Genomic DNA, 56,518 nt, shown 5'->3' with positions numbered 1-56,518 from the left:
AGCGTCCGGTGCAGTGGTACTTCGACAATCTGCTGCCGGAGGAGGGGCAGCGACGCCTGTTGGCGGGAGCGGCGCGCTTGGCGGAGGCGGATGCTTTCGGCTTGCTGGAGCACTTCGGCGCCGAGTCGGCAGGTTCGCTCACCTTGCTGCCACCGGAGCAACTGCCGGCGCCCGGCGAACTACGCGCATTGCTCGATACGGAGCTATCCCGGCGCATCGAGCAGATGCCCCAGGTGCCGCTGGCCGAACGCGCGGCCAAGCGCATGTCGCTGGCGGGAGCACAGCACAAGGTGGCCGTCGTATTCGATGGCAGCGACTTGTTCGAACCCATCGGCAGCACCCCTTCGACGCATATCCTCAAGCCCGATCACCCGGACCCGGCATGGGCTCATTCGGTGATCAACGAGTGGTTCGTGATGACCTTGGCCGCGCGTGTCGGGCTGGAGGTACCCGCTGTGCATCGGCGCTATGTGCCGCAGCCGGTGTACCTGGTGCAGCGTTTCGACCGCTGCCAGGTCGGGGGCGACTGGGAGCGCCTGCATTGCATCGATGCCTGCCAGTTGCTCGGCCTGGACCGTGCCTTCAAGTACAACCAGGGCAGCATCGAGCGCCTGCGCGAGATCGCCAGCGATAGCCGGCCTTCGGTGAGGGCGCGCCTGAGCCTGTTCCGCTGGCTGGTGTTCAATGTGCTGGTGGGCAACGAGGATGCGCACCTGAAGAACCTGAGCCTGCTGGTCACGCGCCGGGGTTTCAACCTTGCACCGTTCTACGATCTGCTCTGCACGGCCGTATACGGGACTCGGGCATTCGGGCAGGAGCGTTGGCCGCAGCAGGCTGCTATGGCCTGGCCGATTCTGGGTACCGAGCGTCTACAGGAGATCGATGGGGCGCTGCTGGTGGCAGCCGGCGAGGCCATGGGCATCAAGCCGGCTACGGCGCGTGAGCATGTGGCTAGGCTCACCAGGGCGGTACGGGAGCAGGCGCAGGCGCTGCTTGCGGAGGTCGAGCAGGAGAATCTGGCGTTATCGGCCGTTCGGCCGGAATTGCGTGCCACGCTGGCTGGCGAGGTTCGACTGCTGCGGGCGTTGGTGGCCATCGTTATTGGTGAGATGGCTACGCGGCTGGGTGGTTGAAGGCGGTTCGCGAGCAAGCTCGCTCCTACGAGAAGCAGCAGGGATCAGCGGAACTCGGTATCGATCTGCGTCAGGATGCCTTCGCGGAAGCGCAGCACTCGCGTGGCGCCGTTCTGCGGGGGGTAGGTCCAGACTTCGAAGGTTGGGCCGCCGGGGATGAACTTGCCGTCCGGGCCACGCCGGGGTGGGAGTGGGCCTATCACCTCGCGTTTCGCCGGCGCGCCGCATTTCTCCAGCACCGCGTCCATCTTGTCGCCTTCGTTGATCAGCTGGGTGCCGCAGCGCAGCGTCGAGGCCTGGGCGCTAGCGCACAGGGCCAGGCCTAGCAGCAGGGCGGCGAAGAGGCTGCGGGATAGGGCGGTCATGGCTTTCCTCCTGGATGACCGCCCCAGCATACCGGCTCGCTCTATCCCGTGCCTTTGACGCGGCTCACTTGCGCACGTTGCGCGCGTACAGGTCCTTGCCGCCGCTGTTGCTGCCGCCGCGGGCCTGCAGTTCGAAGCGCTTGGGGTGGCCCTTGATCAGGTCGCTGAGTTTCTTGAAGCCGTACAGCCGCGGGTCGAAGGCCGGGCGCAGCTTGCTGATGTTCTGGCCGAGGGCACCCAGCTGCACCCAGTCTTCCTCGTCGTCGGCGATGTCGTCGAGCACCTTGGCGATGAAGTCCAGCGGCACCCGCTGGGGCTTGGGCTTGGCGACTGGCGCCTTGGGTTCCTGGGGCTGGCCGGTTTCCGCCGGTTCCGCCGGGGTCACCGGGTCGGCGCGGAGGATTTCGGTGTAGATGAATTTGTCGCAGGCGCGCACGAAGGGGTCCGGCGTCTTGCTTTCGCCGAAGCCGTAGACCATCAGGCCTTCCTCGCGCAGGCGGGCGGCCAGGCGGGTGAAGTCGCTGTCGCTGGAGACCAGGCAGAAGCCGTCGAAGCGGCGGGTGTAGAGCAGGTCCATGGCGTCGATGATCAGCGCACTGTCGGTGGCGTTCTTGCCCTTGGTGTAGGCGAACTGCTGGATCGGCTGGATGGAGTGGTCGAGCAGCACCTGCTTCCACTTGCCCAGCTGCGGCTGGGTCCAGTCGCCGTAGATGCGCTTGACGCTGGCCACGCCGTACTTGGCGATCTCCTCGAACAGGCCCTCGACGATGGCGGCGGGGGCGTTGTCGGCGTCGATCAGTACGGCCAGGTGCGTCTGCTGGCGGTTGGGGGTGGTCTTGGTCGCCATGGGTACTCCGGTCTGAAGGCTTGCAACGACCTTAGACCGGTAGCGCGCCGGGCACCAGCGCTAGCCGTTGAGACGGCGGCTGTCGAGGGCGTCGCGGGCCTCGTAGGCGGTGTAGGTGGCCTGGGCGGCGAGCAGGCCGGCCAGGCCGAAGGCGCGCGTCAGGCCGAAGCGGGCGAAGCCGGCCGGCACCGCCCTGGCGCCGCTGATGGCGTCGGCGAGCACTTCGCCTGCCACGGTGGTCGGCGCCATGCCGTGGCCGCCGAAGCCGATGGCGTGCCAGATGCCGGCCGGGTCCTGGCCGATCTGCGCCATCTGGTGGCGGCCGTAGCTCATCAGGCCGCCCCAGGAGTACTCGACCTTCACGTCTTCCAGCTGTGGATAAACCAGCGTCAGGTCGCGCCTGAGCAGGGCGGCGATGGCGTCCGGGCCGCGGTCGAGGATGGAGATGCGCCCGCCCCAGAGGATGCGGGTGTCGGCCAGCGGGCGGTAGTAGTCGAAGGCGAAGCGGGTGTCGTAGACCGCGGCCTGGCTGGCGATGGCGTCCTTCAGGCGCTCGCCCAGGGGCTCTGTGGCGATGACGTAGGTGGCGATGGGCAGCACCGCGCGCTCGATGGGGCGGTACACGCCGCGGGCGTAGCCGCCACCGCAGAACACCACCTGTTCGGCGTGCACTTCGCCGCCGGCGGTGCGCACCACGAAGCGCCCGTCGCGTTTTTCGATGCCCAGGGCCGGCGAGTCTTCGTGGATGCGCACGCCCATTCCCGCAGCGGTGCGGGCCACGCCGCGCACGTATTTCAACGGGTGGAAGTGGAAGGCGTTGCGTTCCAGCAGGCCGCCGAAGTAGCGCTCGGTCTTGAGCTGTTCCCTGAGCGCACCGGCGGAGATCGGCTCCCAGTCCACGCCGTAGGCTTCCTTCATCAGCCGCCGCGGGGTTTCCAGGCGGGCCGGGTCGTTGAACCAGTTGGCCAGGATCACGCCTTCGTCCAGCAGGTCGCAGTCGATGCCGTAGCGGCGCGCGCGCTGGCGGATCAGGTCCACCGCTTCGAGGGTCAGGTGGTAGAGCCGGCGGGCTTCCTCGGCGCCGAGGGTGGCGAGCAGGTCGGCGTTGCCCAGGCTGTAGCCGCCGAAGACGAAGCCGCCGTTGCGCCCCGAGGCGCCGTGGCCGACGTGGTGCGATTCCAGCAGCGCCACGTCGGTGATGCCGCGTTCGGCCAGGCCCAGGGCGGTGTTGAGCCCGGCCAGGCCGCCGCCGAGGATGCACACGCGGGTGTCTAGGCGGCCCGTTTGCGCGGGGAAGGCCGGTTTCTCGGAGGTGGCTTCGTAGTAGGTCTGGGTGAAGCTGGGCATGGCGGACTCGTCCCTTGAGCTGTTGAACGAGTGTTTAGCCTTTGGGCCGGGGAGGGCAATTGAAAAATCTTCGGGTTGGGATTCCTTGGGGGACTGGTGCTTGGGGGTAGAGCGCCCTCTCCCCAGCCCTCGGCTGCGCGCCCCGCCCTGAAGGGAGAGGGGGCCAGTCCGTGCCGAGAGAAGTGATGGTTTCTGCCGGAAGCCTTCGGTGTTGCCGGCTAACGCCGAAATACCCGAGCACACCGAACGGTCCCCTCTCCCTTCAGGGAGAGGGTTAGGGAGAGGGAGCGGGGTCGAACCATTGCTCCGAGACCTATCCGAGAGAGCTCAATACTCAATCACCACATCCCCCTTCGGCACGCTGCAGCACGACAGGATGTAGCCCTCGGCCACGTCCTCGTCGGTGATGCCGCCGTTGTGTTCCATGTCCACCTCGCCGGAGCGCTTCATCACCTTGCAGGTGCCGCAGATGCCCATGCCGCAGGCCTTGGGGATGTGCAGGCCGAGCTTGGCGGCGGCGGCGTGGACGGTTTCGCCGGGGGCCACGCGGATGCTCTTGCCGGTTTCGCAGAACTCCACGTTGTGCAGGTCGGCGGCGGGGATTTCCGGGGCCTCGGCGGCTTCGGCGGCCAGTTCCTTCACGTCGGCGCGGACTTCCGGCGGGGTCGGGCCGAAGGCTTCCTCGTGGTAGCGCGACATGTCGTAGCCTTCGGCTTCGAGCAGGCGCTTGATCGCGTGCATGTAGGGCGTGGGGCCGCAGCAGAACACCTCGCGTTCGAGGAAGTCCGGGGCTATCAGCTGCAGCATGGCCTTGTTCAGGAAGCCGCGGTAGCCGGCCCAGGCCTCGCCCATCTCGTACTTCTCGCAGATCAGGTGCACCTTGAAGTTGGCGATGCGCGAGGCCATGTGGTCCAGCTCGCGGTGGTAGATGATGTCCTTGGGCGTGCGCGCGCTGTGCACGAAGACCATGTCCACCGCGCCGTTGGTGTCGAAGAACCAGCGCGCCATGGACATCACCGGGGTGATGCCGACGCCGCCGGAGAGGAACAGCGCCTTGTCGGTGGGGAAGTCGATGGCGTTGAAGTTGCCCACCGGGCCGTGCACCGGGATGACGTCGCCTTCCTTGAGGTTGTCGTGCAGCCAGTTGGAGACCTTGCCGCCGGGTACCCGCTTGATGGTGATGGAGAAGCTGTAGGGCACCGAGGGCGAGCTGGAGATGGTGTAGGAGCGCATGATCGGCTGGCCGTCGATCTCCAGCTCCAGGGTGACGAACTGCCCGGGCTTGAAGAAGAACATGATCGGCTGGTCGGCCATGAAGCAGAAGGTGCGTACGTCCCAGGTCTCCTGGATGGCCTTGACGCAGCGCACCAGGTGGCGGCCGTTGGTCCAGGTCTGGGTGTTCACCGGATTGAGGAAGTTGCTGGTCGACATGATGTCTCTCCGCGCACGCAGGCCGTTTCCCGGCCGAATGGGGCAGCGCCGGGCGGGGACGCTCGCCCCGGCCTTTTCGGCATGCCTGATGGGGCCGATTGTGCGCACGCGCCGTGCCCCCCATTTACCTGCCAGCGACATTTGCATGCTTATCGCGACCTGCCGCCTGGGGCGCGGGCTACCGCGTCGGAAACGGATGCGGTCGTGTCGCCCATGGATAAGGCACCCGCAAGGCCCGGACGCACACTGCCTTCCAGCCGAGACGAAGGTAATCCAGTAGAGCGTCTGACCTTCATGCCCGCCGCCGCGGGCCCCGTCCATCGGCAGGGCGGGATTGCGGAGCCACCGCAGTGCCGAAGGCCGTGAAAGCCACCTTGCGTAGCGTAGAACCGTTATCAGCCACCCAATTTCGCCACCGCCGCCTCCCGGCGGGGCATGAGGACCAACCGATGGACGTCACCACCACCCTGAGTCTGGGCGATCCGCTGGAACAGGCCCGCAAGGCCACCGCCGAAATGCTGCGTACCCGTGACCATTCCTTCTCCCTGCCGCAGCCGTTCTACAACGACGAGCGCCTGTTCAAGCTCGACATGCAGGAGATCTTCCAGAAGGAATGGCTGATCGCCGGCATGACCTGCGAGATCCCCGCCAAGGGCAACTTCCTCACCGTGCAGATCGGCGACAACCCGGTCATCGTGCTGCGCGGCGCCGAAGGCAAGATCCACGCCTTCCACAACGTCTGCCGCCACCGCGGCTCGCGACTGTGCGTGAGCGACAAGGGCAAGGTGGCCAAGCTGGTCTGCCCCTACCACCAGTGGACCTACGAGTTGGACGGCCGCCTGCTGTTCGCCGGCACCGAGATGGGCGCCGACTTCGACATGAAGGACTACAGCCTCAAGCCCGTGAACGTGAAGACCGCCGGCGGCTACATCTTCATCTCCCTGGCCGAGAACCCGCCGGCCATCGACGACTTCCTGCGTACGCTCGAGCACTACATGGAGCCGTACGACATGGAGAACACCAAGGTCGCCGTGCAGACCACCATCAGGGAAGCGGCCAACTGGAAGCTGGTGATCGAGAACAACCGCGAGTGCTACCACTGCAACGGCTCGCACCCGGAGCTGCTGAAGACCCTGCTGGAGTGGGATGACGTCACCGACCCGCGTGCCAGCCAGGCGTTCAAGGACCAGGTGGCGGCCTGTACCAAGGCCTGGGACGAGGAGAAGATCCCCTATGCCCACGCCAGCTTCGGCCTGCGCAACCGCATCGTGCGCATGCCGCTGCTCGACGGCACCGTGTCCATGACCATGGACGGCAAGCCGGGCAGCAAGAAGCTGATGGGCCGCATCAAGAACCCCGACCTGGGCTCGATGCGCATCCTCCACCTGCCGCACTCCTGGAACCACTGCATGGGCGACCACCTGATCGTCTTCACCGTGTGGCCGATCAGCGCGCAGGAAACCGTCGTCACCACCAAGTGGCTGGTGCACAAGGATGCGGTGGAAGGCGTGGACTACGACGTGCAGCGCCTGCGCGAGGTGTGGGACGCCACCAACGACCAGGACCGCCGCCTGGCCGAGGAGAACCAGCGCGGGATCAACTCCACCGCCTACCAGCCGGGCCCGTATTCCAAGACCTACGAGTTCGGCGTGATCAACTTCCTCGACTGGTACAGCGAGCGCATGCTCAACAACCTCGGCGAAGAGTCCGCCCACGCGCGGCTGGTCGCCCACGAGTAAGCCGTTCGTCCACCTGGCGCCCCCTTCCCGGGGGCGCCTGCATTTCGGAGGGGATAGCGTGGATAGCCTGCTGTTCTATGGCAGCTCGGTGGTCGTCGGCTTGCTGATGGTGTGGAACCTGGTGGCTTGTTGGCGGAATCGTTGAGGGTTCGGCTGCTTTTCGTAGGAGCGAGCTTGCTCGCGAACAGTGCTCCCCGGCGACTGTGCTGTGGGGTTGACTCCGCTCCCTCTCCCCAGCCCTCTCCCTGAAGGGAGAGGGGGCTAGTCCGTGCCGAGAGGAGGAATGGTTTCAACCGGAAACCTTCGGTGCTGCCGGCTGACTCCAGAGCACCCAGCCCTGCCCAACGGTTCCCTCTCCCTTCAGGGAGAGGGTTAGGGAGAGGGTGCTCTTTCATCCTGCGCCAATTCCTTCCGGCAAACCCCATTCGCGAGCAAGCTCGCTCCTACGAAAAGCCATCGTCCCGCGAAACAGCCATCGTCCCACGAAAAGCCATCCCCGCTCATTCCCCCAGGCTCTCTAAACCGCCGCCCTCATACCCATATGCCCGTCCGCGACGCCTTCGGTGTCGCGCATGTCGCCGCCTTGACGCTTTCGGTACGACCCTGGTCGTTTTCGAATCGGGCCGCCCCTTCACCCGGGGATATGCTGCCCCCAAAGCGCCGGCACAAGTCCCGGCGCGCCAAGCCTGACAAGCCTTGCCTGATATAGAGAGACGCCAGATGAGCCCAGCCGAACTTCACGCCGACAGCATCGTCATCGATGGCCTGATCATCGCCAAGTGGAACCGCGAACTCTTCGAGGACATGCGCAAGGGCGGGCTGACCGCCGCCAACTGCACCGTGTCCGTGTGGGAAGGCTTCCAGGCCACGGTGAACAACATAGTCGCCAGCAACAAGCTGATCCGCGACAACAGCGACCTGGTCATCCCGGTCCGCAGCACCGCCGACATCCGCCGCGCCAAGGAGCTGGGCAAGACCGGCATCCTCTACGGCTTCCAGAACGCCCACGCGTTCGAGGACCAGATCGGCTACGTCGAGGTGTTCAAGCAGCTGGGCGTGGGCATCGTGCAGATGTGCTACAACACCCAGAACCTGGTCGGCACCGGCTGCTACGAGCGTGACGGCGGGCTCTCCGGCTTCGGCCGCGAGATCGTCGCGGAGATGAACCGCGTCGGCGTCATGTGCGACCTGTCCCACGTCGGCAGCAAGACTTCCGAGGAAGTCATCCTCGAATCCAAAAAGCCGGTCTGCTACTCCCACTGCCTGCCTTCCGGGCTGAAAGAGCACCCGCGCAACAAGTCCGACGAGGAACTGAAGTTCATCGCCGACCACGGCGGCTTCGTCGGCGTGACCATGTTCACGCCGTTCCTGGCCAAGGGCGTGGACGCGACCATCGACGACTACGCCGAGGCCATCGAGTACGTGATGAACATCGTCGGCGAGGACGCCATCGGCATCGGCACCGACTTCACCCAGGGCCATGGCCAGGACTTCTTCGAGTATCTCACCCACGACAAGGGCTATGCCCGTCGCCTGACGCGCTTCGGCACCATCATCAACCCGCTGGGCATCCGCACCGTGGGCGAGTTCCCCAACCTCACCGAGACCCTCCTCAAGCGCGGCATGCCCGAGCGCGTGGTGCGCAAGGTCATGGGCGAGAACTGGGTGCGCGTCCTGGCGGACGTCTGGGGCGAGTAAGCCCTGGCGGAGTGCCCGCGCACCCGGTGCCGGGCCTCCAGACCTCTTCGTAGGATGGGTGGAGCGCAGCGATACCCATCATGCCGGCCACGCCGGCCACGTTAATCAACCGCATTCCGAGAACCGAGCCATGGCCAAACACGCCCCCGAACTGCCCATCGAAGTCGACAGCGAAACCGGTGTCTGGACCACCGACGCCCTGCCGATGCTCTACGTGCCGCGGCACTTCTTCGTCAACAACCACATGGGCATCGAGGAGGAGCTGGGCGCCGAGCGCTATGCCGAAATCCTCTACAAGGCCGGCTACAAGTCCGCCTGGCACTGGTGCGAGAAGGAAGCCGAATGCCATGGCATCGAAGGCGTGGCGGTGTTCGAGCACTACATGAAGCGCCTGTCCCAGCGTGGCTGGGGCCTGTTCCAGATCGAGCAGATCGACCTCGACAAGGGCACCGCCCAGGTGCGCCTGAAGCACTCCGCCTTCGTATACGTGTACGGCAAGGTCAACCGCAAGGTCGACTACATGTTCACCGGCTGGTTCGCCGGCGCCATGGACCAGATTCTCCAGGCCCGCGGCAGCAGCATCCGCACCGTGGCCGAGCAGGTCTACAGCGGCTCGGAAGAAGGCCACGACGACGGCCTGTTCATCGTCAAGCCGCTCTGACCCGGCTCGCACCCACAACAAGAACCTCTGATTCCGTGAGGATGCCGCAATGGCTTTCGAGGCAATGTTCCAGCCGATCCAGATCGGCAAGCTGACCATCCGCAACCGCGTGCTCTCCACCGCCCACGCCGAGGTCTACGCCACCGACGGCGGCATGACCACCGAGCGCTACGTGAAGTACTACGAGGAGAAGGCCAAGGGCGGCATCGGCCTGGCCATCTGCGGCGGTTCCTCGGTGGTGGCCATCGACAGCCCGCAGGAATGGTGGAGCTCGGTGAACCTGTCCACCGACCGCATCATCCCGCACTTCCAGAACCTGGCCGACGCCATGCACAAGCATGGGGCCAAGATCATGATCCAGATTACCCACATGGGCCGCCGCTCGCGCTGGGACGGCTTCAACTGGCCGACCCTGATGTCGCCCTCGGGCATCCGCGAACCGGTGCACCGCGCCACCTGCAAGACCATCGAGCCGGAAGAGATCTGGCGGGTGATCGGCAACTACGCGCAGGCTGCCCGTCGCGCCAAGGAAGGTGGCCTGGACGGCGTCGAGCTGTCCGCCGTGCACCAGCACATGATCGACCAGTTCTGGAGCCCGCGGGTCAACAAGCGTACCGACGAATGGGGCGGCACCTTCGAGGGCCGCATGAAGTTCGGCCTGGAAGTGCTCAAGGCGGTGCGCAAGGAAGTCGGCGACGACTTCTGCGTGGGCATGCGCATCTGCGGCGACGAGTTCCACCCCGACGGCCTGTCCCACGAGGACATGAAGCAGATCGCCAAGTACTACAGCGACACCGGCATGCTCGACTTCATCGGCGTGGTCGGCTCCGGCTGCGACACCCACAACACCCTGGCCAACGTCATCCCCAACATGACCTACCCGCCGGAGCCCTTCCTGCACCTGGCGGCGGGCATCAAGGAAGTGGTCAACGTGCCGGTGCTGCACGCACAGAACATCAAGGACCCGAACCAGGCCACGCGCATCCTCGAGGGCGGCTACGTGGACATGGTCGGCATGACCCGCGCGCACATCGCCGACCCGCACCTGATCGCCAAGATCAAGATGGGCCAGGTGGACCAGATCAAGCAGTGCGTCGGCGCCAACTACTGCATCGACCGCCAGTACCAGGGCCTGGACGTGCTCTGCATCCAGAACGCCGCCACCAGCCGTGAATACATGGGCGTACCGCACATCATCGAGAAGACCACCGGCGTGAAGCGCAAGGTGGTGGTGGTCGGCGGCGGCCCGGCCGGCATGGAGGCCGCGCGCGTGGCGGCCGAACGCGGCCACGACGTGACCCTGTTCGAGAAGAAGGACCAGCTCGGCGGGCAGATCACCACCGCTTCCAAGGCGCCGCAGCGCGACCAGATCGCCGGCATCACCCGCTGGTACCAGCTGGAGCTGGCGCGCCTGGGCATCGACCTGCGCCTGGGCACCGGTGCCGATGCCGACACCATCATGGACCTGCGCCCGGACATCGTGGTGCTGGCCAACGGCGGCCACCCGTTCCTCGAGCAGAACGAACACTGGGGCGCCGCCGAGGGCCTGGTGGTGAGCAGCTGGGACATCCTCGACGGCAAGGTCGCCCCCGGCAAGAACGTGCTGGTCTACGACACCATCTGCGAGTTCAGCGGCATGTCGGTGGCCGACTTCCTCGCCGACAAGGGCGCGCTGGTGGAGATCGTCACCGACGACATCAAGCCCGGCGTGGCCATCGGTGGCACCACCTTCCCCACCTACTACCGCAGCATGTACCCCAAGGAAGTGATCATGACCGGCGACCTGATGCTGGAGAAGGTCTACCGCGAGGGCGACAAGCTGGTGGCCGTGCTGGAGAACGAATACACCGGCGCGAAAGAGGAGCGGGTGGTCGACCAGGTGGTCGTGGAGAATGGCGTGCGGCCGGACGAGAGCCTGTACTACGCGCTCAAGCAGGGCTCGCGCAACAAGGGCCAGATCGACGTCGAGGCGCTGTTCGCGATCAAGCCGCAACCGTGCCTTTCCGAGCCCGGCGACGGCTACCTGCTGTTCCGTATCGGCGACTGCGTGGCCCAGCGCAACACCCACGCGGCGATCTACGACGCGCTGCGGCTGTGCAAGGACTTCTAAGAGCAGCGCCAAGCTGCAAGCTGTAGGCCGCAAGCAAGAGCCGGAGCGGGATTTGGCTCTTGCTTGCAGCTTGAGGCTTGTCGCTTGCAGCTGCGGCCAAGGTGGTTATCCATGTTGAGCACACTGCTTCCTATCCTCCTTTTCTCCGCCGTGGCACTGGCCGCCTTGGGCGCCGTGAAGCGCTTCGCCATGTGGCGCCGCGGGCGGCCGTCGAAGGTCGACTGGCTCGGCGGCCTGCTGGCCGTGCCGCGCCGCTACCTGGTGGATTTGCACCATGTGGTCGAGCGCGACAAGTACATGTCCAAGACCCACGTGGCCACCGCCGGCGGCTTCGTCCTGGCGGCGCTGTTGGCGATCGTCGTGCATGGCTTTGGTTTGCACAGCCGCATCCTCGGCTTCGCCCTGCTGGCGGCCACGGCGTTGATGTTCGGCGGCGCGCTGTTCGTCGCCAAGCGCCGTCTCGACCCGCCTTCGCGGCTGTCGAAGGGCCCGTGGATGCGCCTGCCGAAGAGCCTGCTGATGTTCTCCGCAAGCTTCTTCATCGCCACGCTGCCCGTGGCCGGCATTCTTCCGGAAGGTTTCGGCGGCTGGTTCCTGGCGGCCATCCTTGCCATCGGCGTGGCCTGGGGCGTATCCGAGCTGTTCTTCGGCATGACCTGGGGCGGGCCGATGAAGCACGCCTTCGCCGGCGCCCTGCACCTGGCCTGGCACCGTCGCGCCGAACGCTTCGGCGGCGGCCGCTCCACCGGCCTCAAGGCCCTGGACCTGAGCGACCCCATGGCCCCGCTGGGCGTGGAAAAGCCCACCGACTTCACCTGGAACCAGCTGCTGGGCTTCGACGCCTGCGTGCAGTGCGGCAAGTGCGAGGCCATGTGCCCGGCCTTCGCCGCCGGCCAGCCGTTGAACCCGAAGAAGCTGATCCAGGACATGGTCATCGGCCTGGCCGGCGGCAACGACGCCAAGTTCGCCGGCTCGCCTTATCCCGGCAAGCCCCTGGGTGAGCACAGCGGCGGCCCGCACCTGCCCATCGTCTCGCTGGAAGGCAAGGCCCTGGTCGACGCCGAGACGCTGTGGTCCTGCACCACCTGCCGCGCCTGCGTCGAGGAATGCCCGATGATGATCGAGCACGTCGACGCCATCGTCGACATGCGCCGCCACCTCACCCTGGAGAAGGGCGCCACCCCGAACAAGGGCGCCGAGGTGCTGGAGAACCTGATCGCCACCGACAACCCCGGCGGCTTCGCCCCCGGCGGCCGGCTGAACTGGGCGGCCGACCTGAACCTGCCGCTGATGAGCGAGCAGAAGCAGGCCGAGGTGCTGTTCTGGGTCGGCGACGGCGCCTTCGACATGCGCAACCAGCGCACCCTGCGGGCCTTCGTGAAGATTCTGAAGGCAGCCAGGGTGGACTTCGCCGTGCTCGGCCTGGAAGAACGCGACAGCGGCGACGTGGCCCGCCGCCTGGGCGACGAGGCGACCTTCCAGAGCCTGGCCAGGCGCAACATCGCCACCCTGGCGCAGTACCGTTTCAAGCGCATCGTCAGCTGCGACCCGCACAGCTTCCACGTGCTGAAGAACGAATACGGCGCCCTGGGCGGCAGCTACGAAGTGCTGCACCACACCACCTTCATCGACGAACTGGTGAAGGCCGGCGCGCTGCAACTGGGCCAGAGCAAGGCCGACAGCGTCACCTACCACGACCCCTGCTACCTGGGCCGCTACAACGGCGAGTACGAAGCACCACGCAATGTGCTCAAGGCCATCGGCATCGAGGTGAAGGAGATGCAACGCTCCGGCTTCCGCTCGCGTTGCTGCGGCGGCGGCGGCGGCGCGCCCATCACCGACATCCCCGGCAAGCAGCGGATCCCGGACATGCGCATGGTCGACATCAAGGAGACCGGCGCCGAACTGGTGGCCGTGGGCTGCCCGCAGTGCACCGCGATGCTCGAAGGCGTGGTCGCCCCGCGCCCGGAGATCAAGGACATCGCCGAGCTGGTGGCGGAGGTGCTGGTCGAGAGCGCGGAGGCGCCGGCAAAAAAGCCGGCGCGGCGTGAAGAAGTGGCGGGGGTGCATTGATGAGAACGGTGTTCCTCACTTTGGGTCCTGTGCTGACTGTGAGTCCGCAGGCCCTCTCCCTAACCCTGGCTGCGCGCCCCGCTCCGAAGGGAGAGGGGACCGTCTCTGCCACGGCGAACTATGGCTTTAGCCGGGTTGCCCGCTGCGCCATTACTTACAGGGAGGCTCGGATAGCTCCCTCTCCCTTCAGGGAGAGGGCGGGGGGAGAGGGTAGCCCGAGCGTCAATGCCAACCCGTTCGCGAGCAAGCTCGCTCCTACGAAGAGCATATTCGCCCTGGAGGCCCAAGCATGAGCGACATCATCCGCCGCGACCCGCGCGCCGAGTGGATCGCCCGCAACCGCCTGCACCCGCTGCACCAGGCCATGCAGGCCGCCCAGGGCGGCGAGGTGCGCTGGATGGGCCCCAATGGCCTGGTCCGCAAGAACCCCCATGCCGTCGGCTTCATCGGCCCCAGCGGCATCAGGCGCATCGACCGCTCCGGCGGCCAGCAGGGCACCGCCGGCAAGCGCACCAGCGCGCCGGAAGTGGTGCAGCTGCCGCTGCAGGTCATCGAGCAGCCGGCCTTCTACATTGCCGTGGTGCCGGACATGGTCGGCGGCCGCCTGAGCAGCCACGACCGCGACCTGCTGGGCCTGGCCCGCAAGCTCGCCGGCGACGCCGGCGCGGTGCTGGCCATCGTCTTCGGCGAGCACAAGGAAAGCGCCTTCGACACCGCCGGCGTCGACCGCCTGTTGCAGGTCGAAGGCGACGAATACGAAGGCTACGCCCCGGAACAGCGGGTGCTGGCGCTGCGCGCCGTGGACGGCCAGTTCGTCCCGCGCCACTGGCTGCTGCCCGACAGCCGCAGCGGTGGCGGCGAGCTGGGCCGGCGCCTGGCCGCCAGCCTCGGCGAGCGCCCTGCCACCCGCGTCTGGCAGGCCGAAGGCGAGCACTGCATCGGCCGCGCCGGCGCCGGCCAGCAGGACCTGCAGCGGCCGCTGGCGCGGCTGATCCTGGCCGCCGCCGAGTGCGCCGAGCCGGTCAGCGAGACGCGCCACGAGGCCCGCCCGGTTGGCCTGGACGGCAGCGTGGCGCGCAACCTGCCGCGCATCGAGGACCTCGGCCCGGTGGCGGTGGACCCGGCGCAGATTCCCATGGCCGAGGCCGAGTTCATCCTTTCCGGCGGCAACGGCGTGCAGGACTGGGACCTGTTCCACCGCGCCGCCGCCGCCCTGGGCGCCACCGAGGGCGCCTCGCGGGTGGCGGTGGACGACGGCCACATGCCGCGCAACCGCCAGGTCGGCGCCACCGGCACCTGGGTCACCGCGCGGGTCTACCTGGCGGTGGGCATCTCCGGCGCCATCCAGCACCTGCAGGGCATCGGCGCCTGCGACAAGGTGGTGGCGGTGAACATGGACCCCGGCTGCGACATGATCAAGCGCGCCGACCTCTCGGTGATCGGCGATTCCACGGCGATTCTTCAGGCGCTGATCCGCCTGGCCGAGGAGTATCGGCAGGGAGGGGCGCGGGATGCGGCTTGAGAGCGGCTGCAAGCTGCAGGCGGCAGGCTTCAGGCAAGAGCGCAGCACGGTGCTGGTCCTTATCCATAGGTACGAACGATGACCGATCTGAACGTAGTCGCCCTGGTCTCCATCGGCGCCCATCCGGCCTCCGGGCGTGCCCGGCGTGCCGAGCAGGACGCCCGTGCCGTCGAACTGGGCCTGCGCCTGGCCGGCAAGCGCCTGCAGGTGCTGCACGCCGGCAATCCGCAGGAAGAGGCGCTGCGCAGTTACCTGGGCATGGGCCTGGACGAACTCGCCGTGCTGGAACAACCGGCCGGCGCCGATGCGTTGCCGGCGCTGGTCGACTACCTCGGTGGCGCCGGCGCGCAACTGGTGCTCACCGGCAGCCAGGCCGAGACCGGCGAGGGCTCCGGCATGCTGCCGTTCCTCCTCGCCGAGCGCCTGGGCTGGCCGCTGGTGGTGGGCCTGGCCGAGGTGGAAAGGGTCGAGGGTGGCAGCGCCCAGGTGCTGCAGGCCCTGCCGCGCGGCCAGCGGCGCCGGCTGAAGGTGCGCCTGCCCTTCGTCGCCAGCGTCGACAACGCCGCCCCGGTGGCGCGCCAGAGCGCCTTCGGCCCGGCGCGGCGCGGCTTCGTCGAGGCCCACGAGGTGGAAGTGCTGGCCGACGACCTGCTCGCCGCCAGCAGCCTGCAACCGGCACGCCCGCGGCCCAAGCGGCTCAAGGTGATCAAGGCCAAGACCGGCGCCGAACGCATGAAGGCCGCCACCGCCAAGGCCTCAGGCGGCACCGGCCAGGTGCTCAAGGACCTGTCCCCGGAAGCCGGTGCCGAAGCCATCTTCAAGCTGCTGCGCGAGGAAGGCGTGATTCGCTGAAGTGACTGTAGGAGCGCGCCCTGCGCGCGAATCGCGGGCAGGGCCCGCTCCTACAGTGGTGCGATGCCAAGTCGCTGAAAGCTCACGAAATTCAGCGTCTAAGCTATTGAATTGACAGCATACTTTCCGTCAGGAAAGCGCGTATTCCCCTGGCCGCCCAGGCGACTTTTCTTTATCCTCCGCGACCTTTACCACGGCCTCGGAGACTCCCATGCTCGACAGCACTATCGAACAGCTCGAACAACTGGTGGCTGAGCTGCTGCAGCAGAACAAGCAACTGGCCGACGACAACGCCCAGCTGCGCGACAGCCTCGGCAAGGCCAGCGAAGACAACGACGCCCTGCAACTGCAGCTGATGGAGCAGGAAGAGAAGCACAACGCCACCGCCGTGCGCCTGCAGGCCCTGGTCCGCCGCGTCAGCGACAGCCGCGCCAGCGCATGAGCAACGACGGCGTGCGCGTCCTGCGCATCCTCGGCCGCGACTACAGCGTCAAGGCGCCGGCCGGCGAGGAGCGCGCCCTGCAGGAGGCCGCCGCCCTGTTGCAGGCGGAGCTCGCCGCCGCCAAGCAGAAATTTCCCTACGTCACCAGCAACGAACTGTTGCTGCTCAGCGCCCTGAACCTCTGCGCCCGCCAGCTGGCGCCACGCGCTGAAGACAACGACGAAGAAGACAGCCGCACGGTGGAGCGCCTGGCCGCGCTCAACCGGCGCATCCGCGCGCACCTGCAGGCGCAGGACTGATCCCCCGCCCTCTGCTCCGTCACCCCAACGTAGGGCGCATAACGCCCCAGGCGTTATCCGCCGTTTGACCTCGGCCCCATGCCGCTCGCCGCCGAGCACGGAGCAGCCCTCAAAGCCACACCAAGCTCAACCACGAAGTTGCCGACAAGAAAGGTGTAGCGGCGGATAACCGCGAACGGTTATTCGCCCTACGCTCGGCGGCATCCCGCAGGGCGGATATGCACGTATAAAAAAAAAGGGACACCACAGTCCGTGGCGTCCCTATGAATGGAGAGAGGGCTGAATATCCTCTCGACCGGTGAGACGTGGCGCTGCGGGAAGTCCCGTCGCGCCGGGTGTAAAAGAAGGGATGGGGGATAACCCATCCCTGAAGGGTGAGAGGCGGGTACTGCCCCTCGACCGGTGAGTCGTGCCCGGCTCGCGCCGGGCGGTGCATCAGGCGCGCAGCGGGATCAGGCGCGGGGCGATCATGTTCTCCGGGCGCAGGATGTCGGCCAGGGTGGCCTCGTCCAGCAGCTTCTCCTCGCGCACCAGCTCCAGGACGCCGCGGCCGGTTTCCAGCGCGACCTTGGCGATGCGGGTGGCGTTCTCGTAGCCGATGTACGGGTTCAGCGCGGTCACCAGGCCGATGCTGTGCTCCACCAGCTGGTGGCAGCGCTCGACGTTGGCGGTGATGCCGGTGATGCAGTGCTCGCGCAGCATGTCCATGGCGCGTTGCAGCAGGCGGATCGAGTCGAAGATCTTGTAGGCGATCAGCGGCTCCATCACGTTCAGCTGCAGCTGGCCGCCTTCGGCGGCGATGGTCAGCGCCAGGTCGTTGCCCATGATCTCGAAGGCGCACATGTTCACCGCCTCCGGGATAACCGGGTTGACCTTGCCCGGCATGATCGAGCTGCCCGGCTGGCGCGGCGGCAGGTTGATCTCGTTGATGCCGGTGCGCGGGCCGCTGGAGAGCAGGCGCAGGTCGTTGCAGATCTTCGACAGCTTGACCGCGGTGCGCTTGAGCATGCCGGAGAACAGCACGAAGGCGCCCATGTCCGAGGTGGCCTCGATCAGGTCGGCGGCCGGGACCACCGGCTGGCCGCTGATGGCCGCCAGGCGCTGCACGGCCAGGTGCTGGTAGCCGGGGTCGGCGTTGATGCCGGTGCCGATGGCGGTGCCGCCGAGGTTCACTTCGGTCAGCAGTTCCGGGGCCAGGCGGCGCAGGCGGTCGAGGTCTTCGCCCAGGGTGGTGGCGAAGGCATGGAATTCCTGGCCGAGGGTCATGGGCACCGCGTCCTGCAGCTGGGTGCGGCCCATCTTCAGTACGTTGGCGAACTCCTCGCCCTTGGCGGCGAAGGCCTGGATCAGGCTGTCGAGGCTGGCCAGCAGGGTGTCGTGGCCGAGCAGCAGGCCCAGGCGGATGGCGGTCGGGTAGGCGTCGTTGGTCGACTGCGCCATGTTCACGTCGTTGTTCGGGTGCAGGTACTTGTACTCGCCCTTGGCGTGGCCCATCGCTTCGAGGGCGATGTTGGCGATCACCTCGTTGGCGTTCATGTTGGTGGAAGTACCGGCGCCACCCTGGATCATGTCGACCACGAACTGCTCGTGGAAGTCACCGCGGATCAGGCGAGCGCAGGCTTCGCTGATGGCGGCGTGCTTGTCGGCGGGCAGGTGGCCCAGCTTGTGGTTCGCATCGGCCGCGGCCTGCTTGACCATCGCCAGGGCGACGACCAGCTTCGGGTAGTGCGACAGCGGCACACCGGAGAGGCGGAAGTTGTTCACAGCGCGCAGGGTCTGGATGCCGTAGTAGGCGTCAGAAGGTACTTCGAGGGTGCCGAGGAGGTCTTTCTCGATGCGGAACGATGCAACAGGGGACATGATGAGATTTTTCTCAGGAGGACACGGCCAGCGCCGCGATGCCCAGTAGACTAGGGATTTCGCCGATCGTCGGCCAATGCTGTTGGAAGCTGTCTCATGCACAAACGGCATAATGTATTCTGTGACGACCTGATGACGGCGAGCGTATGGCCATGCTATGCGCGCCCGTTCATCCACTGACCGATCGATCAGGACCATCCCGCCGCGCCGGGAGGAGACGACGTGAACCTGGAAACCAAATGGCTGGAGGACTTCAGCACCCTGGCCACCACCCGCAGCTTCTCCCAGGCGGCGGAAAAGCGCTTCGTCACCCAGCCGGCCTTCAGTCGGCGCATCCGCAGCCTGGAGGACGCCCTCGGGCTGACCCTGGTGAACCGCCAGCGCACGCCCATCGAGCTGACCGAGGCCGGCCAGCTGTTCCTGGTCACCGCGCGCGCGGTGGTCGAGCAGCTCGGCCAGGTGGTGCGCCACCTGCACCACCTGGAGGGCGGGCAGGGCGAAGTGCTGCAGTTCGCCGCCGCCCACTCCCTGGCCCTGGGCTTCTTCCCGGCGTGGATCGCCCGGTTGCGCGCCGAGGGCCTGAACATCGCCAGCCGCCTGGTGGCGACCAACGTCGGCGAGGCCGTGCACCTGCTGCGCGAGGGCGGCTGCGACCTGATGCTGGCCTTCTACGACCCGGACGCGGCGCTGCAGATGGACCCGGAAGTGTTCCCCTCGCTGCACCTGGGGCGCACCGAGATGCTCCCGGTGTGCGCGGTGAACTCCGCCGGCCTGCCGCTGTACGATCTCGACAGCGGCCAGAGCGTGCCGCTGCTGGCCTACAGCGCCGGCGCCTTCCTCGGCCGCGGCGTCAACCTGCTGCTGCGCCAGCGCAACCTGCGTTACACCACGGTCTACGAGACGGCCATGGCCGACAGCCTGAAGAGCATGGCGCTGCAGGGCATGGGCGTGGCCTGGGTGCCGCGCCTGAGCATGGAGGCGGAGCTGGCCCGCGGCGAGCTGGCGGTGTGCGGCGGGCCGCACTGGGTGGTGCCGCAGGAAATCCGCCTGTACCGCTGCGCCCTGGTGCGCAAGGCGCAGATCCGCCTGCTCTGGCGCAAGCTGGAAGGCGGCCTGGGGCTGGGCGAGAGCGCCTGAGGCGGGGACGGCCGGGGCTATGATGCTTATTTGATAAGCATTATCATTTGCGCCTTTGCCAGGGGTTTCCCCCTCGCGCCGGCCCGGCGCGGACCGCTGGCGAGCCCGCCACCCCATGTCCGACCACGAGTCCCCCGTCCGGCCGCCCGCGGCCGAACCGACGGCGCCCGGCGAAAGCGCAGGGCGCGAGGACTTCCTGCGCGTGTTCCTCAGCCAGCGTCCGCGCATGGAGGCCCTGGTGCGCCGCCGCGTGGGCTGCCGGGCCACCGCCGCGGACCTGGTCCAGGAACTCTTCCTGCGCTTCTGGAAGCGCCCGCAGGAACCGGTGGAGGAGATGGGCACCTACCTGCTGCGCAGCGCGCGCAACCTGGCCATCGACCACCTGCGCGGCGAAGACTCGCGCGGCCGCACCCTCAGCGTGCTGCTGCCCGACGAGGACGCCGCGCAACCGTCGCCGGAACAGGCGGTGCAGGCCGGCGCCGAGCTGGAGCGCGTCGAACGAGCCCTGCGCGCGTTGCCCGAACGCACCCGCCACGTGTTCCTGCTCAGCCGCGTGCACGGCCGCACCTACGGCGAAATAGCCGAGGCCATGGGCGTTACCCGCAGCGCCGTGGAAAAACATATGATGCGCGCCCTCGATGCCTGCAAGGCGAGCCTGGAGCCCGCCGCACCGGCCGCCCGCAGCGGAGCTCCACGCCATGACGCCTGACACCCCGACCCTCCCGGCCGACGCCCGGCGCCAGGCGCGCCAGTGGCTGGTGCGCGTGCACGGCGGCGAGGCGGATGCCGGGGCGCTGCAACGCTGGCTGGACGAAGCCCCGGCGCACGCCGAGGCCTACGCCGAAGCCGAGGCGCTGTGGCGTGCCAGCGAAGGCCCGGCGCGGCGCCTGGCGGCGGAGGAGGGTGACGCCCTGCAGGGCTACCTGGCCGCCATGCAGCGCCCGCCGCGAGGCCGCAGGCGCGGCAACCCGCGGCGCTGGCTGTACCCGCTGGCCAGCGCCGCCTGCCTGCTGCTGATGCTCTGGGCCGGCGGCTGGTGGCAGCCGGGACACTGGTACGCCGACCTGTCCGCCGACTACGTCAGCGCCCCGGGCGAAGTGCGCGAGGTGACGCTGGCCGACGGTTCCACCCTGACGCTGGATGCCGACAGCGCCGTGGCCGTGTCCCTGGGCGGCGAGCAGCGCCGCGTCGAGCTGCTGCGCGGCGCCGCCTCCTTCGCCGTGCGGCACCTGCCCAGGCCTTTCGTGGTGCGGGTGGGCGAGGGCGAGGCACGGGTGCTGGGCACCGAATTCGAAGTCCGCCGGCTGGGCGGGCAGGCCCGCGTCACCGTGGCCGAGGGCCGCGTGGCGGTGCGCGCCAGCCGGGCCGTGGGCGCGCCGGAGGTGGTGCTGGGCGCCGGCGAGCGGGTGAGCTTCGGCGCCACCCTGGGCGCCCCCGAGAGCGCCGACGGCCGCGCCGCGCTGGCCTGGCGCCAGGGTTGGCTGACCTTCTACCGCGCCCCGCTGGGCGAGGTGCTGGAGCGCCTGGCGCCCTGGTACCCGGGGCGCATCCTGCTGCTGGACGACGAGCTGGCGCAGCGCCGCGTCAGCGGCAGCTTCCCCAGCCATGACCCGCAGGCGGCGCTGGATTCGCTGCAGGCCGTGGTGGGCTTCCGCCAGCAGCACCTGCTGGGGCGTTTCGTGCTGATCCGCTGAGCCGCGAAAATTTTTTCCGCCGGGCACTGAGGTACCCATAGGACTGCTCCGTGTAATGGGCATGAATGCGATTTATTCGCAGTTGAAGTCCGCCCTTCGAGTCCCGAGAACCCCATGAAAGCGCAGCGTCCCCGTTCCACCCTCAAGCCCCTGACCCTCGCCCTGCTCGGCGCCCTGGCCGGCGCCGCGAACCTGCCGGCGCTGGCCGCCGAACCGGCTGCCGCCAGCCTGGAGTCGCGCTACGCCTTCGCCCTGGCGGCGCAGCCGTTGCCCCAGGCGCTGAGCGAATTCAGCCGTGTCACCGGCCTCAGCGTGGTCTACACCGAGGAGGCGCCCTACGCCCTGCAGGCGCCGGCGCTGCGCGGCCAGTACAGTGCCGCCGAGGCCCTGGAACGCCTGCTGTCCGGCTCCGGCCTGCGCTTCCGCCCGCTGGACGGGCGCAGCGTCACCCTCGAACGCATTCCCGCCGACGCCCTGAGCCTGGACGCCACCACCGTCTCGGCGATGGCCAGCGCCGAGCAGAGCTACCAGCCGGCACCGCTCAGCTCGATCAACCGCGCCGGCACGCCGGTCATGGAAACCCCGCAGAGCATCGTCACGGTGCCGGCCCAGGCGATCCGCGACCAGCAGCCGCGCAACCTCGACGACGCGCTGAACAACATCAGCGGCGTGACCCAGGCCAACACCCTCGGCGGCACCCAGGACGCGGTGATGAAGCGCGGCTTCGGCGACAACCGCGACGGCTCCATCATGCGCGACGGCCTGCCCTCGGTGCTGGGCCGCAACCTCACCGCCACGGCCGACCACATCGAAGTGCTCAAGGGCCCGGCCTCGCTGCTCTACGGCATCCAGGACCCGGGCGGGGTGGTCAACGTGGTGAGCAAGAAGCCGCAGCTGGCGCGGTACAACGCGGTGACCCTGCGCGGCTCGACCTACGCCCACGGCAAGCAGGGCAGCGGCGCGCAGATCGACAGCACCGGCAGTATCGGCGACTCGCCGCTGGCTTACCGGCTGATCGTCGACCACCAGGACGAGAACTACTGGCGCGACTTCGGCCAGCAGCGCGAAACCCTGGTGGCGCCCTCGCTGGCGTACTTCGGCGAGGCCACCACCGTCACCCTCGGCTACGAGCACCGCGAGTTCAAGACGCCCTTCGACCGCGGCACCGCCATCGACCCGCGCACCAACAAGCCCCTGGACCTGCCGCGCACCCGGCGCCTGGACGAGCCCTTCAACATCACCGAAGGCCGCTCCGACCTGACCCGCCTGGACATCGAGCACCAGCTCGACGAGCAGTGGAAGGCGCACCTGGCCTACGGCTGGACCCGCGAGACCTACGACGACAACCAGGCGCGGGTGACCGCGGTGAACAGCGCCAGGGGCACCGTCACCCGCCGCGTCGACGGCACCCACGGCGCGGTGAGCAGCGACAGCTTCGCCACCGCCTCGCTGCTGGGCGACGTGCAGCTGGGCGGCCTGCGCCACGAACTGGTGCTGGGCATGGACAGCGAGAAGCGCAAGATCTACCGCGCCGACCTGATCCGCAGCACCGCCAGCAACACCCTGGACTACAACGACCCGGTCTACGGCCAGGTGTCACCGGCCACCCAGGTCAGCCCCGGCGACAGCGACCAGACCGACAAGCTGCGCAGCGACTCGCTGTTCCTGCAGGACTCCTGGCACCTGGACGAGCACTGGATCCTGGTCGCCGGCGGGCGCTACCAGATGTTCGACCAGTACGCCGGGCGCGGCCGGCCGTTCCAGGCCAACACCGACCTGAACGGGCAGAAGTGGGTGCCGCGCGCCGGCGTGGTCTACCGCTTCGATGACCAGTTCTCGCTGTACGGCAGCTACACCCGCTCGTTCAAGCCCAACTCGACCATCGCGCCGCTTTCCACCGGCCAGGTGATCGACTCGGCGATCCAGCCGGAGGAAGCCAGTTCCTGGGAGATTGGCGCAAAGATGGACATTCCCGGGCGCATCAGTGGCAACCTGGCGTTCTTCGATATCCGCAAGCGCAACGTCATGGTCAACCAGCTCGACGCCAACGGCGACACCGTGGTGCGCACCGCCGGCAAGGTGCGCAGCTACGGCGCCGAACTGGACCTGGCCGGCCAGTTGAGCGAACGCTGGAGCCTGCTCGGCAGCTACGCCTGGCTCGACGCGGAAGTGACCGAGGACCCGGAACTGGAAGGCAACCGCCTGCAGAACGTGGCCAAGGAAACCGCCTCGCTGTCGGCGGTGTACGACGCCGGGACGATCTTCGGCGGTGACAGGCTGCGCCTGGGCAGCGGCGCCCGCTACGTGGGCAAGCGCGCGGGCGACCCGGCGAATTCCTTCGAGCTGCCGTCCTACACCGTGGCCGATGCCTTCGCCAGCTACGACACCCAGCTGGGCGGGCACAACGTCGGCTTCCAGTTCAACGTGAAGAACGTCTTCAACCGCGAGTACTACCCCTCGGCGGCGAACAACCTCTACGTCGCGGTGGGGGAGCCGCGGCAGTTCGAGGTGTCCACCACTGTGGAGTTCTGATGGAAGGGCTTTCTCGCGAACGGAGTTTTCAGGCGACTGCGGTGTATTGGATTGACTCCGCCCCTCTCCCCAGCCCTCTCCCTGAAGGGAGAGGGGGCTTGTCCGTGCCGGCTTTGACAACGGTTCTAGCCGGACGCAATGGAGCCGCCGGCTGACTCCGGAATAGCCAAGCACACCGAACGGTCCCCTCTCCCTTCAGGGAGAGGGTTAGGGAGAGGGCGTTCTTCAGGCCGAGCACCCTGATCCGGCCAGCAGAACTCCATTCGCGAGCAAGCTCGCTCCTACAGTAGCTCGGCAGACCTACATCTCCACGACGATCCGCCCCTCGATCTGCCCGGCGCGCATCTTGTCGAAGATGCCGTTGATGTCCTCCAGCTTGCCGGCGCTCACCGTCGCCTTCACCAGCCCCTCGCCGGCGAAGTCCAGCGCCTCCTGCAGGTCGGCGCGGGTGCCGACGATGGAGCCGGTGATGTGCAGGCCCTTGAGCACCACGTCGAAGATTGGCGTGGGGAAGTCGCCCGGCGGCAGGCCGACCAGGGACACGGTGCCGCCGCGGCGGGCCATGCCGATGCCCTGGCCGAAGGCGCTGTTGGACACCGCCGTCACCAGCACGCCGTGGGCGCCGCCGATGTCGCGCTGGACCACTTCCACCGGGTTTTCCTGCTTCGCGTTGATGGTCAGGCTGGCGCCCAGTTTGCGCGCCAGCTCCAGCTTGGCGTCGTCCACGTCCACCGCCACCACGTGCAGGCCCATGGCCTTGGCGTACTGCACCGCGACGTGGCCCAGGCCGCCGATGCCGGAGATGGCCACCCACTGGCCGGGGCGCGCCTTGGTTTCCTTCAGGCCCTTGTACACGGTGACGCCCGCGCAGAGGATCGGGGCGATCTCGGTGAAGCCGACGCCCTTGGGCAGGATGCCGACGAAGTTCGGGTCCGCCAGCACGTATTCGGCGTAGCCGCCGTTCACCGAGTAGCCGGTGTTCTGCTGGTGCGTGCAGAGGGTTTCCCAGCCGGTCAGGCAGTGCTCGCAGCAGCCGCAGGCGGTGTACAGCCAGGGCACGCCGACGCGGTCGCCTTCCTTCACCCGGGTCACCCCGGCGCCCACCGCGGCGACGTAGCCGACGCCCTCGTGGCCGGGAATGAACGGCAGGCTCGGCTTCACCGGCCAGTCGCCCTCGGCGGCGTGCAGGTCGGTGTGGCAGACGCCGGAGGCCTCGATCTTCACCAGGATCTGGCCGGGGCCGGGCAGCGGCACCTTCACTTCCTCCAGGCGCAGCGGCGCGCCGAAGGCGTGCACCACTGCGGCTTTCATGGTCTGGGGCAGGGTCGAGGACATGACGAAGCTCTCCTTGTGCAAACGAACGGGGGCGGGCGAAAGCCTGTCTGCGCCGCGGGTTGCATCAGTCTGAACCCTTGAGCCTAGGCGATATTGAGCTGGAGCAAGGGCCGCTCGCCTCATCCCTTGGTAGCACCCGCCCAACGGCCCGCGCACGGACTCCACGAACGGCGCGGCCTTGCGGTATACTGCGCCGCCTCCGAACCGGCCCCGCTCGTCGGTTCGTCCATGTACAAGCCACGCCCGGGACCGGAATGCGTGGCTTGTTGGTTTTTGACGCGCAGCACGCGCACCACCAAGAGGCACGACGATGAGCGTACTGGTTGGCGTGATCATGGGCTCCAAGTCCGACTGGAGCACCCTTAGTCACACCGCGGACATGCTGGACAAGCTGGGCATCCCCCATGAAGTGAAGGTGGTTTCCGCCCACCGCACCCCGGACCTGCTGTTCCAGTACGCCGAAGAGGCCGAAGGCCGCGGCATCGAGGTGATCATCGCCGGTGCCGGCGGCGCTGCCCACCTGCCGGGCATGTGCGCGGCCAAGACGCACCTGCCGGTGCTCGGCGTGCCGGTGCAGTCGTCCATGCTCTCGGGCGTCGACTCGCTGCTGTCCATCGTCCAGATGCCCGGCGGCGTGCCGGTCGCCACCCTGGCCATCGGCAAGGCCGGCGCCATCAACGCCGCGCTGCTGGCGGCGAGCATCCTCGGCGGCAAGCACCCGCAGTACCACGACGCGCTCAAGCGCTTCCGCACCGAGCAGACCACCTCGGTGCTGGACAACCCCGACCCCCGCGAGGCCTGAGCAGAACCATGAAGATCGGTGTCATCGGTGGCGGCCAGCTGGGCCGCATGCTGTCCCTGGCGGGCACCCCGCTGGGCATGGACTTCGCCTTCCTCGACCCGGCGCCGGACGCCTGCGCCCAGGCCCTGGGCGAGCACATCCGCGCGGACTACAGCGACCAGGACCACCTGCGCCAGCTGGCCGACGAAGTGGACCTGGTGACCTTCGAGTTCGAGAGCGTGCCGGCCGAGACCGTGGCCTTCCTCTCGCAGTTCGTGCCGGTCTACCCCTCGGCCTCCGCGCTGCGCATCGCCCGTGACCGCTGGTTCGAGAAGTCGATGTTCAAGGACCTGGGCATCCCCACCCCGGCCTTCGCCGACATCCAGTCCCAGGCCGACCTCGACGCCGCCGCGGCCAGCATCGGCCTGCCGGCGGTGCTCAAGACGCGCACCCTGGGCTACGACGGCAAGGGCCAGAAGGTCCTGCGCAAGGCCGAGGACGTCGCCGGCGCCTTCGCCGAGCTGGGCAGCGTGCCCTGCATCCTCGAAGGCTTCGTGCCTTTCACCGGCGAGGTGTCGCTGGTGGCGGTGCGCGCCCGCGATGGCGAGACGCGCTTCTACCCGCTGGTGCACAACACCCACGAGAACGGCATCCTGCGCCTGTCCGTGGCCAGCAGCGAGCATCCGCTGCAGGCCCTGGCCGAGGACTACGTCGGTCGCGTGCTGGACAAGCTGGACTACGTCGGCGTGCTGGCCTTCGAGTTCTTCGAGGTGGACGGCGGCCTGAAGGCCAACGAGATCGCCCCGCGCGTGCACAACTCCGGGCACTGGACCATCGAAGGTTCCGAGTGCAGCCAGTTCGAGAACCACCTGCGGGCCGTCGCCGGCCTGCCGCTGGGCTCCACCGCCAAGGTGGGCGAGAGCGCCATGCTCAACTTCATCGGCGAAGTGCCGCCGGTGGACCAGGTGCTGGCCATCGCCGACTGCCACCTGCACCACTACGGCAAGGCCTTCAAGGCCGGGCGCAAGGTCGGCCACGCCACCCTGCGCAGCAAGGACCTGGCCACCCTGAAGGCGCGCATCGGCGAAGTCGAAGCCCTTATCGGCAAGGGCTGACAACCCCGGTCGCCCGTCCCTCATGGCGGGCGGCCGCGCGGAACGCCAGGCTTTCCTACACTGTCAGACAAAGGGCGCGCCGGTCGGCGCGTCCATCCACAGGAGGGAAAACCATGGGTTTAATCGGAACCATCGTCATCGGCCTGATCGTCGGCCTCATCGCCCGTTTCCTGAAACCAGGGGACGACAGCATGGGCTGGATCATGACCATCCTGATCGGCATCGGCGGCTCGCTGCTGGCCACCTACGGCGGTCAGGCCGTGGGCATCTACCAGGCCGGGCAGGCCGCCGGCTTCATCGGCGCGGTGGTCGGCGCGGTGATCCTGCTGGTGATCTACGGCATCGTGAAGAAGAGCTGATCCACCCCGTCGTACGCCGGGTAGCGCCTCGCGCTGGTCATTTGCCCGGCGATCCCCAAGAATGTGCGCCGATTCCCGCTCGCCCGGCCAGGGCGGGCGGCGAAGGCCTTCGCCGTCTTCCCGTTGCGTGGGCGCCCGCTGCCGGCGCCCGAGAGCCCATCCATGCGCCGTACCCTGCTCGCCTGCAGCCTCGCGCTGCTCACCGGCCTGGCCCATGCCGCCGACATCCCGGAAACCGACTGGCTGCAACTGATGCCGCCCAGCGACCGCAAGGCGCTGGAGGAAATGCCCGAGATCGACCACAACAGCCCGGAAGCCGCCGGCACCTTCACCCAGAAGCAAGGTGGCCTGAAGCAGAAGGGCAAGCTGCCGCAGGTGATGTTCTCGACCAGGACGGTCGCCGCGCTGGACGGCAAGCAGATCCGCCTGGGCGGCTACCCGGTGCCGCTGGAGAACGACGCCAGGGGCCGCGTCACCGAGTTCTTCCTGGTGCCCTACCCGGGCGCCTGCATCCACGTGCCGCCGCCGCCGCCGAACCAGATCGTGCTGGTGCGCTACCCCAAGGGCATGAAGATCGACGACATCTACAGCCCGCTGTGGGTGACCGGCAAGCTGAAGGTGGAGAAGGTCAGCAACGAGATGGCCGACGCCGCCTACGCCATGGACGAGGCCAAGGTGCGGGCGGTGCAGGATAGCGACCTGTAGCGTGCTTTGCTCTTCGTAGGAGCGAGCTTGCTCGCGAACCCGGTTCCTGGTGGCTTCGGTGCTTGGCCTGAAGAGCGCCCTCTCCCTAACCCTCTCCCTGAAGGGAGAGGGGACCGTTGGGCGTGGGTGGGTATTCCTGAGTTAGCCGGCAGCCCCGGCGCTTTCGGCTGAAACCATGCCTTTTCTCGGCACGGACAAGCCCCCTCTCCCTTCAGGGAGAGGGCTGGGGAGAGGGGCGGAGTCAATCCAATACACCGCAGTTACCGGGAAACACCGTTCGCGAGCAAGCTCGCTCCTACGAAAAGACGCGCAGCCTAACCCTCCAGCGCCTCGCTCCAGATCTCCACGCTCATCGTCTCGCTACGCCCCGGCGCCACGCTCAGCACGTCGTCCCAGACCCGCGCCGTCTCGATGCACAGCATGCGCTGCCAGGCGTCGTCGGCGAACTGCGAGAGGCGCTGGGCCTTGTCGATCCAGGGGTTCCACAGCACCGCCGAGCGCGAGTGGCTGGCCTGGATGTGGATGCCGCGGTTCCACTGTGGGTCGCGGATCACCAGGGGGCGGTCGACGTCCAGGTAGATGCGGTCGGTCTCGCCCTGGATGCGCACCACGCCGTCCTGGCGGCGTTCCTCCCAGTTCTCCAGCGTCTCGATGTAGCGGCAGCCCTGCAGGCCGTCGACGCTCACCTGGCGAACGTCGCTGACGGCGAAGTAGGTGTGCAGCGCCTGGCTCAGGGCCAGCGGCTTGTCGCCGAGGTTGCGGGTGGTCAGTTCCAGGGCCAGGCGCTCGCCGAAGCGCATCACCAGGCTCAGTTCGGCGCCATGGGCCCAGCCCGGCAGGCCCTGGTGGGCGTCGAGCTTCCAGTGCACGGCCAGCGCGCCCTGTTCGTCGGCGATGTCGTCCAGTTGCCAGTCGATGCCGCGCACCAGGCCGTGGGCCGGCGGCTTGTCGCCCTCGTATTCGGTGCGCACCTGCACCGGGTTGCGCGCCAGGTCGCCGAACCAGGGCCAGCACACCGGCACGCCGCCGCGCAGGGACTGGCCGCGCTTGTACCCGGCCTGCTCGCTGAGCCACACCAGCGGCGGCTGTTCGTGGGGCTGGTAGCTGAGCAGCTGGGCGCCCTGCTGGGCGATCAGCGCCTCGCCGAACTCGGTGTGGATGCGCCAGCAGGGCAGCTCGTCGATGGTCGTCTGTTCGACGCGGGGGGTGATGTAGGGGCTGCTCATGGGGGCCTCCGGCACTGCAAGGGGAAAGGATTCAGTATCACCGATCCCCCGGCGGCCGGGCAGTTCCCCGAAACGGCTTTTTTCAGCCCTGGCGCAGGCTTTCCAGGCTGCGCCGCTGGCGCCCTTGCGCGTCGAAGTTGGCCGCGTCGAGCCAGGCCTCGAAGGCTGCCTGGCGCACCGGCCATTCGCTGTCGAGGATGGAGAACCAGGCGCTGTCGCGGTTGTGGTCCTTGACCACCATGTGCTGGCGGAAGGTGCCCTCGTAGACGAAGCCCAGGCGCTCGGCGGCGCGCATGGAGCGCGCGTTCAGCGCGTTGCACTTCCACTCCAGGCGCCGGTAGCCCAGCTCGAAGGCGCGCCTGGCCAGCAGGTAGACCGCCTCGGTGGAGGCCGGGCTGCGTTGCATGACGCGGCCGAAGGCGATGTGGCCGATCTCGATCACCCCGTCCTTCGGGGTGATGCGCAGGAAGCTCAGCAGGCCGGTGACGCGGCCGCTGTTGCGCTCGCGCACGGCGTAGAACTGCGGGTCGGCGCTGGCGGCGTTGCCGGCGATCCAGGCGTCGAAGGCGGCGCGCTCGGGGAAGGGGCCGTAGGGCAGGTAGTCCCACAGCTCGGGGTCGGATTCCGGGCCCTGCAGGGCTTCCCACAGGTCATCGCCGTGGCGCGCGGCGTCCAGCGGCTCCAGGGCCAGATAGCGGCCTTCCAGGGTTTCCCGGGCCGGGGCGGGCACCGGCTGCCAGTGCAGGGCGGGTTGGGTGTCGGTCATGGCGGTGCTCCGGTCAGAGGATCTTGCGGTACTGGACGAAGCCGGAGCGGTCGGCGATCCGGTCGTACAGGTGCATGGCGTCGGTGTTGGTCTCGTGGGTCAGCCAGTGCACCCGCGAGGCGCCGGCGGCGCGCGCCATGGCGTAGACGTGCTCGATCAGCTCGCGGCCGATGCCGCCGCCGCGCAGGCCTTCGGCGACGTAGAGGTCCTGCAGGTAGACATAGTCGCCCTGGGTCCAGCAGGAGCGGTGGAAGATGTAGTGGACCATGCCGATGGCCTTGCCGTCGCGCCAGGCCAGTGCCGCGTGCATGGGTTCGGCGGGGTCGAGGAAGCGCTGCCAGGTCAGGGCGCTGGTGGCTTCGTCGATCACGGTCTTGTAGAAACGCTGGTAGCCCTGCCAGAGCGGCAGCCAGGCGGAGTGGTCGTCGGCGGTGACGGAGGCGATCTCGAGCGGTGCGGTCATGGGGTGGCCTTTGTCCTTGGGGTCTGGTTCCAGACTAGAGCGGGAATTGGTTCCGCTAAAGAGCCATTCATGGTCCAATTCGAGGAGCCATTTCCGGAGCCCGCCATGAACGCCCCGCTGCCTTTCGACCCGTCCGGCATCCGCCTGGACCCTGCCAGGGGGCTGGGCCAGCAGCTGTTCCAGGCGCTGCGCGAACGCATCCTCGACGGCCGCCTCGGCGCGCGCTCGCGGCTGCCGGCCAGCCGCGACCTGGCCGCCGCCCTGGGGGTGTCGCGCAACACCGTGGTGCGCGCCTACGAGCAGCTCTACGCCGAGGGCTACATCGAGGGCCGCACCGGCGACGGCACCTACGTCGCCGAACGCGTGCAGCCGCGCTGCGCGCCCGCCCCGCAACCGGGCAAGGTGCCCGAGGTGGCGGCGCTGGAGCGCCTGCAGCGGCACCACCTGCCCAGGCCGCCGAGCGGTGCGCCCAGGGCCTTCCGCGTCGGCGTGCCGGCCTTCGACCTGTTCCCCTTCGAGACCTGGGCGCGCCTGCAGGCGCGCTTCTGGCGCGACCCGCCGGCGGACTGCCTGGGCTACGGCGACGCCGCCGGCGAATGGCGCCTGCGCGAGCTGATCGCCGCCTACCTGCGTAGCGCGCGTGGCCTGCACTGCGAGGCGGGGCAGGTGATAGTCACCAGCGGCGCGCAGCAGGCCATCGCCCTGTGCGCCCAGGTGCTGCTCGCCGCGGGCGACCACGTGGCCATCGAGAACCCCGGCTACCGCGCCGCCGGCCATGCCTTCGCCACCGCCGGCGCGCACCTGCACGGGGTGGCGGTGGACGCCGAGGGCCTGCGCACCGACCAGTTGCGCGAGCTGCCGGACTGCCGGCTGGTCTACCTCACCCCCTCGCACCAGTACCCCACCGGCGTCACCCTGTCGCTGGCGCGGCGCCTGGCCCTGCTGGAGTGGGCCGAGCGCAGCGGCGGCTGGATAGTCGAGGACGACTACGACGGCGAGTACCGCTACGCCGGCACCCCGCTGATGCCGCTGGCGGCGCTCGACCGCCAGCAGCGCGTGCTCTACGTCGGCACCTTCTGCAAGATCGCCTTCCCCGCCCTGCGCCTGGGCTACCTGGTGGTGCCGCCGGCCCTGGCCGAGGCCTTCGCCCGCCGCCGCGCCCTCGACGTGCGGCATTCGGAGGTCGGCACCCAGCGGGTGATGGCCGACTTCATCGCCGAAGGCCACTTCCAGCGCCACGTGCGGCGCATGCGCCGGGCCGCCCGGGCCCGGCGCGACGCCCTGCTGCGCGGCTGGCCCGAGGTACCCGGCTGCGCGCCCATGCCGCCGGTGGAGGCGGGGCTGCACCTGTGCGTGCGGGTGGAAAGCCGCGAGCGCGAGCGCTGGCTGGTGGAGCGCGCGCTGCAGGCCGGGGTGGAGGTCAACGCGCTGAGCGACTACTGGCTGCCCGAATCGACGGAGCCCGAAGACGAGCGCGCCGGCCTGGTCATGGGCTTCGCCGCCGTGCCCGAGGCGCGTATCGCCGAGGCCCTGAAGGCCTTGCGCAAGGCCTGGAAACTTCCGCTTTCGTAGGAGCTAGGCGCCCCCCTCGATCCTACGAAGAGCCCGGGGGCTTTTCCTCGCGCTCGGCCCAGTAGGTCTGCTTGTGCCCGCGGCACTGGTACTCCAGGGCCAGGGCCTCGGCCTCGTCGCGGCTCAGGCCGCGGCGCACGACGAAGCGGTTGCCGTTGTCGTCCAGCCGCCACAGGCACCAGTCGCGCGCTTCAGGCATCGAAGGTCGAGGTCTTGCGCAGGCGCAGCGCGAGCAGGATCAGCAGCACGCCGAAGAACAGCGCATAGGCGCCGATCACCCAGACCACCGCCACCGCGCCGGCGCCGGGGTTGGCGATCATCAGCACGCCGAACAGCACCGACAGCGCCCCCGACAGGCCCAGCCACCATTCGTTGGCCAGGCTCTTGCGCAGGCGGAAGGCGGCGACGATCTGCAGCACGCCGGTGGCCAGCGCCCAGCCGGCGATCAGCATCAGCAGGCCCAGCGCCGTCAGCGCCGGCCAGAAGAAGGCCACCAGCCCGGCCAGCACGCCCAGGGCGCCGACCAGCCACAGCGGCCAGATCGGCCGTTGCGACTCGCGCATGCTGGCCGCGGCGATCAGGGTGAAGACGCCATCGACGAAGGCGTAGGCGCCCCAGACGATGACCAGCACGGTGAGGGCGATGCCCGGCCAGGCGATGGCCAGGATGCCGAACAGCACGGCGGCGACGCCGCGCAGGGCGATCCATTTCCAGTGCCGGCCCAGGGCTTGCCACAGGGGATGATCGTTCATGGGGTTCTCCAGCGGGGTTCGCCAGAAACCATAGCAGCCCCGTGCCCGTGGACGCTTTTCGTAGGAGCGAGCTTGCTCGCGAACCCCGCCCTTTCGCGAGCAAGCTCGCCCCTACGAAGAGCCGGGCAAAAAGAAAAGCCCGGCGCGGGGCCGGGCGAAAGGGCCTGCCGGGGCAGGCGGGCGGCGTCGGGCGGGACGCCACCGGGGAGCCGCGGATCAGCCGGCGGCCAGCTCGCCGCCGGCTTCCGGCCGTGGGCCGTACAACCGCTCGTAGTCGGCGCGCATGGCCTTGTGCAGGCCGAACATGAACAGGATCAGCACCGCCGAGAAGGGCAGGCCGGCCAGCACCACCACCGTCTGCATGGCGGTGAAGTTGCCGGCGAACAGCAGGCCGATGGTCACCAGGGTGACGATCGCCGACCAGAGGATGCGCAGCCAGTTCGGCGCGTCCTCGTCCAGGTCGCCGCCCTCGCGGGACAGGTTGGCCAGCATCACCGAGCCGGAGTCCGCCGGGGTGAGGAAGAGCACGAAGCCGACGAAGATCGACACGCCGATCACCACCTTGGCGAAGGGGTAGTGCTCCAGCAGCAGGTAGATCGACATCGACGGCTGCTCCAGAGCGGCCTTGCCGAGGTCGGCGGCGCCGTGGTTCATCACCAGGTCCAGGGCGCTGTTGCCGAACACCGAGAGCCAGGCCAGGGTGAAGCCCAGGGGGATCAGCAGCACGCCGCAGACCAGCTCGCGCACGGTGCGCCCGCGGGAGATGCGCGCCACGAACATGCCCACGAAGGGCGCCCAGGAAATCCACCAGGCCCAGTAGAACAGCGTCCACAGGCCCAGCCATTCCTCGCTCCTGGCGGCGCTGCCGCCGGTGTAGACGTAGAGGTCGAAGGTCTTGAGGATCAGCCCGTTGAGGTAGTCGCCGAGGTTCTGCACGAAGCCGTTGAGCAGCTCCAGGGTGGAGCCGCAGACCAGCACGAACACCAGCAGCGAGCTGAACAGCACGATGTTCAGGTTGGACAGCCGGCGGATGCCCTTCTCGATGCCCGAGACCGCCGCCAGGGTGGCCACCAGGCTCATCACCAGCAGCACGATCAGCAGCGTGGTCTTCGAATGTTCCATGCCGGCCAGGTATTCCAGGCCGGAGGACACCTGCAGCGCGCCGATGCCCAGGTTGGTGACCAGGCCCAGCAGGGTGACGAAGATGCCGAAGATATCCACCGCGTGGCCGGCGCCGCCCTTCACCCAGCGCTCGCCGAGGATCGGCAGCAGCGCCGAGCGCAACGCCAGCGGCTGGCGGTGGCGGTAGGCGAAGTAGCCCACGGCCAGGCCGACCAGGGCGTAGATCGCCCAGCCGTGCAGGCCCCAGTGCAGGAAGGTCAGCTGCAGCGCCTGGCGCGCCGCCTGCGGGCTGCCGGCCACGCCTTCGGGCGGGTGGTAGAGGTGGTCGATGGGCTCGGAGGCGGCGAAGTACAGCAGCGAGATGCCGATCCCCGAGGAGAACAGCATGCCGGCCCAGGCGCCGTAGCTGAAGTCGGGCTTCTCATGGTCGGCGCCGAGCTTCAGCGTGCCATAGCGCGAGAAGGCGACCCAGGCGACGAAGAACAGGTAGGCCCCGATGGCCAGCATGTAGTACCAGCCGAAGCTGTGCGACAGCCAGGCCTGGGTACGGGCCAGGGCGGAGCCGGCGCTGTCCGGGAAGAAGATCAGGATGGCGGTCAGAACCAGGATCAGGGCGGTGGAGCCGAAGAACACGATCGGGTTCAGACGGGCCTGCTCGTTTGTTTTTCTTGGCGAAGCAGAACTCATTTTTCAGGGGGACCCCATGGCAGTGAACGCATGGCGGCCGGCACTAGTGCGCGAGGCACGGCGACGGGCCGCGAACCACAGACACAGCATTGCCGCCGCGACACTTCCGGCCGGGATTCTGCGATCCTTGGCCCTTGGAATGCGGCGCGGTGATGAACGGCTCGGGCCCGCTTGCACGCAAGGGCTCGGGAGGGTTCACGGAGCGCAGCTTATTCTTAGTTGATTGAACGTTCAATAAAAACAAAATAGACTGGCCCACATTGACGCCGGACGGCACAGCCACGTCCCGCGTGAGGAGAGAAACCAATGCCCAAGGTCGGTATGCAGCCGATTCGCCGTTCGCAACTGATCCACGCCACCCTCGAGGCCGTGGACCAGGTCGGCATGAGCGACGCCAGCATCGCCCTGATCGCCCGCCTGGCGGGGGTCTCCAACGGCATCATCAGCCACTACTTCCAGGACAAGAACGGCCTCCTGGAGGCGACGATGCGGCATCTGATGTCGGCTTTGAGCAAGGCCGTGCGCGAACGCCGCGCTAGCCTGCGAACCGACGATCCGCGCGCCCACCTGCGGGCGATCGTCGCCGGCAACTTCGACAACAGCCAGGTCAACGGCCCGGCCATGAAGACCTGGCTGGCGTTCTGGGCCAGCAGCATGCACCAGCCGTCCCTGCGCCGGCTGCAGCGGATCAACGACCACAGGCTGTATTCCAACCTGTGCTGGCAGTTCCGCCGCGAGCTGCCGCTGGGCCAGGCGCGCAGCGCCGCCCGTGGCCTGGCCGCGCTGATCGACGGCCTGTGGCTGCGCGGCGCGCTTTCGGGCGACGCCTTCGACACCGAGCAGGCGCTGGCTATCGCCTACGACTATCTCGACCAACAACTGGCCAAGCGCACCGGATAGCGGGCGCGGCCTTACGTGCTGAAACCATAAGAGAGGACAACCGACCCATGGCTCGATTCGACGTTCAGAAGCTCTACATTGGCGGCCGCTACGTGGAGGCCAGCAGTGGCGCCACCTTCGAGACCGTCAACCCGGCCAACGGGGAGGTCCTCGCCCTGGTGCAGCGGGCTTCGAAGGAAGACGTCGAGCGCGCCGTCGCCAGCGCCGTCGAAGGCCAGAAGGTGTGGGCGGCGATGACCGCCATGCAGCGCTCGCGCATCCTGCGCCGCGCCGTGGAAATCCTCCGCCAGCGCAACGACGAGCTGGCCGAGCTGGAAACCCTGGACACCGGCAAGCCGCTGGCCGAGACCCGCTACGTCGATATCGTCACCGGCGCCGACGTGCTCGAGTACTACGCCGGCCTGGTGCCGGCCATCGAGGGCGAGCAGATCCCGCTGCGCGAGACCAGCTTCGTCTACACCCGCCGCGAGCCGCTGGGCGTGGTCGCCGGCATCGGTGCCTGGAACTACCCGATCCAGATCGCCCTGTGGAAATCCGCCCCGGCCCTGGCCGCGGGCAACGCGATGATCTTCAAGCCCAGCGAAGTCACCCCGCTGAGCGTGCTCAAGCTCGCCGAGATCTACACCGAGGCCGGCCTGCCCGATGGCGTGTTCAACGTCCTCACCGGCAGCGGCCGCGAGGTCGGCCAGTGGCTGACCGAGCACCCGCTGATCGAGAAGATCTCCTTCACCGGCGGCACCTCCACCGGCAAGAAGGTCATGGCCAGCGCCTCCAGCTCCTCGCTCAAGGAAGTCACCATGGAGCTGGGCGGCAAGTCGCCGCTGATCATCTTCGACGACGCCAACCTCGACCGCGCCGCCGACATCGCCGTCATGGCCAACTTCTTCAGCTCCGGCCAGGTCTGCACCAACGGCACCCGGGTGTTCGTCCCGCGCGGCCTGCAGGCGCGCTTCGAGGAGAAGGTACTGGAGCGCGTGAAGCGCATCCGCCTGGGCAGTCCGCAGGATGCGAACACCAACTTCGGTCCGCTGGTGAGCTTCGCGCACATGGAGAGCGTGCTCGGCTACATCCAGGCCGGCAAGAACCAGAAGGCCCGCCTGCTGTGCGGCGGCGAGCGCGTCACCGAAGGCGAATTCGCCAAGGGCGCCTACGTCGCCCCCACCGTGTTCACCGACTGCCGCGACGACATGACCATCGTCCGCGAGGAAATCTTCGGCCCGGTGATGAGCATCCTCGTCTACGACAGCGAGGAAGAAGTCATCCGCCGCGCCAACGACACCGAGTACGGCCTGGCCGCCGGCGTCGTCACCCAGGACCTGGCCCGCGCCCACCGGGTGATCCACCGCCTGGAGGCGGGCATCTGCTGGATCAACACCTGGGGCGAGTCGCCGGCGGAAATGCCGGTGGGCGGCTACAAGCAATCCGGCGTCGGTCGCGAGAACGGCCTGACCACCCTGGCTCATTACACTCGCATCAAGTCCGTGCAGGTTGAGCTGGGCGACTACGCCTCGGTGTTCTGACCACCGCGATCGAGCCCTGAGCGGCCGGTCGCCGGAGCGACCGGCCATTCCGACCTTCAGACACCGGCGCGCCCAGCGTCGCGGGCGGTGTCGTGCCCAGAAAAAGAGGTAGGCCTGCATGACCCAGGAATATGACTACATCATCATCGGCGCCGGTTCCGCCGGTAACGTCCTCGCCACCCGCCTGACCGAGGACCCGGACGTCAGCGTGCTGCTGCTCGAGGCCGGCGGCCCGGACTACCGCGCCGACTTCCGCACCCAGATGCCCGCCGCGCTGGCCTACCCGTTGCAGGGCCGCCGCTACAACTGGGCCTACCTCACCGACCCCGAGCCGTACATGAACAACCGCCGCATGGAGTGCGGGCGCGGCAAGGGCCTGGGCGGCTCCTCGCTGATCAACGGCATGTGCTACATCCGCGGCAACGCCATGGACTTCGACGGCTGGGCGAAAGAGAAGGGCCTGGAGGACTGGGCCTACCTCGACTGCCTGCCGTACTTCCGCAAGGCCGAGACCCGCGACATCGGCCCCAACGACTACCACGGCGGCGACGGCCCGGTCAGCGTGACCACGCCCAAGGCCGGCAACAACCCGTTGTTCCACGTCATGGTCGAGGCCGGCGTGCAGGCCGGCTACCCGCGTACCGAGGACCTCAACGGCTACCAGCAGGAAGGCTTCGGCCCCATGGACCGCACCGTGACGCCCCAGGGCCGTCGCGCCAGCACCGCGCGCGGCTACCTGGACCAGGCCCGCGAACGCGCCAACCTGACCATCGTCACCCACGCCCTGACCGACCGCATCCTGTTCAGCGGCAAGCGCGCCATCGGCGCCAGCTACCTGCAGGGGGACGACACTACGCCGAAGGAAGTGCGCGCGCGCCGCGAAGTGCTGGTGTGCTCCGGGGCCATCGCCTCGCCGCAACTGCTGCAGCGTTCCGGCGTCGGCCCGGCGCCCGTGTTGCGCGATCTGGGCATCGAGGTGGTGCACGACCTGCCGGGCGTCGGCCAGAACCTCCAGGACCACCTGGAGATGTACCTGCAGTACGCCTGCAAGCAGCCGGTGTCGTTGTATCCGGCGCTGCAGTGGTGGAACCAGCCGCAGATCGGCGCCGAGTGGATGTTCCTCGGCAGCGGCCTGGGCGCCAGCAACCAGTTCGAGGCCGGCGGCTTCATCCGCACCCGCGACGAGTTCGAATGGCCGAACATCCAGTACCACTTCCTGCCGGTGGCGATTAACTACAACGGCAGCAACGCGGTGAAGGAACACGGCTTCCAGGCCCACGTCGGCTCCATGCGCTCGCCCAGCCGCGGGCGCATCCAGCTGACCTCGCGCGACCCGCGCAAGCACCCGAGCATCCTCTTCAACTACATGTCCAGCGAGCAGGACTGGCAGGAGTTCCGCGACGCCATCCGCGTCACCCGCGAGATCATGGCGCAGCCGGCGCTGGACGCCTACCGCGGCCGCGAACTGAGCCCGGGCCTGGACAAGAAGAGCGACGCCGAACTGGACGCCTTCGTCCGCGAGCACGCCGAAACCGCCTTCCACCCCTCCTGCTCGTGCAAGATGGGCGAGGACGACATGGCGGTGGTCGACGGCCAGGGCCGCGTGCACGGCATGGAAGGGCTGCGCGTGGTGGATGCGTCGATCATGCCGCGGATCATCACCGGCAACCTCAACGCCACCACCATCATGATCGCCGAGAAGATCGCCGACCGTATCCGCGGCCGCCAGCCGCTGCCGCGCAGCACCGCGGACTACTACAAGGCCAACGGCGCACCGGTGCGGGGCAAGCCGATGCGGGCGTGAGTTCCAAGCAGGAATAGGGAAGGGCGCCACGAGTTGGCGCCTTTTTCTTCATATGGGTGGGAGCGATAAGGAAGTAACCGGCTGAATCCGGCCTCTGGTCTGGCACGGACTGGCCCCCTCTCCCTTCAGGGAGAGGGCTGGGGAGAGGGAAAAGCGATATCAGGGAGCGCAGGACTCGTCACCACTCCGAGCTGCTTCCAGCCAAAGAGGACTGTCCCTCACCCCCGCCGCGGCGGCACCGGCCTAGTCCGCCCGCTGCCATCGATGGCCACGAACACGAACACCGCCTCGGTGACCTTGCGCCACTCGCTGGACAGCGGATCGTCGCTCCACACCTCCACCAGCATGCGGATCGAGCTGCGCCCGACCTCCAGCGTCTGGGTATAGAAGGACAGCTGCGCGCCCACCGCCACCGGCACCAGGAAGGCCATGCGGTCGATCGCCACCGTGGCCACGCGGCCGGCGGCGATGCGGCTGGCCATGGCGGTGCCGGCCAGGTCCATCTGCGACACCAGCCAGCCGCCGAAGATATCGCCGAAACCGTTGGTCTCGCGCGGCAGCGCGGTTATCTGCAGTGCCAGGTCGCCCTGCGGGATGGGGTCTTCTTGTTCAAGCTCGATCATAGGTAAGGGCCTCTTGCCCCGACGGTCTCGATTCAAGGTACGAAAGGAAAAGCTCTCCCAAGAGTCCTGCTTTGTGTTGCTTCCTACAGAAACTTGGGACAACTTTCTGATCGGCCCCGCGCACATGGCTTGGGCATTATATAGAGGCCGGCCTGCGGCAGCGACCGCAGAATTCCCCATAACAATGTTGCGCTGACGAGTATCCATTTGCCATGGTTCGCCGTTCGCGATCCCGTGTCAGCGCCGCCAACCTGCCGAGAAACCTTGTATGCCTTCTGCGAATACCCCCGCCGCCCGTCCGCTCACCCGCAGCGACTACAAGACCCTGTCCCTCTCCGCCCTGGGCGGTGCCCTGGAGTTCTACGACTTCATCATCTTCGTCTTCTTCGCCACCGTGGTGGGCAAGCTGTTCTTCCCCGCCGACATGCCCGAATGGCTGCGCCAGCTGCAGACCTTCGGCCTGTTCGCCGCCGGCTACCTGGCGCGACCGCTGGGCGGCATCGTCATGGCGCACTTCGGCGACCTGCTCGGGCGCAAGAAGATGTTCACCCTGAGCATCTTCATGATGTCCGTCCCGACCCTGCTCATGGGCGTGCTGCCCACCTACGAGCAGATCGGCATCTGGGCGCCGCTGGCGCTGTTGCTGCTGCGCGTGGTGCAGGGCGCGGCCATCGGCGGCGAGGTGCCCGGGGCCTGGGTCTTCGTTTCCGAACACGTGCCTTCGCGCAACGTCGGCTTCGCCTGCGGCACCCTCACCGCGGGGCTGACCGCGGGCATCCTCATCGGCTCGCTGATGGCCACGGTGATCAACAGCTTCTATAGCACCGAGGAAGTGCTGGCCTACGCCTGGCGCATCCCCTTCCTGCTCGGCGGCATCTTCGGCCTGTTCTCCGTCTACCTGCGCCGCTGGCTGCACGAGACCCCGGTGTTCGCCGAACTGCAGCAACGCAAGCAACTGGCCGACGAGGTGCCCCTGGGCGTGGTGGTGCGCGAGCACCGTCCGGCGGTGGCCATCTCCATGCTGCTCACCTGGCTGCTGTCGGCGGCCATCGTCGTGGTCATCCTCATGACGCCCTCGGTACTGCAGAGCGTCTACGGCGTGCCGGCGGCCACCGCGCTCAAGGCCAACAGCCTGGCGATCATCTTCCTCACCGGCGGCTGCATCCTCGCCGGGCGCATCGTCGACCGCATCGGCGGGGGCCGTACCTTCATCGGCGGCAGCCTGCTGCTGGGCGTGACCTCGTGGATCTTCTACAGCAGCCTGAAGACCCATCCGGACTGGCTCTTCCCTTTATATGCACTGACCGGCCTGTGCGTCGGCATCGTCGGCGCCGTGCCCTACGTCATGGTCAAGGCGTTCCCGGCGGTGGTGCGTTTCAGCGGCCTGTCCTTCTCCTACAACCTGTCCTACGCGATCTTCGGTGGCCTGACGCCGATGGTGGTGGCGCTGCTGATGAAGGAAGACCCCATGGGCCCCGCCTACTATGTGGCTGCGCTGTGCCTGGTGGGCTTCCTCACTGGCTGCTTCCTGCTGCGCCAGGAACGCCTGGCCAGTGGGGCTTCGCTGGTCACCAATTGATCGATCGGACAGGTTTTTCAGAAAAGTTTCAAAAAGTCGTTGACGGGCATTCTGAAGTCCCTATAATGCGCACCACTCCCAGCGACGAAGCGCTGAAAGAGCTTGAAAATCAAGCACTTAAGCAGGTTCGAAGTTGGGGTGGTGATCAGGCAGGTGCTTCACTTGCCGCCTTTCGGTTCAACAACTGCTCCGGCAGCGGGCCGAAAAGGAAGATCGCCGAGGTGCTTGACAGCGAGTTTGAACGCTGTAGAATGCGCCTCCCGCTGACGAGAAGTTTCGGCTGATCGAAAGCGCAAGCGGTTGAGTAGGAACGAAAAATTCTGAAAATAACGCTTGACGGAATAAGAGGTTGGCGTAGAATGCGCGGCCTCGGTTGAGACGAAAGAATCAACCACTGCTCTTTAACAAGTTGAATCAAGCAATTCGTGTGGGTGCTTGTGGGTTAAGACTGGTGATCGCAAGATTATCAGCATCACAAGCAACACTCGTGAATTCGAGAGTTTTTTGCGATTGCTGAGCCAAGTTTAGGGTTTTCTCAAAACCCGATCAGTATTGAACTGAAGAGTTTGATCATGGCTCAGATTGAACGCTGGCGGCAGGCCTAACACATGCAAGTCGAGCGGATGAAGGGAGCTTGCTCTCTGATTCAGCGGCGGACGGGTGAGTAATGCCTAGGAATCTGCCTGGTAGTGGGGGACAACGTTCCGAAAGGGACGCTAATACCGCATACGTCCTACGGGAGAAAGTGGGGGATCTTCGGACCTCACGCTATCAGATGAGCCTAGGTCGGATTAGCTAGTAGGTGGGGTAATGGCTCACCTAGGCGACGATCCGTAACTGGTCTGAGAGGATGATCAGTCACACTGGAACTGAGACACGGTCCAGACTCCTACGGGAGGCAGCAGTGGGGAATATTGGACAATGGGCGAAAGCCTGATCCAGCCATGCCGCGTGTGTGAAGAAGGTCTTCGGATTGTAAAGCACTTTAAGTTGGGAGGAAGGGCTGCAAGTTAATACCTTGTAGTTTTGACGTTACCAACAGAATAAGCACCGGCTAACTTCGTGCCAGCAGCCGCGGTAATACGAAGGGTGCAAGCGTTAATCGGAATTACTGGGCGTAAAGCGCGCGTAGGTGGTTTGGTAAGATGGATGTGAAATCCCCGGGCTCAACCTGGGAACTGCATCCATAACTGCCTGACTAGAGTACGGTAGAGGGTGGTGGAATTTCCTGTGTAGCGGTGAAATGCGTAGATATAGGAAGGAACACCAGTGGCGAAGGCGACCACCTGGACTGATACTGACACTGAGGTGCGAAAGCGTGGGGAGCAAACAGGATTAGATACCCTGGTAGTCCACGCCGTAAACGATGTCGACTAGCCGTTGGGATCCTTGAGATCTTAGTGGCGCAGCTAACGCGATAAGTCGACCGCCTGGGGAGTACGGCCGCAAGGTTAAAACTCAAATGAATTGACGGGGGCCCGCACAAGCGGTGGAGCATGTGGTTTAATTCGAAGCAACGCGAAGAACCTTACCTGGCCTTGACATGTCCGGAATCCTGCAGAGATGCGGGAGTGCCTTCGGGAATCGGAACACAGGTGCTGCATGGCTGTCGTCAGCTCGTGTCGTGAGATGTTGGGTTAAGTCCCGTAACGAGCGCAACCCTTGTCCTTAGTTACCAGCACGTTATGGTGGGCACTCTAAGGAGACTGCCGGTGACAAACCGGAGGAAGGTGGGGATGACGTCAAGTCATCATGGCCCTTACGGCCAGGGCTACACACGTGCTACAATGGTCGGTACAGAGGGTTGCCAAGCCGCGAGGCGGAGCTAATCCCAGAAAACCGATCGTAGTCCGGATCGCAGTCTGCAACTCGACTGCGTGAAGTCGGAATCGCTAGTAATCGTGAATCAGAATGTCACGGTGAATACGTTCCCGGGCCTTGTACACACCGCCCGTCACACCATGGGAGTGGGTTGCTCCAGAAGTAGCTAGTCTAACCTTCGGGGGGACGGTTACCACGGAGTGATTCATGACTGGGGTGAAGTCGTAACAAGGTAGCCGTAGGGGAACCTGCGGCTGGATCACCTCCTTAATCGAAGATCCCGGCTTTCTCATAAGCTCCCACACGAATTGCTTGATTCACTGGTAAGCGACGGTTAGGCAACCCTATATGGGTCTGTAGCTCAGTCGGTTAGAGCGCACCCCTGATAAGGGTGAGGTCGGCAGTTCGAATCTGCCCAGACCCACCAATCGTTGGAAAAGAGGGGGCCATAGCTCAGCTGGGAGAGCGCCTGCTTTGCACGCAGGAGGTCAGGAGTTCGATCCTCCTTGGCTCCACCATCTCCGCATCGTCGAAAGCTCAGACATGAATGTTCAAGGTGTTGAACGAACATTGATGTCTGGTCTTTGTGCCAGAACCGTTCTTTAAAAATTTGGGTATGTGATAGAAGTAGACTGAATGATCTCTTTCACTGGGGATTGTTCAAGTCAAGGTAAAATTTGCGAGTTCAAGCGCGAATTTTCGGCGAATGTCGTCTTCACGTTCGAGACGTATGACCAGATTGCTTGGGGTTATATGGTCAAGTGAAGAAGCGCATACGGTGGATGCCTTGGCAGTCAGAGGCGATGAAAGACGTGGTAGCCTGCGATAAGCTTCGGGGAGTCGGCAAACAGACTTTGATCCGGAGATCTCTGAATGGGGGAACCCAGCCAGCACAAGCTGGTTATCACACACTGAATCCATAGGTGTGTGAGGCGAACCAGGGGAACTGAAACATCTAAGTACCCTGAGGAACAGAAATCAACCGAGATTCCCTTAGTAGTGGCGAGCGAACGGGGACTAGCCCTTAAGCTTCTTGGAATCTAACAGAACGCTCTGGAAAGTGCGGCCATAGTGGGTGATAGCCCCGTATGTGAAAGGTTCCAGGAAGTGAAATCGAGTAGGACGGCGCACGTGAAACGTTGTCTGAACATGGGGGGACCATCCTCCAAGGCTAAATACTACTGACTGACCGATAGTGAACCAGTACCGTGAGGGAAAGGCGAAAAGAACCCCGGAGAGGGGAGTGAAATAGAACCTGAAACCGTATGCGTACAAGCAGTGGGAGCCCACGTTGTTGGGTGACTGCGTACCTTTTGTATAATGGGTCAGCGACTTATATTCAGTGGCGAGCTTAACCGAATAGGGGAGGCGTAGCGAAAGCGAGTCTTAATAGGGCGTTTAGTCGCTGGGTATAGACCCGAAACCGGGCGATCTATCCATGAGCAGGTTGAAGGTTAGGTAACACTGACTGGAGGACCGAACCCACTTCCGTTGAAAAGGCAGGGGATGACTTGTGGATCGGAGTGAAAGGCTAATCAAGCTCGGAGATAGCTGGTTCTCCTCGAAAGCTATTTAGGTAGCGCCTCACGTATCACTCCAGGGGGTAGAGCACTGTTTCGGCTAGGGGGTCATCCCGACTTACCAAACCGATGCAAACTCCGAATACCTGGAAGTGTCAGCGTGGGAGACACACGGCGGGTGCTAACGTCCGTCGTGAAAAGGGAAACAACCCAGACCGTCAGCTAAGGTCCCAAAGTTATGGTTAAGTGGTAAACGATGTGGGAAGGCTTAGACAGCTAGGAGGTTGGCTTAGAAGCAGCCACCCTTTAAAGAAAGCGTAATAGCTCACTAGTCGAGTCGGCCTGCGCGGAAGATGTAACGGGGCTCAAACCATACACCGAAGCTACGGGTGCATCGCAAGATGCGCGGTAGAGGAGCGTTCTGTAAGCCTGTGAAGGTGAGTTGAGAAGCTTGCTGGAGGTATCAGAAGTGCGAATGCTGACATGAGTAACGACAATGGGAGTGAAAAACTCCCACGCCGAAAGACCAAGGGTTCCTGCGCAACGTTAATCGACGCAGGGTTAGTCGGTCCCTAAGGCGAGGCTGAAGAGCGTAGTCGATGGGAAACAGGTTAATATTCCTGTACTTCTAGTTACTGCGATGGAGGGACGGAGAAGGCTAGGCCAGCTTGGCGTTGGTTGTCCAAGTTTAAGGTGGTAGGCCGAACACTTAGGCAAATCCGGGTGTTCAAGGCCGAGAGCTGATGACGAGCTTTCTTTTAGAGAGCGAAGTGGTTGATGCCATGCTTCCAGGAAAAGCTTCTAAGCTTCAGGTAACTAGGAACCGTACCCCAAACCGACACAGGTGGTCGGGTAGAGAATACCAAGGCGCTTGAGAGAACTCGGGTGAAGGAACTAGGCAAAATGGCACCGTAACTTCGGGAGAAGGTGCGCCGGTGAGGGTGAAGTATTTACTGCGTAAGCCCACGCCGGTCGAAGATACCAGGCCGCTGCGACTGTTTATTAAAAACACAGCACTCTGCAAACACGAAAGTGGACGTATAGGGTGTGACGCCTGCCCGGTGCCGGAAGGTTAATTGATGGGGTTAGCGAAAGCGAAGCTCTTGATCGAAGCCCCGGTAAACGGCGGCCGTAACTATAACGGTCCTAAGGTAGCGAAATTCCTTGTCGGGTAAGTTCCGACCTGCACGAATGGCGTAACGATGGCGGCGCTGTCTCCACCCGAGACTCAGTGAAATTGAAATCGCTGTGAAGATGCAGTGTATCCGCGGCTAGACGGAAAGACCCCGTGAACCTTTACTGTAGCTTTGCACTGGACTTTGAGCCTGCTTGTGTAGGATAGGTGGGAGGCTTTGAAGCGTGGACGCCAGTTCGCGTGGAGCCAACCTTGAAATACCACCCTGGCATGCTTGAGGTTCTAACTCTGGTCCGTGATCCGGATCGAGGACAGTGTATGGTGGGCAGTTTGACTGGGGCGGTCTCCTCCTAAAGAGTAACGGAGGAGTACGAAGGTGCGCTCAGACCGGTCGGAAATCGGTCGTAGAGTATAAAGGCAAAAGCGCGCTTGACTGCGAGACAGACACGTCGAGCAGGTACGAAAGTAGGTCTTAGTGATCCGGTGGTTCTGTATGGAAGGGCCATCGCTCAACGGATAAAAGGTACTCCGGGGATAACAGGCTGATACCGCCCAAGAGTTCATATCGACGGCGGTGTTTGGCACCTCGATGTCGGCTCATCACATCCTGGGGCTGAAGCCGGTCCCAAGGGTATGGCTGTTCGCCATTTAAAGTGGTACGCGAGCTGGGTTTAGAACGTCGTGAGACAGTTCGGTCCCTATCTGCCGTGGACGTTTGAGATTTGAGAGGGGCTGCTCCTAGTACGAGAGGACCGGAGTGGACGAACCTCTGGTGTTCCGGTTGTCACGCCAGTGGCACTGCCGGGTAGCTATGTTCGGAATAGATAACCGCTGAAAGCATCTAAGCGGGAAACTAGCCTCAAGATGAGATCTCACTGGGGACTCGATCCCCCTGAAGGGCCGTCGAAGACTACGACGTTGATAGGTCGGGTGTGTAAGCGCTGTGAGGCGTTGAGCTAACCGATACTAATTGCCCGTGAGGCTTGACCATATAACACCCAAACAATTTGTGTGTTGGACGGTGAAGTCGACGAACCGAAAGTTCGTGAGAACCGCAAATACCTGTCACATACCCGAATCGGGATGAGCGTGTGCGCAAGCCACGGGCATCCGAAAGAATTGCTTGACGACCATAGAGCGTTGGAACCACCTGATCCCATCCCGAACTCAGTAGTGAAACGACGCATCGCCGATGGTAGTGTGGGGTTTCCCCATGTGAGAGTAGGTCATCGTCAAGCACCTATCCCAAAACCCCTGATCAGCCTGGCTGGTCGGGGGTTTTGCTTTGGCGCGGGGAAAACCAATCGCGGACAAGGTCCGCTCCTACGCCATGCCCACCTCCGGCTCCCCCTGTAGGCGCGCGCCCTGCGCGCGAATCGCGGGCAGGGCCCGCTCCTACAGTTACCCTGTGCGCCATGTGCCCGTAGGAGCGGACTCCGTCCGCGATCCGGCCGGTAGGCCGGCGATGCCGTATCCCCCGCGCCAAGGCCCGGCGGCGGATAACCGCGAACGGTTATTCGCCCTACGTCTAGCGCCACACCCTGTAGGAGCGAGCTTGCTCGCGAACGGTGCTTGCCGGCGACAGTCGTGTTTCGGGTTGACGCCGTTCCCTCTCCCCAGCCCTCTCCCGCAAGCGGGAGAGGGGGCCGTTCGGCGTGGCCGGGGAGTTCTGTGTCAGCCTGGAACATCGGTTCGCGAGCAAGAACTAGGCGTCCCCCCTCGCTCCTACGAAGAGCAGAGCTACTGCGCAATCGTAGGGCGTATAACGCCCCAAGCGTTATCCGCCGTCGGCCCCCACACCAGGCCCACCGGCGGATAACCGCGAACGGTTATCCGCCCTACGTGTCGCCTCCTCCAGGAGGTCCCAAAACACAGGCAACAAAAAAAGGCGCCCCCGGGGGCGCCTTTCTTGTATCGAGCTGACGATCAGCCGTTGAAGCGGCGCAGCACCAGGGTGGCGTTGGTGCCGCCGAAGCCGAAGCTGTTGCTCATCACGGTGTCGAGCTTGGCGTTCTCGCGGGTTTCGCGCAGGATCGGCATGTCGGCGACTTCCGGGTCCAGCTCGTCGATGTTGGCGGAGCCGGCGATGAAGTTGCCTTGCATCATCAGCAGGCAGTAGATCGCCTCGTGCACGCCGGCGGCGCCCAGGGAGTGGCCGGACAGGCTCTTGGTGGAGCTGATGGCCGGGGCCTTGTCGCCGAAGACTTCGCGGACGCCGCGGATTTCCGCCACGTCGCCCACCGGGGTGGAGGTGCCGTGGGTGTTCAGGTAGTCGATCGGGGTGTCGACGGTGGCCAGCGCCTGCTGCATGCAGCGGATGGCGCCTTCGCCGCTCGGGGCGACCATGTCGTAGCCGTCGGAGGTGGCGCCGTAGCCGATGATCTCGGCGTAGATCTTGGCGCCGCGCTTCAGGGCGTGCTCCAGTTCCTCGACCACCACCATGCCGCCGCCACCGGCGATGACGAAGCCGTCACGCTTGGCGTCGTAGGCGCGGGAGGCCTTTTCCGGGGTGTCGTTGTACTGGGTGGAGAGGGCGCCCATGGCGTCGAACAGGCAGCTCTGGCTCCAGTGCTCTTCTTCACCGCCACCGGCGAAGACCACGTCCTGCTTGCCCATCTGGATCTGCTCCATGGCAGTGCCGATGCAATGTGCGCTGGTGGCGCAGGCCGAGGAGATGGAGTAGTTCACGCCCTTGATCTGGAAGGGGGTGGCCAGGCAGGCGGAAACGGTGCTGCCCATGGTGCGGGTGACGCGGTATGGGCCGATGCGCTTGACGCCCTTCTCGCGCAGGGTGTCGATGGCTTCCATCTGGTTCAGGGTGGAGGCGCCGCCGGAGCCGGCGATCAGGCCGGTGCGCGGGTTGGAGATCTGCTCTTCGGTCAGGCCGGAGTCCTTGATCGCCTGTTCCATCGCCAGGTAGGCATAGGCCGCGGCGTTGCCCATGAAGCGGAACACCTTGCGGTCGATCAGCTCTTCGAGGTTGAGGTTCACCGAGCCGGAGACGTGGCTGCGCAGCCCCATGTCGACGTACGACTGGTTGTGGCGGATACCGGCACGGCCGGCGCGCAGGTTGGCGGAGACGGTGTCTTTGTCATTGCCCAGGCAGGATACGATGCCCAGGCCGGTGATCACGACGCGACGCATGCGGATAACCCTTAGAAGCTGTCAGTGGAGGTGAACAGGCCGACGCGGAGGCCTTCGGCGCTGTAGATTTCGCGGCCATCGACGCTGACGCTGCCATCGGCGATGGCCAGGACCAGCGAACGGTTGATGGTGCGCTTGATATGGATGTTATAGGTGACCTTCTTGGCGGTCGGCAGGACCTGGCCGAAGAATTTCACCTCGCCCGAACCCAGGGCGCGGCCGCGGCCGGGGTTGCCCTGCCAGCCGAGGTAGAAGCCGACCAGCTGCCACATGGCATCCAGGCCCAGGCAGCCCGGCATCACCGGGTCGCCTTCGAAGTGGCAGGCGAAGAACCAGAGGTCGGGGTTGATGTCCAGCTCGGCGACCAGTTCGCCCTTGCCATACTTGCCGCCAACGTCGCTGATGTGGGTGATGCGGTCGATCATCAGCATGTTCGGGGCGGGCAGTTGCGCATTACCCGGGCCGAAGAGCTCGCCGCGGCTGCAGCGCAGCAGGTCTTCTCGGGTGAAGGCGTGTTGTTTGGTCATGCGAGCTCCTCAAAAATCCTGAACGGCAGGGCGAAATCGATCGTCCTGCGGCTCCGCGCGCCTCATTCTTGTAGCGGCGTCCTGCGGCAGCCTAGTCATAGACTATTGCCTGTCGGTTAAAGTCACAGCACCGGGCGAACGGTTGTTCACTTTATTCCGGTGCCTCTGTTGCTCCAGCTGGGCGTTCATCTTGCCGATCAGCCTCGCAGGCCCACGAGTTTGGGCGAACAGGCCCCGCGGATCAACGCCCGGAGGTCAACCAGCGCTGCAGAATTTTCTGCAGATCGGCGCGCTTGAACGGCTTGGCCAGGTAATCGTCCATGCCCGACTCCAGGCACAGCTCGCGATCACCCTGCAGGGCATTGGCGGTCAGGGCGATGATCGGCACCTGCCGGCACCCGGCGAGTGCGCGAATCTGTCGCGTGGCCTCGTAGCCGTTGAGCAGCGGCAGGCGGCAATCCATGAGGATGGCATCGAATTCGTTGCGTTCCGCCGTGCGCACCGCCTGTGCGCCATCGCCGACCAGAGTGACGCGATAGCCGAGGCTGCGCAACATGGCTTCTATGACCGTTTGATTCACCGGGTTGTCCTCCACCAGCAGCACCGACTGGCCCGTGGCCGGCTCCGAGCCCCGCAGGGCGCGTGCGCCGGCGCCCGGGCCGCGGGCGTGGAAGGGCAGGGGGATCTCCAGGGTGAAGGTCGAGCCCAGGCCTTCCTCGCTGGACGCCTGCAGGGTGCCGCCCATGCGCTCGGCCAGGGTGCGGGCGATGGCCAGGCCCAGGCCGGTGCCGCCGTAGCGCCGCGAGGTGGACGAGTCGGCCTGCTTGAAGGCCTCGAACATGTGCTCCAGGCGCTCCGGGGAGATGCCGATGCCGCTGTCGTTGACCGCGCAGGTCAGCCACAGCACCTCGTCGTCCAGGGCCTGCCAGCGCACTTCCAGACGGATGGCGCCTTCCTCGGTGAATTTCAGCGCGTTGCCCAGCAGGTTGACCAGGATCTGCCGCAGGCGCGTCGGGTCGCCCCGCACCTCCAGGTGCTCCAGCCCCGGCTGGACGTCCATGCGCAGCGTCAGGCCACGCTGCTGGGCGCTGTGCTGGAAGGCCAGCAGCGAGCCCTGGATCAGCTCCAGCACGTTGAAGGGGATGCGCTCCAGCTCCAGGGCGCCGCGCTCGATGCGCGAGAAGTCGAGGATGTCGTTGATGACCTTGAGCAGGTGCTCGGTGGATTCGGTGGCCAGCGCCGTGTACTCGGCCTGCTCGTGGTTGAGCTCGGTGGTCTCCAGCAGTTGCAGCATGCCCAGCACGCCGTTCATCGGCGTGCGCAGTTCATGGCTCATCATGGCCAGGAAATCCGACTTGCTGCGGTTGGCCTGCTCGGCCTCCTCGCGGGCCGCCACCAGTTGGGTGATGGTGCGCTCCTGCTCCTTGCTGGCCTGCTGCAGGCCGCGCGCCAGGTTGTTGATGTGCCGTGCGAGGTCGCCGACCTCGCCGTTGTCCAGCACCGGCAGGCTGGTCTGGTAGTCGCCGGTCTGGATCGCCTGGACCGCATTGGCCATGGTGCTGATCGGCGCCGCCAGGCGCTGCGCCAGGCGGCGGGCCAGCAGCAGCGTCAGCAGCAGAGCGAAGAAGGCCAGCAGGCTGGCCTTGAAGAGGATTTCCTGCTGACGTTCGCTGAAGGCGTCGTTGGCCATGCCCACCACCACGCGGCCCAGGTAGTCTGCATCGCTGGCCGGCCGGCCCTGGCGGCCCGGGGTGTGGCGCAGCGCGGCGGCGTCGCCGGGGACCTCGGGGGCGACGTGCTCGCGCTGGATGGCGGCGTGGAACACCTCGATCTTGGGCGCTACCTGGCCGTTGTCGGCGGGCGGCTGCTCGGCGTAGACGAGAATCTCGTCATTGCGGTTGCGCACCTCGATGAAGCGCACGTGCGGCGTGCCCAGGGTGGTGCGCAGCAGGCTCTGCAGGACCGGCAGGTTGCCCGAAAGCACGCCATACTCCGCTGCCGGGGCGAGCTGGTTGGCGATGAGCTGGCCGGTGTGGTTGAGCTCCTGGCGCAGGTCCTGCAGGCGCGAATGGGTGAAGTAGCCGGTCAGCAGCAGTGTCAGCAGCAGCGCGGGGCCGAGGCTGATGGCGAGCATGCGGTTCTGGATGTTCCAGCCCTTGCGCGGCGTCATGCTGCGTCTCCGGCGGCTGGTCGGTTCTGGCGGTGCTGCGTGGCGTGCACGGAACGGCCCTGTTCTCGGTTCTCTACGGGGACGGATGTTAAACGAGGCGGGGCGCTTTGCCAGCGTGCGATGTGCACTGGCCGCCTGGCGGTGGCGCCTTATAATGCCCCAATCGCCGCCTGCGTGCGGCCCGTGATGGAAGTGACATGACTGAGCAGCAACCGATCGCCGTGCTGGGCGGCGGCAGTTTCGGCACCGCCTTCGCCAACCTGCTGGCGGAGAACGGTCAGCGCGTGCGCCAATGGATGCGCGACGAGGAGCAGGCCGCGAGCATCCGCGCCCTGCGCGAGAACCCGCGCTACCTCAAGGGCGTGCGCATCCACGAGAACGTCGAGCCGGTCACTGACCTTGCGGCGACCCTGAACGATTGCGAGCTCATTTTCGTCGCCGTGCCGTCCAGCGCGCTGCGCAAGGTGCTGGAACCCTTCGCCGGGCAACTGGCGGGCAAGTCGCTGGTCAGCCTGACCAAGGGCATCGAGGCGCAGAGCTTCAAGCTGATGAGCCAGATTCTCGAGGAGATCGCCCCGGCCGCGCGCATCGCGGTGATTTCCGGGCCGAACCTGGCCCGCGAGATCGCCGAGCACGAGCTGACCGCCACCGTGGTCGCCAGCGAGGACGAGGCGCTCTGCGCCCGCGTGCAGGAAGCGCTGCACGGCCGCACCTTCCGCGTCTACGCCAGCGGTGACCGCTTCGGCGTCGAGCTGGGCGGGGCGCTGAAGAACGTCTACGCCATCATCGCCGGCATGGCCGCGGCCCTGGGCATGGGCGAGAACACCAAGGGCATGCTGATTACCCGCGCCCTGGCGGAGATGACGCGCTTCGCCGTCAAGCTCGGCGCCAACCCCATGACCTTCCTCGGCCTGGCCGGGGTGGGCGACCTGATCGTCACCTGTTCGTCACCGAAAAGCCGCAACTATCAGGTTGGCTTCGCCCTGGGCGAGGGCCTGAGCCTCGACGACGCCGTCGCCCGCATGGGCGAGACCGCCGAAGGGGTGAACACCCTCAAGGTACTCAAGGCCAAGGCCGACGAGCTGGGCGTCTACATGCCGCTGGTCGCCGGGCTCTACGCCATCCTCTTCGGCGGGCGCACCCTGGCCCAGGTGATCCAGGCGCTGATGAGCGGCGAGCCGAAGACCGACACCGACTTCATTCCCACCAGTGGCTTCTGAGGAGATACCCATGTCCGCTGATCGCTTGGCCGACCGTATGAACAAGGAATCCCTGGCCCTGCGCATCCTCTGGATGCTGCTGTTCGCCCTGGTCTGGTACGTCGCGCAGATGCTGCTCGGCGCCGTGGTGGTGGTGCAACTGGTCTACCGCATCATCTACGGCGCGCCCAGCGCCAGCCTGCTGGCCTTCGGCGACAGCCTCAGCCAGTACCTGGCGCAGATCGGCCGCTTCGGCACCTTCAACAGCGACGAGAAGCCCTGGCCCTTCGCCGACTGGCCGGCCGCCCGCGCGCCCGAAGGCGAGGCCGCACACGCGGTGCCGCCGGCGCCGCACCCGGTGCGCGACGAGGAACCGAAGCTGTGAGGATCTGGCTGCTGCGCCACGGCCAGGCCGAGCCCCAGGCCCGCCGCGACGCCGAGCGGCAGCTGACCGCCCACGGCCGCAAGGAGGTGCTGCAGAGCGCCGGGCACCTGGCCGGCCACCCGCTGGACGGCATCCTGGCCAGCCCCTACGTGCGGGCCCAGCAGACCGCCGAGCTGGTGCGCGAGGCGCTGGGCTTCGACGGCGCGGTGGGCACCGCGCCCTGGCTGACGCCGGACGACGACCCCCGCGACGTGCTGCGCTTCCTCGACAATCGCAGCGAGCGCAACCTGCTGCTGGTCAGCCACCAGCCGCTGATCGGCGCCCTGGGCGGGCTGCTGGTGCACGGCAGCCGCGACGAGGCCTTGCCCATGGCCACCGCCTCCCTGGCAGAGCTGGAAGGCGAGGGGGCGCTGGCGGGGCTGATGACACTGGTTTCCCTCTACCACCCCGGGCGCGGCTGACGGTTTCGCAGGGGCCCCGCTCGGGCCTCGGCGTTCCGCGCTTCAACTCGGCTTGTCGTCGTCCGTCAGGCTGACATCGTCGGTCGGCTCGCGGCCGGCCAGGCGCTGCTCCAGGCGGTTGCCCAGCACCAGGATCAGCAAGGTCAGCACCAGGCCGACGGCGGCGGTCAACACGTGCCCGGTGCCGCAGGCCAGGCCGAGCATCGACGAGACCCAGATGGTGGCGGCGGTGGTCAACCCTTCCACGCGGTAGCGGCGCTCGTGGTGGACGATGACCCCGGCGCCGATGAAGCCGATGCCGGTGAGCACGCCCTGGGCCACGCGGCTGGCGGCATCCGCGGTGGCCGGCTGCAGTTGCTGGATCACCGTGATCGCCAGCGCCGCGGCCAGGGCGGTGAGGGCGTGGGTGCGCAGCCCGGCGGGGCGGTGATGCAACTGGCGGTTGAGGCCGATCAGGCCGCCGAACAGGGTGGCGCAGAGCAGGTTGAACAGCAGCGGCAACTCGGCCAGCGCGCTGTCGGTGATGAACGGCATGGGCAGCTTTCCACGGGGGCCTGCCGCTGCTTTTAGCAGTTCGCCGGCGGGCGCGCCATGCACTCCTGAAGCATCTCCCTACAAAAGTTCACATATCCCTTCTTGCCAGGCTGTAGGACGCATGGAATATTCGACCAAGCAAGTGCTTGGTTGATCTATCGCTACACCTCTAGAACAACAAGAAAGGAGGGGCATGTGGTCACTGCAATTCGTTCTCCGCTCGAACAATTCCTGCAACGCGAGGCGCGTCACCCGGACAAGCGCTACCTGGTCCAGCCGCTGCCGGGCGGCCAGGTACAGAGCCTCACCTGGGGCGAGGCCGGTGACCAGGCGCGACGTGCCGCCGCCTGGCTGCGCAGCCTGCAGCTGCCACCGGGCAGCCGCGTGGCGATCATCTCGAAGAACTGCGCGCACTGGATCATCGCCGACGTCGCCATCTGGATGGCCGGGCACGTCTCGGTGCCGCTGTACCCGAACCTCACCGCCGAATCGGTGCACCAGGTGATGAGCCATTCCGAGGCCGCGGTGGCCTTCGTCGGCAAGCTCGACGACTGGCCGGCAATGGCCCCGGGGCTGCCGGCCGAGGTGCTCAGCGTGTCCCTGCCGCTGCACCCGGAAGGCCGCTTCGACCACAGCTGGGACGACCTGCAGGCCTGCGAGCCGCTGCAGGAAGTGCCGCTGCCCGACCCGGCCAGCCTCGCCACCATCATCTACACCTCCGGCACCACCGGCACGCCCAAGGGCGTGATGCACTCCTACGCCAACTTCGACTTCGCCGCCAGCCACGCCATGAAGCTGTTCGGTGTCGGCGAGGGGGACCGCCTGCTGTCCTACCTGCCGCTGTGCCACGTGGCCGAGCGGATGTTCGTGGAGATGGCCTCGATCTACGCCGGGCAGACGATCTTCTTCGCCGAGAGCCTGGACACCTTCCTCGCCGACATGCGCCGGGCGCGGCCCACGGTGTTCTTCGGCGTGCCGCGGATCTGGACCAAGTTCCAGATGGGCGTCTACGCGCAGATGCCGGCGCAGAAGCTCGACCGCCTGCTGCGCCTGCCGCTCATCGGCCGCCTGGTCGGGCGCAAGGTGCTCGCCAAGCTCGGCCTGGACGCGGTGCGCTACGCCCTGTGCGGCGCGGCGCCGGTGCCGCCGGCGCTGCTCGACTGGTACCGGCGCCTGGGGCTGAACGTGCTGGAGGTCTACGGCATGACCGAGAACTGCGGCTACTCCCACGTCTGCCGGCCCGGCAAGCAGCGCGAGGGCTGGATCGGCCAGTCCAGCCCCGGGGTGGAAGTGCGCATCAGCGACGAGGGCGAGGTGCAGGTGCGCAGCGGCGCGACCATGCTCGGCTACTACAAGGACCCCGAGCGCACCGCCGAGACCCTCACCGAGGACGGCTACCTGCGCACCGGCGACAAGGGCGAGCAGGACGCCGAGAGCAACCTGCGCCTGACCGGCCGGCTCAAGGAAATCTTCAAGACCGGCAAGGGCAAGTACGTCGCCCCGGCACCCATCGAGAACCGCCTGGCGGTGCATTCGCGGATCGAGCAGATCTGCGTGGTCGGCGACGGCCTGGTGGCGCCGCTGGGGCTGTGCGTGCTGTCCGAGGTCGGCCGCCAGGAGGCCGCCAACGGCTCGCGCTCGCAGCTGGAGGAGAGCCTGCGGCAGCTGGTGGAGGAGGTCAACGGCGAGCTGGACAAGCACGAGCGCCTGGCCGGGCTGGTGCTGGTGAGGGACGTGTGGAGCGTGGACAACGGCTTCCTCACGCCTACCCTGAAGATCAAGCGCAACGTGGTGGAGTCCACCTACGGCGCGCGCTTCAACGAATGGGCCGAGCGCCGCGAAGCGGTGCAGTGGCATGACTGACTGCCGGGAGTGAATGCATGAGCCAATGGCGCACTACGCCTGACCTGGAGGCGCTCAACGCCAACCTGAGGAACACCATCGGCGAGGTCCTGGACATCCGCTTCGAGGCAGTGGACGACGACTCGCTGACCGCCAGCATGGTGGTGGACGCCCGCACCCACCAGCCCTACGGCCTTCTGCACGGCGGCGCCTCGGTGGTGCTGGCGGAAACCGTCGGCTCCACCGCCAGCTACCTGTGCATCGACACCAGCAAGTACTACTGCGTGGGCCTGGAGGTGAACGCCAACCACCTGCGCGGCCTGCGCAGCGGGCGGGTGACGGCGGTGGCGAAGGCGGTGCACCTCGGCCGCTCCACCCACGTCTGGGAAATCCGCCTGCACGGCGACGACGGCAAGCCCAACTGCATCTCGCGGCTGACCATGGCCATAGTGCCGCTGGAGCGCTAGGCGATACGGAAGACCTGTAGGAGCAGGCCCTGCCCGAGATTTCGCGCGCAGGGCGCGCTCCTACATGAAAACGCCATAGCTGGGGTGGTGTAGTCTTGCAGCTCGCGCCGGGATGCTCTTCGTAGGATCGAGGGGGGCGCCTAGTTCTTGCTCGCGAACCTTGGTCCTGTGCTCCTATCTCCGCATCGTCATTCCTGCGAACGCGGGAAGCCAATTGGCTTGGGGGCTTGGTGTAGCGCGCCGCTCCGAGTGCTCGGATGTT

The 56,518-nt window shown here is 66.5% G+C and carries 46 protein-coding genes, 2 tRNA genes and 3 rRNA genes (1 of these 51 cut by a window edge); 34 read left to right on the top strand and 17 right to left on the bottom strand.

Going from position 1 to position 56,518, the window contains the following annotated elements:
• Positions 1-1,133 carry the 3' portion of a HipA domain-containing protein gene (locus DK254_RS14780; protein ID WP_109934362.1) on the top strand. The gene continues 172 nt to the left of window position 1, outside the view, so 1,133 of the gene's 1,305 nt are visible here — the last part of the coding sequence; its start codon lies beyond the left edge, outside the window; it ends in the stop codon at positions 1,131-1,133.
• A 44-nt stretch (positions 1,134-1,177) separates the two neighbouring features.
• Here DK254_RS14780 and DK254_RS14775 read toward each other — a convergent pair whose 3' ends face one another.
• The 4 genes from DK254_RS14775 to gbcB form a co-directional block, all read right to left on the bottom strand.
• On the bottom strand, positions 1,178-1,498 hold the full coding sequence (locus DK254_RS14775; RefSeq protein ID WP_109934361.1) for a DUF2845 domain-containing protein: 321 nt from the start codon (positions 1,496-1,498) through the stop codon (positions 1,178-1,180).
• Between the two features lie 64 nt (positions 1,499-1,562).
• Positions 1,563-2,345 carry an NYN domain-containing protein gene (locus DK254_RS14770; RefSeq protein ID WP_109934360.1) on the bottom strand — a complete coding sequence of 261 codons (783 nt, stop codon included), beginning with the start codon at positions 2,343-2,345 and terminating at the stop codon, positions 1,563-1,565.
• A gap of 60 nt (positions 2,346-2,405) precedes the next feature.
• Positions 2,406-3,692 (bottom strand): FAD-binding oxidoreductase, encoded by a 1,287-nt coding sequence (locus DK254_RS14765; RefSeq protein WP_109934359.1) that lies wholly within the window; start codon positions 3,690-3,692, stop codon positions 2,406-2,408.
• A 327-nt stretch (positions 3,693-4,019) separates the two neighbouring features.
• Positions 4,020-5,123 (bottom strand): glycine-betaine demethylase subunit GbcB, encoded by a 1,104-nt coding sequence (gene gbcB / locus DK254_RS14760; RefSeq protein WP_109934358.1) that lies wholly within the window; start codon positions 5,121-5,123, stop codon positions 4,020-4,022.
• A gap of 449 nt (positions 5,124-5,572) precedes the next feature.
• On the opposite strand from gbcB, the gene gbcA reads away from it, so the two are divergent.
• From gbcA to zapA, 9 genes are all read left to right on the top strand, one after another.
• The gene (gbcA, locus tag DK254_RS14755; RefSeq protein WP_109934357.1) at positions 5,573-6,862 is read left to right on the top strand and encodes a glycine-betaine demethylase subunit GbcA; all 1,290 of its coding nucleotides are present in this window, start codon (positions 5,573-5,575) and stop codon (positions 6,860-6,862) included.
• A gap of 720 nt (positions 6,863-7,582) precedes the next feature.
• On the top strand, positions 7,583-8,560 hold the full coding sequence (locus tag DK254_RS14750) for a dipeptidase (protein ID WP_109934356.1): 978 nt from the start codon (positions 7,583-7,585) through the stop codon (positions 8,558-8,560).
• A 130-nt stretch (positions 8,561-8,690) separates the two neighbouring features.
• Positions 8,691-9,221 (top strand): DUF5943 domain-containing protein, encoded by a 531-nt coding sequence (locus DK254_RS14745; protein ID WP_043256596.1) that lies wholly within the window; start codon positions 8,691-8,693, stop codon positions 9,219-9,221.
• Positions 9,222-9,270: 49 nt separating this feature from the next.
• Positions 9,271-11,331, top strand: a complete 2,061-nt coding sequence (dgcA, locus tag DK254_RS14740) for a dimethylglycine demethylation protein DgcA (RefSeq protein WP_109934355.1) — start codon at positions 9,271-9,273, stop codon at positions 11,329-11,331.
• Between the two features lie 111 nt (positions 11,332-11,442).
• Positions 11,443-13,404 (top strand): dimethylglycine demethylation protein DgcB, encoded by a 1,962-nt coding sequence (gene dgcB, locus DK254_RS14735; RefSeq protein ID WP_109934354.1) that lies wholly within the window; start codon positions 11,443-11,445, stop codon positions 13,402-13,404.
• Between the two features lie 289 nt (positions 13,405-13,693).
• Positions 13,694-14,926, top strand: coding sequence for an electron transfer flavoprotein subunit alpha/FixB family protein (locus tag DK254_RS14725; protein ID WP_109934352.1), 1,233 nt, complete (start codon positions 13,694-13,696; stop codon positions 14,924-14,926).
• Positions 14,927-15,004: 78 nt separating this feature from the next.
• Entirely contained in the window at positions 15,005-15,778 is a 774-nt protein-coding gene (locus DK254_RS14720; RefSeq protein ID WP_109934351.1) for an electron transfer flavoprotein subunit beta, read from the top strand.
• Between the two features lie 211 nt (positions 15,779-15,989).
• Positions 15,990-16,220, top strand: coding sequence for a hypothetical protein (locus DK254_RS14715; RefSeq protein WP_009614252.1), 231 nt, complete (start codon positions 15,990-15,992; stop codon positions 16,218-16,220).
• Positions 16,217-16,519, top strand: a complete 303-nt coding sequence (gene zapA / locus DK254_RS14710) for a cell division protein ZapA (RefSeq protein WP_109934350.1) — start codon at positions 16,217-16,219, stop codon at positions 16,517-16,519. The genes DK254_RS14715 and zapA overlap by 4 nt, the downstream gene beginning before the upstream one ends.
• Before the next feature lie 435 nt (positions 16,520-16,954).
• Here zapA and DK254_RS14705 read toward each other — a convergent pair whose 3' ends face one another.
• On the bottom strand, positions 16,955-18,379 hold the full coding sequence (locus DK254_RS14705) for an aspartate ammonia-lyase (RefSeq protein ID WP_109934349.1): 1,425 nt from the start codon (positions 18,377-18,379) through the stop codon (positions 16,955-16,957).
• Positions 18,380-18,601: 222 nt separating this feature from the next.
• On the opposite strand from DK254_RS14705, the gene DK254_RS14700 reads away from it, so the two are divergent.
• From DK254_RS14700 to DK254_RS14685, 4 genes are all read left to right on the top strand, one after another.
• The gene (locus tag DK254_RS14700) at positions 18,602-19,516 is read left to right on the top strand and encodes a LysR substrate-binding domain-containing protein (protein ID WP_064584908.1); all 915 of its coding nucleotides are present in this window, start codon (positions 18,602-18,604) and stop codon (positions 19,514-19,516) included.
• Between the two features lie 115 nt (positions 19,517-19,631).
• Positions 19,632-20,225, top strand: coding sequence for an RNA polymerase sigma factor (locus DK254_RS14695; protein WP_109934348.1), 594 nt, complete (start codon positions 19,632-19,634; stop codon positions 20,223-20,225).
• Positions 20,215-21,210: a FecR family protein gene (locus DK254_RS14690; RefSeq protein WP_109934347.1), complete on the top strand. Its 996-nt coding sequence runs from the start codon at positions 20,215-20,217 to the stop codon at positions 21,208-21,210. The genes DK254_RS14695 and DK254_RS14690 overlap by 11 nt, the downstream gene beginning before the upstream one ends.
• 114 nt (positions 21,211-21,324) lie before the next feature.
• Positions 21,325-23,742, top strand: a complete 2,418-nt coding sequence (locus DK254_RS14685; protein ID WP_109934346.1) for a TonB-dependent receptor — start codon at positions 21,325-21,327, stop codon at positions 23,740-23,742.
• 300 nt (positions 23,743-24,042) lie between these two features.
• Here DK254_RS14685 and adhP read toward each other — a convergent pair whose 3' ends face one another.
• Entirely contained in the window at positions 24,043-25,077 is a 1,035-nt protein-coding gene (adhP, locus tag DK254_RS14680; protein ID WP_109934345.1) for an alcohol dehydrogenase AdhP, read from the bottom strand.
• 310 nt (positions 25,078-25,387) lie between these two features.
• Here adhP and purE point away from each other — a divergent pair, with 310 nt between their 5' ends.
• The 4 genes from purE (at position 25,388) to DK254_RS14655 (ending at position 28,037) form a co-directional block, all read left to right on the top strand.
• Positions 25,388-25,879, top strand: coding sequence for a 5-(carboxyamino)imidazole ribonucleotide mutase (gene purE, locus DK254_RS14675; protein ID WP_009614245.1), 492 nt, complete (start codon positions 25,388-25,390; stop codon positions 25,877-25,879).
• An 8-nt stretch (positions 25,880-25,887) separates the two neighbouring features.
• Entirely contained in the window at positions 25,888-26,973 is a 1,086-nt protein-coding gene (locus DK254_RS14670) for a 5-(carboxyamino)imidazole ribonucleotide synthase (RefSeq protein ID WP_109934344.1), read from the top strand.
• A 113-nt stretch (positions 26,974-27,086) separates the two neighbouring features.
• Positions 27,087-27,332 (top strand): GlsB/YeaQ/YmgE family stress response membrane protein, encoded by a 246-nt coding sequence (locus DK254_RS14665; protein ID WP_109934343.1) that lies wholly within the window; start codon positions 27,087-27,089, stop codon positions 27,330-27,332.
• 162 nt (positions 27,333-27,494) lie between these two features.
• Positions 27,495-28,037 (top strand): DUF3299 domain-containing protein, encoded by a 543-nt coding sequence (locus DK254_RS14655; RefSeq protein WP_109934341.1) that lies wholly within the window; start codon positions 27,495-27,497, stop codon positions 28,035-28,037.
• 314 nt (positions 28,038-28,351) lie between these two features.
• Here the strand turns inward: DK254_RS14655 and DK254_RS14650 are convergent, their stop codons facing one another.
• The 3 genes from DK254_RS14650 to DK254_RS14640 form a co-directional block, all read right to left on the bottom strand.
• Entirely contained in the window at positions 28,352-29,263 is a 912-nt protein-coding gene (locus DK254_RS14650) for a D-hexose-6-phosphate mutarotase (RefSeq protein ID WP_109934340.1), read from the bottom strand.
• 82 nt (positions 29,264-29,345) lie between these two features.
• Complete coding sequence (locus DK254_RS14645) at positions 29,346-30,029, bottom strand: GNAT family N-acetyltransferase (protein ID WP_109934339.1); 684 nt, start codon at positions 30,027-30,029, stop codon at positions 29,346-29,348.
• A 13-nt stretch (positions 30,030-30,042) separates the two neighbouring features.
• Complete coding sequence (locus tag DK254_RS14640; RefSeq protein WP_109934338.1) at positions 30,043-30,492, bottom strand: N-acetyltransferase; 450 nt, start codon at positions 30,490-30,492, stop codon at positions 30,043-30,045.
• Positions 30,493-30,597: 105 nt separating this feature from the next.
• On the opposite strand from DK254_RS14640, the gene DK254_RS14635 reads away from it, so the two are divergent.
• A complete protein-coding gene (locus DK254_RS14635) occupies positions 30,598-32,064 on the top strand; it encodes a PLP-dependent aminotransferase family protein (protein WP_109934676.1) in 1,467 nt (488 codons plus the stop codon).
• Positions 32,065-32,086: 22 nt separating this feature from the next.
• Here the strand turns inward: DK254_RS14635 and DK254_RS34370 are convergent, their stop codons facing one another.
• The 3 genes from DK254_RS34370 to DK254_RS14625 form a co-directional block, all read right to left on the bottom strand.
• Entirely contained in the window at positions 32,087-32,263 is a 177-nt protein-coding gene (locus DK254_RS34370) for a hypothetical protein (protein WP_177412064.1), read from the bottom strand.
• A complete protein-coding gene (locus tag DK254_RS14630) occupies positions 32,256-32,816 on the bottom strand; it encodes an HdeD family acid-resistance protein (protein ID WP_109934337.1) in 561 nt (186 codons plus the stop codon). Before DK254_RS14630 ends, DK254_RS34370 begins: the two co-directional genes overlap by 8 nt.
• Before the next feature lie 216 nt (positions 32,817-33,032).
• Positions 33,033-34,571: a BCCT family transporter gene (locus DK254_RS14625; RefSeq protein WP_109934336.1), complete on the bottom strand. Its 1,539-nt coding sequence runs from the start codon at positions 34,569-34,571 to the stop codon at positions 33,033-33,035.
• 360 nt (positions 34,572-34,931) lie between these two features.
• On the opposite strand from DK254_RS14625, the gene betI reads away from it, so the two are divergent.
• The 3 genes from betI (at position 34,932) to betA (ending at position 38,849) form a co-directional block, all read left to right on the top strand.
• Positions 34,932-35,525, top strand: coding sequence for a transcriptional regulator BetI (gene betI / locus DK254_RS14620; protein ID WP_109934335.1), 594 nt, complete (start codon positions 34,932-34,934; stop codon positions 35,523-35,525).
• Positions 35,526-35,572: 47 nt separating this feature from the next.
• Positions 35,573-37,045 (top strand): betaine-aldehyde dehydrogenase, encoded by a 1,473-nt coding sequence (betB, locus tag DK254_RS14615; protein ID WP_109934334.1) that lies wholly within the window; start codon positions 35,573-35,575, stop codon positions 37,043-37,045.
• A 118-nt stretch (positions 37,046-37,163) separates the two neighbouring features.
• Positions 37,164-38,849, top strand: a complete 1,686-nt coding sequence (gene betA, locus DK254_RS14610) for a choline dehydrogenase (protein ID WP_109934333.1) — start codon at positions 37,164-37,166, stop codon at positions 38,847-38,849.
• 218 nt (positions 38,850-39,067) lie between these two features.
• Here the strand turns inward: betA and DK254_RS14605 are convergent, their stop codons facing one another.
• A complete protein-coding gene (locus DK254_RS14605; protein ID WP_089392471.1) occupies positions 39,068-39,472 on the bottom strand; it encodes an acyl-CoA thioesterase in 405 nt (134 codons plus the stop codon).
• 268 nt (positions 39,473-39,740) lie between these two features.
• Here DK254_RS14605 and DK254_RS14600 point away from each other — a divergent pair, with 268 nt between their 5' ends.
• From DK254_RS14600 to rrf, 7 genes are all read left to right on the top strand, one after another.
• Complete coding sequence (locus tag DK254_RS14600; RefSeq protein ID WP_109934332.1) at positions 39,741-41,051, top strand: MFS transporter; 1,311 nt, start codon at positions 39,741-39,743, stop codon at positions 41,049-41,051.
• Between the two features lie 65 nt (positions 41,052-41,116).
• Positions 41,117-41,335 carry a hypothetical protein gene (locus tag DK254_RS33820; protein ID WP_146219598.1) on the top strand — a complete coding sequence of 73 codons (219 nt, stop codon included), beginning with the start codon at positions 41,117-41,119 and terminating at the stop codon, positions 41,333-41,335.
• 270 nt (positions 41,336-41,605) lie between these two features.
• A 16S ribosomal RNA gene (locus DK254_RS14595) occupies positions 41,606-43,142 on the top strand.
• Between the two features lie 80 nt (positions 43,143-43,222).
• Positions 43,223-43,299 (top strand) — tRNA-Ile (locus tag DK254_RS14590).
• Between the two features lie 15 nt (positions 43,300-43,314).
• A tRNA-Ala gene (locus tag DK254_RS14585) sits at positions 43,315-43,390 on the top strand.
• Between the two features lie 237 nt (positions 43,391-43,627).
• A 23S ribosomal RNA gene (locus DK254_RS14580) occupies positions 43,628-46,518 on the top strand.
• A gap of 131 nt (positions 46,519-46,649) precedes the next feature.
• Positions 46,650-46,765 (top strand): 5S ribosomal RNA (gene rrf, locus DK254_RS14575).
• Together the 16S, 23S and 5S rRNA genes with 2 tRNA genes alongside form the textbook arrangement of a ribosomal RNA operon.
• Before the next feature lie 688 nt (positions 46,766-47,453).
• Here rrf and fabB read toward each other — a convergent pair.
• The 3 genes from fabB to DK254_RS14560 form a co-directional block, all read right to left on the bottom strand.
• On the bottom strand, positions 47,454-48,671 hold the full coding sequence (gene fabB / locus DK254_RS14570) for a beta-ketoacyl-ACP synthase I (RefSeq protein WP_109934331.1): 1,218 nt from the start codon (positions 48,669-48,671) through the stop codon (positions 47,454-47,456).
• Between the two features lie 11 nt (positions 48,672-48,682).
• Entirely contained in the window at positions 48,683-49,198 is a 516-nt protein-coding gene (fabA, locus tag DK254_RS14565) for a 3-hydroxyacyl-[acyl-carrier-protein] dehydratase FabA (protein ID WP_009618534.1), read from the bottom strand.
• Positions 49,199-49,439: 241 nt separating this feature from the next.
• Positions 49,440-51,368, bottom strand: a complete 1,929-nt coding sequence (locus DK254_RS14560; protein WP_109934330.1) for an ATP-binding protein — start codon at positions 51,366-51,368, stop codon at positions 49,440-49,442.
• Between the two features lie 197 nt (positions 51,369-51,565).
• On the opposite strand from DK254_RS14560, the gene DK254_RS14555 reads away from it, so the two are divergent.
• From DK254_RS14555 to sixA, 3 genes are read left to right on the top strand one after another with little or no spacing between them, the layout of a single operon-like run.
• The gene (locus DK254_RS14555; protein ID WP_109934329.1) at positions 51,566-52,588 is read left to right on the top strand and encodes an NAD(P)H-dependent glycerol-3-phosphate dehydrogenase; all 1,023 of its coding nucleotides are present in this window, start codon (positions 51,566-51,568) and stop codon (positions 52,586-52,588) included.
• A 37-nt stretch (positions 52,589-52,625) separates the two neighbouring features.
• Positions 52,626-52,952 carry a DUF4389 domain-containing protein gene (locus DK254_RS14550; protein WP_371921149.1) on the top strand — a complete coding sequence of 109 codons (327 nt, stop codon included), beginning with the start codon at positions 52,626-52,628 and terminating at the stop codon, positions 52,950-52,952.
• Positions 52,949-53,413, top strand: a complete 465-nt coding sequence (sixA, locus tag DK254_RS14545) for a phosphohistidine phosphatase SixA (protein WP_109934328.1) — start codon at positions 52,949-52,951, stop codon at positions 53,411-53,413. The genes DK254_RS14550 and sixA overlap by 4 nt, the downstream gene beginning before the upstream one ends.
• Before the next feature lie 42 nt (positions 53,414-53,455).
• Here sixA and DK254_RS14540 read toward each other — a convergent pair whose 3' ends face one another.
• Complete coding sequence (locus DK254_RS14540; RefSeq protein ID WP_109934327.1) at positions 53,456-53,947, bottom strand: MgtC/SapB family protein; 492 nt, start codon at positions 53,945-53,947, stop codon at positions 53,456-53,458.
• Positions 53,948-54,142: 195 nt separating this feature from the next.
• On the opposite strand from DK254_RS14540, the gene DK254_RS14535 reads away from it, so the two are divergent.
• Both DK254_RS14535 and DK254_RS14530 read left to right on the top strand, forming a co-directional pair.
• Positions 54,143-55,810, top strand: coding sequence for an AMP-binding protein (locus DK254_RS14535; protein WP_109934326.1), 1,668 nt, complete (start codon positions 54,143-54,145; stop codon positions 55,808-55,810).
• Between the two features lie 17 nt (positions 55,811-55,827).
• Positions 55,828-56,256 (top strand): hotdog fold thioesterase, encoded by a 429-nt coding sequence (locus DK254_RS14530; protein WP_109934325.1) that lies wholly within the window; start codon positions 55,828-55,830, stop codon positions 56,254-56,256.
• Positions 56,257-56,518 lie beyond the last annotated feature (262 nt).

The sequence above is a fragment of the Pseudomonas sp. RW407 genome (assembly GCF_003176655.1).
GTDB lineage: Bacteria > Pseudomonadota > Gammaproteobacteria > Pseudomonadales > Pseudomonadaceae > Pseudomonas > Pseudomonas delhiensis.
Note: the sequence above shows the minus strand (reverse complement) of the source record. Positions and strands in the feature narration are given on the sequence as shown.

What these genes read in the sequence shown, in the direction of transcription:
- DK254_RS14775 (WP_109934361.1), bottom strand. Translation starts at nt 1,498, where the DNA reads ATGACCGCCCTATCCCGCAGCCTCTTCGCCGCCCTGCTGCTAGGCCTG.
- DK254_RS14770 (WP_109934360.1), bottom strand. Translation starts at nt 2,345, where the DNA reads ATGGCGACCAAGACCACCCCCAACCGCCAGCAGACGCACCTGGCCGTA.
- DK254_RS14765 (WP_109934359.1), bottom strand. Translation starts at nt 3,692, where the DNA reads ATGCCCAGCTTCACCCAGACCTACTACGAAGCCACCTCCGAGAAACCG.
- gbcB (WP_109934358.1), bottom strand. Translation starts at nt 5,123, where the DNA reads ATGTCGACCAGCAACTTCCTCAATCCGGTGAACACCCAGACCTGGACC.
- gbcA (WP_109934357.1), top strand. Translation starts at nt 5,573, where the DNA reads ATGGACGTCACCACCACCCTGAGTCTGGGCGATCCGCTGGAACAGGCC.
- DK254_RS14750 (WP_109934356.1), top strand. Translation starts at nt 7,583, where the DNA reads ATGAGCCCAGCCGAACTTCACGCCGACAGCATCGTCATCGATGGCCTG.
- DK254_RS14745 (WP_043256596.1), top strand. Translation starts at nt 8,691, where the DNA reads ATGGCCAAACACGCCCCCGAACTGCCCATCGAAGTCGACAGCGAAACC.
- dgcA (WP_109934355.1), top strand. Translation starts at nt 9,271, where the DNA reads ATGGCTTTCGAGGCAATGTTCCAGCCGATCCAGATCGGCAAGCTGACC.
- dgcB (WP_109934354.1), top strand. Translation starts at nt 11,443, where the DNA reads ATGTTGAGCACACTGCTTCCTATCCTCCTTTTCTCCGCCGTGGCACTG.
- DK254_RS14725 (WP_109934352.1), top strand. Translation starts at nt 13,694, where the DNA reads ATGAGCGACATCATCCGCCGCGACCCGCGCGCCGAGTGGATCGCCCGC.
- DK254_RS14720 (WP_109934351.1), top strand. Translation starts at nt 15,005, where the DNA reads ATGACCGATCTGAACGTAGTCGCCCTGGTCTCCATCGGCGCCCATCCG.
- DK254_RS14715 (WP_009614252.1), top strand. Translation starts at nt 15,990, where the DNA reads ATGCTCGACAGCACTATCGAACAGCTCGAACAACTGGTGGCTGAGCTG.
- zapA (WP_109934350.1), top strand. Translation starts at nt 16,217, where the DNA reads ATGAGCAACGACGGCGTGCGCGTCCTGCGCATCCTCGGCCGCGACTAC.
- DK254_RS14705 (WP_109934349.1), bottom strand. Translation starts at nt 18,379, where the DNA reads ATGTCCCCTGTTGCATCGTTCCGCATCGAGAAAGACCTCCTCGGCACC.
- DK254_RS14695 (WP_109934348.1), top strand. Translation starts at nt 19,632, where the DNA reads ATGTCCGACCACGAGTCCCCCGTCCGGCCGCCCGCGGCCGAACCGACG.
- DK254_RS14690 (WP_109934347.1), top strand. Translation starts at nt 20,215, where the DNA reads ATGACGCCTGACACCCCGACCCTCCCGGCCGACGCCCGGCGCCAGGCG.
- DK254_RS14685 (WP_109934346.1), top strand. Translation starts at nt 21,325, where the DNA reads ATGAAAGCGCAGCGTCCCCGTTCCACCCTCAAGCCCCTGACCCTCGCC.
- adhP (WP_109934345.1), bottom strand. Translation starts at nt 25,077, where the DNA reads ATGTCCTCGACCCTGCCCCAGACCATGAAAGCCGCAGTGGTGCACGCC.
- purE (WP_009614245.1), top strand. Translation starts at nt 25,388, where the DNA reads ATGAGCGTACTGGTTGGCGTGATCATGGGCTCCAAGTCCGACTGGAGC.
- DK254_RS14670 (WP_109934344.1), top strand. Translation starts at nt 25,888, where the DNA reads ATGAAGATCGGTGTCATCGGTGGCGGCCAGCTGGGCCGCATGCTGTCC.
- DK254_RS14665 (WP_109934343.1), top strand. Translation starts at nt 27,087, where the DNA reads ATGGGTTTAATCGGAACCATCGTCATCGGCCTGATCGTCGGCCTCATC.
- DK254_RS14655 (WP_109934341.1), top strand. Translation starts at nt 27,495, where the DNA reads ATGCGCCGTACCCTGCTCGCCTGCAGCCTCGCGCTGCTCACCGGCCTG.
- DK254_RS14650 (WP_109934340.1), bottom strand. Translation starts at nt 29,263, where the DNA reads ATGAGCAGCCCCTACATCACCCCCCGCGTCGAACAGACGACCATCGAC.
- DK254_RS14645 (WP_109934339.1), bottom strand. Translation starts at nt 30,029, where the DNA reads ATGACCGACACCCAACCCGCCCTGCACTGGCAGCCGGTGCCCGCCCCG.
- DK254_RS14640 (WP_109934338.1), bottom strand. Translation starts at nt 30,492, where the DNA reads ATGACCGCACCGCTCGAGATCGCCTCCGTCACCGCCGACGACCACTCC.
- DK254_RS14635 (WP_109934676.1), top strand. Translation starts at nt 30,598, where the DNA reads ATGAACGCCCCGCTGCCTTTCGACCCGTCCGGCATCCGCCTGGACCCT.
- DK254_RS34370 (WP_177412064.1), bottom strand. Translation starts at nt 32,263, where the DNA reads ATGCCTGAAGCGCGCGACTGGTGCCTGTGGCGGCTGGACGACAACGGC.
- DK254_RS14630 (WP_109934337.1), bottom strand. Translation starts at nt 32,816, where the DNA reads ATGAACGATCATCCCCTGTGGCAAGCCCTGGGCCGGCACTGGAAATGG.
- betI (WP_109934335.1), top strand. Translation starts at nt 34,932, where the DNA reads ATGCCCAAGGTCGGTATGCAGCCGATTCGCCGTTCGCAACTGATCCAC.
- betB (WP_109934334.1), top strand. Translation starts at nt 35,573, where the DNA reads ATGGCTCGATTCGACGTTCAGAAGCTCTACATTGGCGGCCGCTACGTG.
- betA (WP_109934333.1), top strand. Translation starts at nt 37,164, where the DNA reads ATGACCCAGGAATATGACTACATCATCATCGGCGCCGGTTCCGCCGGT.
- DK254_RS14605 (WP_089392471.1), bottom strand. Translation starts at nt 39,472, where the DNA reads ATGATCGAGCTTGAACAAGAAGACCCCATCCCGCAGGGCGACCTGGCA.
- DK254_RS14600 (WP_109934332.1), top strand. Translation starts at nt 39,741, where the DNA reads ATGCCTTCTGCGAATACCCCCGCCGCCCGTCCGCTCACCCGCAGCGAC.
- DK254_RS33820 (WP_146219598.1), top strand. Translation starts at nt 41,117, where the DNA reads ATGCGCACCACTCCCAGCGACGAAGCGCTGAAAGAGCTTGAAAATCAA.
- fabB (WP_109934331.1), bottom strand. Translation starts at nt 48,671, where the DNA reads ATGCGTCGCGTCGTGATCACCGGCCTGGGCATCGTATCCTGCCTGGGC.
- fabA (WP_009618534.1), bottom strand. Translation starts at nt 49,198, where the DNA reads ATGACCAAACAACACGCCTTCACCCGAGAAGACCTGCTGCGCTGCAGC.
- DK254_RS14560 (WP_109934330.1), bottom strand. Translation starts at nt 51,368, where the DNA reads ATGACGCCGCGCAAGGGCTGGAACATCCAGAACCGCATGCTCGCCATC.
- DK254_RS14555 (WP_109934329.1), top strand. Translation starts at nt 51,566, where the DNA reads ATGACTGAGCAGCAACCGATCGCCGTGCTGGGCGGCGGCAGTTTCGGC.
- DK254_RS14550 (WP_371921149.1), top strand. Translation starts at nt 52,626, where the DNA reads ATGAACAAGGAATCCCTGGCCCTGCGCATCCTCTGGATGCTGCTGTTC.
- DK254_RS14540 (WP_109934327.1), bottom strand. Translation starts at nt 53,947, where the DNA reads ATGCCGTTCATCACCGACAGCGCGCTGGCCGAGTTGCCGCTGCTGTTC.
- DK254_RS14530 (WP_109934325.1), top strand. Translation starts at nt 55,828, where the DNA reads ATGAGCCAATGGCGCACTACGCCTGACCTGGAGGCGCTCAACGCCAAC.